The sequence below is a fragment of the Curvibacter sp. T50 genome, assembly GCF_057219955.1.
The window spans coordinates 1-56,835 of sequence record NZ_JBXVVU010000004.1 but is presented as its reverse complement, the minus strand read 5'-3'; the positions used below and the strand labels follow the sequence as shown (position 1 = coordinate 56,835).

The 56,835-nt window shown below is 68.3% G+C and carries 43 protein-coding genes and 2 pseudogenes (1 of these 45 only partly in view); 17 read left to right on the top strand and 28 right to left on the bottom strand.

Features of this window, described 5'->3' with window-relative positions:
- The 3 genes in view from AC2EBU_RS13550 to AC2EBU_RS13540 are tightly spaced (at most 42 nt apart) and all read right to left on the bottom strand, a layout consistent with a single transcriptional unit that may run on beyond the window.
- On the bottom strand, positions 1-1,108 hold the 5' portion of the coding sequence (locus tag AC2EBU_RS13550; protein WP_484610965.1) for an acyl-CoA dehydrogenase family protein. The gene continues 140 nt to the left of window position 1, outside the view; the window shows 1,108 of its 1,248 coding nt (coding positions 1-1,108); the start codon lies at positions 1,106-1,108; its stop codon lies off the left edge, out of view.
- 42 nt (positions 1,109-1,150) lie between these two features.
- Entirely contained in the window at positions 1,151-1,969 is an 819-nt protein-coding gene (locus AC2EBU_RS13545; protein ID WP_484610964.1) for an alpha/beta fold hydrolase, read from the bottom strand.
- Positions 1,970-2,000: 31 nt separating this feature from the next.
- Positions 2,001-3,125, bottom strand: coding sequence for a 2,5-dihydroxypyridine 5,6-dioxygenase NicX family protein (locus AC2EBU_RS13540; protein ID WP_484610963.1), 1,125 nt, complete (start codon positions 3,123-3,125; stop codon positions 2,001-2,003).
- Positions 3,126-3,223: 98 nt separating this feature from the next.
- On the opposite strand from AC2EBU_RS13540, the pseudogene AC2EBU_RS13535 reads away from it, so the two are divergent.
- Together AC2EBU_RS13535 and AC2EBU_RS13530 are read left to right on the top strand one after the other, a co-directional pair.
- A pseudogene (locus AC2EBU_RS13535) lies at positions 3,224-3,730 on the top strand (flavin reductase family protein); the annotation flags it as partial.
- Positions 3,731-4,433: 703 nt separating this feature from the next.
- Positions 4,434-5,327 (top strand): DMT family transporter, encoded by an 894-nt coding sequence (locus AC2EBU_RS13530; protein WP_484610962.1) that lies wholly within the window; start codon positions 4,434-4,436, stop codon positions 5,325-5,327.
- Between the two features lie 86 nt (positions 5,328-5,413).
- Here AC2EBU_RS13530 and AC2EBU_RS13525 read toward each other — a convergent pair whose 3' ends face one another.
- On the bottom strand, positions 5,414-6,244 hold the full coding sequence (locus AC2EBU_RS13525; RefSeq protein ID WP_484610961.1) for an amidohydrolase family protein: 831 nt from the start codon (positions 6,242-6,244) through the stop codon (positions 5,414-5,416).
- A gap of 46 nt (positions 6,245-6,290) precedes the next feature.
- Between AC2EBU_RS13525 and AC2EBU_RS13520 the strand changes: the two genes are divergently transcribed.
- Complete coding sequence (locus AC2EBU_RS13520) at positions 6,291-7,061, top strand: GntR family transcriptional regulator (protein WP_484610960.1); 771 nt, start codon at positions 6,291-6,293, stop codon at positions 7,059-7,061.
- Between the two features lie 19 nt (positions 7,062-7,080).
- Entirely contained in the window at positions 7,081-8,100 is a 1,020-nt protein-coding gene (locus AC2EBU_RS13515; protein ID WP_484610959.1) for a tripartite tricarboxylate transporter substrate binding protein, read from the top strand.
- Between the two features lie 29 nt (positions 8,101-8,129).
- Here AC2EBU_RS13515 and AC2EBU_RS13510 read toward each other — a convergent pair whose 3' ends face one another.
- Complete coding sequence (locus AC2EBU_RS13510; protein ID WP_484610958.1) at positions 8,130-10,337, bottom strand: acetoacetate--CoA ligase; 2,208 nt, start codon at positions 10,335-10,337, stop codon at positions 8,130-8,132.
- 145 nt (positions 10,338-10,482) lie between these two features.
- Between AC2EBU_RS13510 and AC2EBU_RS13505 the strand changes: the two genes are divergently transcribed.
- Positions 10,483-10,908 carry a PaaI family thioesterase gene (locus tag AC2EBU_RS13505; RefSeq protein WP_484610957.1) on the top strand — a complete coding sequence of 142 codons (426 nt, stop codon included), beginning with the start codon at positions 10,483-10,485 and terminating at the stop codon, positions 10,906-10,908.
- A 27-nt stretch (positions 10,909-10,935) separates the two neighbouring features.
- Positions 10,936-11,409 (top strand): DUF3237 domain-containing protein, encoded by a 474-nt coding sequence (locus tag AC2EBU_RS13500; protein WP_484610956.1) that lies wholly within the window; start codon positions 10,936-10,938, stop codon positions 11,407-11,409.
- Positions 11,410-11,428: 19 nt separating this feature from the next.
- Here AC2EBU_RS13500 and AC2EBU_RS13495 read toward each other — a convergent pair whose 3' ends face one another.
- From AC2EBU_RS13495 to AC2EBU_RS13485, 3 genes are all read right to left on the bottom strand, one after another.
- On the bottom strand, positions 11,429-12,157 hold the full coding sequence (locus tag AC2EBU_RS13495) for a TFIIB-type zinc ribbon-containing protein (protein ID WP_484610955.1): 729 nt from the start codon (positions 12,155-12,157) through the stop codon (positions 11,429-11,431).
- 93 nt (positions 12,158-12,250) lie between these two features.
- Positions 12,251-13,504, bottom strand: a complete 1,254-nt coding sequence (chrA, locus tag AC2EBU_RS13490; protein WP_484610954.1) for a chromate efflux transporter — start codon at positions 13,502-13,504, stop codon at positions 12,251-12,253.
- The gene (locus tag AC2EBU_RS13485; RefSeq protein WP_484610953.1) at positions 13,501-14,223 is read right to left on the bottom strand and encodes an ABC transporter ATP-binding protein; all 723 of its coding nucleotides are present in this window, start codon (positions 14,221-14,223) and stop codon (positions 13,501-13,503) included. Before AC2EBU_RS13485 ends, chrA begins: the two co-directional genes overlap by 4 nt.
- Before the next feature lie 226 nt (positions 14,224-14,449).
- Here AC2EBU_RS13485 and AC2EBU_RS13480 point away from each other — a divergent pair, with 226 nt between their 5' ends.
- Positions 14,450-15,088 (top strand): hypothetical protein, encoded by a 639-nt coding sequence (locus AC2EBU_RS13480; RefSeq protein WP_484610952.1) that lies wholly within the window; start codon positions 14,450-14,452, stop codon positions 15,086-15,088.
- 25 nt (positions 15,089-15,113) lie between these two features.
- On the opposite strand, the gene AC2EBU_RS13475 is transcribed toward AC2EBU_RS13480, so the two are convergent.
- Both AC2EBU_RS13475 and AC2EBU_RS13470 read right to left on the bottom strand, forming a co-directional pair.
- Positions 15,114-16,385: an ABC transporter permease gene (locus AC2EBU_RS13475; RefSeq protein ID WP_484610951.1), complete on the bottom strand. Its 1,272-nt coding sequence runs from the start codon at positions 16,383-16,385 to the stop codon at positions 15,114-15,116.
- A gap of 19 nt (positions 16,386-16,404) precedes the next feature.
- Positions 16,405-17,649 carry an efflux RND transporter periplasmic adaptor subunit gene (locus tag AC2EBU_RS13470; protein WP_484610950.1) on the bottom strand — a complete coding sequence of 415 codons (1,245 nt, stop codon included), beginning with the start codon at positions 17,647-17,649 and terminating at the stop codon, positions 16,405-16,407.
- A gap of 226 nt (positions 17,650-17,875) precedes the next feature.
- Between AC2EBU_RS13470 and AC2EBU_RS13465 the strand changes: the two genes are divergently transcribed.
- The 3 genes from AC2EBU_RS13465 to AC2EBU_RS13455 all read left to right on the top strand — a co-directional run bounded on the left by AC2EBU_RS13465 (position 17,876) and on the right by AC2EBU_RS13455 (position 21,256).
- Positions 17,876-20,179 (top strand): NADP-dependent malic enzyme, encoded by a 2,304-nt coding sequence (locus AC2EBU_RS13465; RefSeq protein ID WP_484610949.1) that lies wholly within the window; start codon positions 17,876-17,878, stop codon positions 20,177-20,179.
- Between the two features lie 243 nt (positions 20,180-20,422).
- Complete coding sequence (locus AC2EBU_RS13460; RefSeq protein WP_484611186.1) at positions 20,423-20,743, top strand: guanyl-specific ribonuclease; 321 nt, start codon at positions 20,423-20,425, stop codon at positions 20,741-20,743.
- Between the two features lie 87 nt (positions 20,744-20,830).
- A complete protein-coding gene (locus AC2EBU_RS13455) occupies positions 20,831-21,256 on the top strand; it encodes a barstar family protein (protein ID WP_484610948.1) in 426 nt (141 codons plus the stop codon).
- A 309-nt stretch (positions 21,257-21,565) separates the two neighbouring features.
- On the opposite strand, the gene rsmA is transcribed toward AC2EBU_RS13455, so the two are convergent.
- Genes rsmA through AC2EBU_RS13440 form a run of 3 tightly spaced genes read right to left on the bottom strand, consistent with a single transcriptional unit; the run spans position 21,566 to position 26,115 of the window.
- Positions 21,566-22,336 (bottom strand): 16S rRNA (adenine(1518)-N(6)/adenine(1519)-N(6))-dimethyltransferase RsmA, encoded by a 771-nt coding sequence (gene rsmA / locus AC2EBU_RS13450; protein ID WP_484610947.1) that lies wholly within the window; start codon positions 22,334-22,336, stop codon positions 21,566-21,568.
- A 31-nt stretch (positions 22,337-22,367) separates the two neighbouring features.
- Positions 22,368-23,762: a peptidylprolyl isomerase gene (locus AC2EBU_RS13445; RefSeq protein WP_484610946.1), complete on the bottom strand. Its 1,395-nt coding sequence runs from the start codon at positions 23,760-23,762 to the stop codon at positions 22,368-22,370.
- Entirely contained in the window at positions 23,755-26,115 is a 2,361-nt protein-coding gene (locus AC2EBU_RS13440; protein ID WP_484610945.1) for an LPS-assembly protein LptD, read from the bottom strand. Before AC2EBU_RS13440 ends, AC2EBU_RS13445 begins: the two co-directional genes overlap by 8 nt.
- 92 nt (positions 26,116-26,207) lie before the next feature.
- On the opposite strand from AC2EBU_RS13440, the gene AC2EBU_RS13435 reads away from it, so the two are divergent.
- From AC2EBU_RS13435 to AC2EBU_RS13420, 4 genes are all read left to right on the top strand, one after another.
- A complete protein-coding gene (locus AC2EBU_RS13435) occupies positions 26,208-27,377 on the top strand; it encodes an aminoglycoside phosphotransferase family protein (RefSeq protein ID WP_484610944.1) in 1,170 nt (389 codons plus the stop codon).
- 63 nt (positions 27,378-27,440) lie between these two features.
- Complete coding sequence (locus AC2EBU_RS13430; protein ID WP_484610943.1) at positions 27,441-28,166, top strand: 16S rRNA (uracil(1498)-N(3))-methyltransferase; 726 nt, start codon at positions 27,441-27,443, stop codon at positions 28,164-28,166.
- Positions 28,167-28,253: 87 nt separating this feature from the next.
- A complete protein-coding gene (locus AC2EBU_RS13425) occupies positions 28,254-29,435 on the top strand; it encodes an MFS transporter (RefSeq protein WP_484610942.1) in 1,182 nt (393 codons plus the stop codon).
- A gap of 23 nt (positions 29,436-29,458) precedes the next feature.
- Positions 29,459-29,944, top strand: a complete 486-nt coding sequence (locus AC2EBU_RS13420) for a YidB family protein (RefSeq protein ID WP_484610941.1) — start codon at positions 29,459-29,461, stop codon at positions 29,942-29,944.
- A 54-nt stretch (positions 29,945-29,998) separates the two neighbouring features.
- Here AC2EBU_RS13420 and AC2EBU_RS13415 read toward each other — a convergent pair whose 3' ends face one another.
- From AC2EBU_RS13415 to glgB, 8 genes are all read right to left on the bottom strand, one after another.
- Complete coding sequence (locus tag AC2EBU_RS13415) at positions 29,999-30,781, bottom strand: lysophospholipase (RefSeq protein WP_484611185.1); 783 nt, start codon at positions 30,779-30,781, stop codon at positions 29,999-30,001.
- A 67-nt stretch (positions 30,782-30,848) separates the two neighbouring features.
- A complete protein-coding gene (locus AC2EBU_RS13410) occupies positions 30,849-32,339 on the bottom strand; it encodes a M20/M25/M40 family metallo-hydrolase (protein ID WP_484610940.1) in 1,491 nt (496 codons plus the stop codon).
- The gene (locus tag AC2EBU_RS13405; RefSeq protein ID WP_484610939.1) at positions 32,336-34,849 is read right to left on the bottom strand and encodes a glycogen/starch/alpha-glucan phosphorylase; all 2,514 of its coding nucleotides are present in this window, start codon (positions 34,847-34,849) and stop codon (positions 32,336-32,338) included. The genes AC2EBU_RS13410 and AC2EBU_RS13405 overlap by 4 nt, the downstream gene beginning before the upstream one ends.
- Complete coding sequence (glgA, locus tag AC2EBU_RS13400) at positions 34,846-36,357, bottom strand: glycogen synthase GlgA (protein ID WP_484610938.1); 1,512 nt, start codon at positions 36,355-36,357, stop codon at positions 34,846-34,848. Before glgA ends, AC2EBU_RS13405 begins: the two co-directional genes overlap by 4 nt.
- Positions 36,354-37,631, bottom strand: coding sequence for a glucose-1-phosphate adenylyltransferase (glgC, locus tag AC2EBU_RS13395; RefSeq protein ID WP_484610937.1), 1,278 nt, complete (start codon positions 37,629-37,631; stop codon positions 36,354-36,356). The genes glgA and glgC overlap by 4 nt, the downstream gene beginning before the upstream one ends.
- Positions 37,632-37,674: 43 nt before the next feature.
- Positions 37,675-39,180, bottom strand: a complete 1,506-nt coding sequence (gene malQ / locus AC2EBU_RS13390; RefSeq protein ID WP_484610936.1) for a 4-alpha-glucanotransferase — start codon at positions 39,178-39,180, stop codon at positions 37,675-37,677.
- The gene (gene glgX, locus AC2EBU_RS13385) at positions 39,177-41,348 is read right to left on the bottom strand and encodes a glycogen debranching protein GlgX (RefSeq protein WP_484610935.1); all 2,172 of its coding nucleotides are present in this window, start codon (positions 41,346-41,348) and stop codon (positions 39,177-39,179) included. The genes malQ and glgX overlap by 4 nt, the downstream gene beginning before the upstream one ends.
- Entirely contained in the window at positions 41,335-43,272 is a 1,938-nt protein-coding gene (gene glgB / locus AC2EBU_RS13380; RefSeq protein ID WP_484610934.1) for a 1,4-alpha-glucan branching protein GlgB, read from the bottom strand. Before glgB ends, glgX begins: the two co-directional genes overlap by 14 nt.
- A 76-nt stretch (positions 43,273-43,348) precedes the next feature.
- On the opposite strand from glgB, the gene glk reads away from it, so the two are divergent.
- Entirely contained in the window at positions 43,349-44,359 is a 1,011-nt protein-coding gene (glk, locus tag AC2EBU_RS13375) for a glucokinase (protein WP_484610933.1), read from the top strand.
- Positions 44,360-44,420: 61 nt separating this feature from the next.
- Here the strand turns inward: glk and AC2EBU_RS13370 are convergent.
- The 4 genes and pseudogenes from AC2EBU_RS13370 to AC2EBU_RS13355 all read right to left on the bottom strand — a co-directional run.
- Positions 44,421-44,549 (bottom strand): annotated as a pseudogene (locus tag AC2EBU_RS13370) (MBL fold metallo-hydrolase); the annotation flags it as partial.
- Positions 44,543-46,843, bottom strand: a complete 2,301-nt coding sequence (locus AC2EBU_RS13365) for a FecR domain-containing protein (protein WP_484611184.1) — start codon at positions 46,841-46,843, stop codon at positions 44,543-44,545. The gene AC2EBU_RS13365 and the pseudogene AC2EBU_RS13370, both read right to left, overlap by 7 nt.
- A 34-nt stretch (positions 46,844-46,877) precedes the next feature.
- The gene (locus tag AC2EBU_RS13360; protein ID WP_484610932.1) at positions 46,878-51,275 is read right to left on the bottom strand and encodes a two-partner secretion domain-containing protein; all 4,398 of its coding nucleotides are present in this window, start codon (positions 51,273-51,275) and stop codon (positions 46,878-46,880) included.
- A 66-nt stretch (positions 51,276-51,341) separates the two neighbouring features.
- Complete coding sequence (locus AC2EBU_RS13355; protein WP_484610931.1) at positions 51,342-52,910, bottom strand: ShlB/FhaC/HecB family hemolysin secretion/activation protein; 1,569 nt, start codon at positions 52,908-52,910, stop codon at positions 51,342-51,344.
- A gap of 209 nt (positions 52,911-53,119) precedes the next feature.
- On the opposite strand from AC2EBU_RS13355, the gene AC2EBU_RS13350 reads away from it, so the two are divergent.
- Entirely contained in the window at positions 53,120-53,737 is a 618-nt protein-coding gene (locus tag AC2EBU_RS13350) for a response regulator transcription factor (protein WP_484610930.1), read from the top strand.
- Complete coding sequence (locus AC2EBU_RS13345) at positions 53,718-55,535, top strand: ATP-binding response regulator (protein ID WP_484610929.1); 1,818 nt, start codon at positions 53,718-53,720, stop codon at positions 55,533-55,535. The genes AC2EBU_RS13350 and AC2EBU_RS13345 overlap by 20 nt, the downstream gene beginning before the upstream one ends.
- Before the next feature lie 113 nt (positions 55,536-55,648).
- On the opposite strand, the gene AC2EBU_RS13340 is transcribed toward AC2EBU_RS13345, so the two are convergent.
- The 3 genes from AC2EBU_RS13340 to AC2EBU_RS13330 form a co-directional block, all read right to left on the bottom strand.
- The gene (locus AC2EBU_RS13340; protein ID WP_484610928.1) at positions 55,649-56,287 is read right to left on the bottom strand and encodes an MBL fold metallo-hydrolase; all 639 of its coding nucleotides are present in this window, start codon (positions 56,285-56,287) and stop codon (positions 55,649-55,651) included.
- A 152-nt stretch (positions 56,288-56,439) separates the two neighbouring features.
- Positions 56,440-56,685, bottom strand: a complete 246-nt coding sequence (locus AC2EBU_RS13335) for a hypothetical protein (RefSeq protein ID WP_484610927.1) — start codon at positions 56,683-56,685, stop codon at positions 56,440-56,442.
- Between the two features lie 47 nt (positions 56,686-56,732).
- Positions 56,733-56,828: an integrase core domain-containing protein gene (locus tag AC2EBU_RS13330; protein ID WP_484610925.1), complete on the bottom strand. Its 96-nt coding sequence runs from the start codon at positions 56,826-56,828 to the stop codon at positions 56,733-56,735.
- Positions 56,829-56,835 lie beyond the last annotated feature (7 nt).

The window sequence follows — 56,835 nt, the reverse complement described above, 5'->3', positions numbered from 1 at the left end:
TGGTGCCGCCACAGGTGCGGATGGCCAGGCGGGCGATGTCGTTGGCGCCTTCCATCACGCTGTAGTGCGCGGCATACAGGCGCAGCTTTTCGTCCTTGCTGGGGTTGGGTTTGGCCTCCTGCACGGCGCGCAGGAAGAGTGAGCGCATGCTCTCCAGCTGGATGCGCATCTGCGCCACCGCCATCTGCTTGGTGGGGAACTGGCGGCGCTTGACCGGGGGTTCGCCCGGCACCTCGCCGCGCAGGTACTTCACGGTGAAGTCATACGCCCCCGCCGCCAGGCCCATGTAGGTGGCGGCGATGGTGAAGAACATGGCCGGCCAGGTCTGTGCGCCCTTGAAGTACACGCCGCGCGGCATGAGCTGCTCGTCGTCGCTGACGAACACGTCCTGGAAGGTGAGCGTGCGGCTGACGGTGCCGCGCATGCCCAGCACGTCCCAGTCGCCGCTCACGGCCACACCCGGTGCGTCGGCGGGCACCGCCATGTAGAGGGTGTCGCGCGCGTCGGGCTTGTCGTCGCCCTTGTCTTCGGTGCACAGCACGCCGTAGTAGTTGGCCGCGCCCGAGAGCGAGGCAAAAATCTTGCGGCCATTGATCAGCCAGCCGCCGTCGACCTTTTTCGCGGTGGTGCCGAAGGGCGCACGGCCGGCCGCCGCGGCGCTGCCCTCGCTGAAGGGCTGGGCATAGACGGCGCCGTCCTTGACCACGCGGTGGAAGTGGATCTGCCGGCGGCGCAGGTGCTCGCTGCGCTCGCCGTCGCTCATCGGGATGCCGTCGGCCAGCACGCCGGTCCACATGGTGGAGCAGATGTGCATGTTGTAGGTCAGCGCCGTGGTGCCGCAGAAGCGCCCCAGCTCGGCGGCCACGAACATGTAGGTGGCGTAGTCGGCGCCCAGGCCGCCGTCGGCCTCGGGCACACACAGGCGCAGCAGGCCGGCCTCGCGCAGGTCGTCGTAGTTGGCGAACGGGAAGCTCGCCTCCCTGTCCCACTGGTCGGCGCGGGCGGCAAACTTGTCGCGACCCAGTTCATGCGCCAGGCGGACCAGGCGGGCCTGTTTGTCGGTCATCGGCGTGTCGCCGACGGCGGGGGTGAAGTCGAGGGTGCTCATGGGTGTCTCCAGGGGAATGGGATGGCTCGGGCCGACCGGGCGTCAGTGGTCCAGCGGGCGAATGTGGTGGTGGTGGCGGGCCAGGAAGTCGAGCACGGTGGCGTCAAACGCCTCGGGCGCCTCCAGATTCATCAGGTGGCCCAGTCCGGCCAGGCTCACGAACTCGGCACCGGTGATCTTGTCGGCCATCTTGCGCATCACCTCCGGCGGTGCGTTGCGGTCAAACTCGCCGGCCACCAGCAGCGTGGGCACGCGGATCGCGGCCAGGCTGGCGCGGCGGTCAAAGCCCATCAGGCATTGCACGGCACGGCGGTAGGTGGCGGCCGGGACCAGGCCCATGCAGTGCTCCGCCAGCCGCAGTCCCTCGGGCAAGGCACCGGGGCCGGTCATCTGCGGCACCAGGGTGGCGGCCAGCTCGGCCATGCTCTGGCCGGCGTCCAGCGGCGCGGTGCGGCTGGCGACAAACTCGCGCTGCCAGTCGCCGTCCGGCTTGCCGAACGAGGGCGAGGTGCCACACAGCACCAGCCGGCGCACCAGTCCGGGCCGGCGCGCCACCACTTCCTGCGCCACCATGCCGCCCATGCTGTGGCCGATCAGGATGACCGGCGGCGTGCCCTCACGGTCGGGCCCGGCCAGCGCCTCGATCAGCGCAATGGCGCTTTCCGCCAGCCCCTTGAAGGTGTAGGGCTCGATCGGGGCGCTGCTGCCATAACCCGGCATGTCCCAGGACACCGCCCGGTAGCCCGCGGCGGCGAAACTCTCCACCTGCGGCGCGAAGGCCAGATGCCCGCCGCCCACGCCGTGCAGCATGACGACGGTCGGGCCGTCACCCAGCATCATAAAGTGGGGCAGGGCGGTCATGGCGAGACTCTGGTGCGTGGCGCGGCGCTCATCAATCCACCACACGGCCGTTGTCAACCACGGTGGCGCCGTCGAGCATCACGGTGCAGTGGCGCATCGGCAGGTCGAAGTGGCCCAGCGTGTAGCGGCCGGCCACCTCGTTGGCGCCGGTGCTGTAGAGGAAATTGCCGGCAAAGGCGCGCAGCTCGGTGCCGTTGAAGTCGCGCTTGTCGTACAGCGCCATGCTGTCCCAGCGGGCGGCGTCGCACAGGCCGTAGCCGACGTGGCTCACGGCATAGGCTTCCCGACCACGGGCCCCCACGCTCGCCGCTGCGCGTGTGTCGCTGCCCCCCGAGGGGGCTGGCGGCGCTAGGGGCGGCCCGTCGCCGCCGCCGTCGCCCCAGGCCTCGATGTAGCTGCGCATCAGCTGCGCGTCCAGCCCGGCGCCGTCGATCGTGGTGACATAGTCGTTCTCGATCGTCAGCGTGATGGACGATTCGATGTAGCGCTTGAAGGTCAGGTTCACGTCGCCGGGCGCCAGCACCAGGCGGCCGTTCACGCTGCCCGCCGCCGGAAAGGCCAGCGCGATGCCGCCCGGCCAGTGGGTCAGGGTGCCGGGCCGGGTGGTGAAGCCCCAGTTGCCGCCGGCCACGGCGCCTTCGAGCGAGATGCGCAGATCGGTGCCGGACGGCGAGGTCACCGCCATCGCCTTCGCGCCGCGCAGGCGCTTGACGTGCTCCTTCACCCGCGCCTCGGTGGCGTCGTCGGGCATCAGGCGCACCAGCGCCTCGGGGTGTTCGTTGCTGATGTAGATGACGCGCGCGCCGCCTTTCAGGATGGCGGGCAGCTCGGGCGCGTGCATCAGCCCCTCCACCGTGCAGTCCACCACCAGCGTGCTGGCCGCCAGCGCATGCACCACCGGCTTGATCTGCTGGATCGCGTCCGAGGCGCCGGTCGACCGCGCCGGGGGCCCGGCCCGGCCCACCACGCTGGGCAGCGTGAGCATGAACACCTGCGCACCGATGCGCTGCGCCGCCAGGCGGGCCAGCAGCGGCAGCACCGGGCGGCTTTGGGTCTCGGCCAGAATGGCGACCGTGTCGCCTTTTTGCAGCGCGCAGCGGCGCAGCACCTGCTCGAAGGCGTCTATCCAGCCCGGTTCGATGATTTCCTGCAACATGAGGGACCTTTCGAATCGCCGTGGTGCCAGCGCGGGATTTGCGCCAAACACGGTTTACAGCCATTATTCATGAAATTTCATATAAATTTCAAGCCATGATGTCCCCCGCCCGCAAAGCCACGCCGCCCGCGTTCTCGCCGCGCGAGTTCCGCGCGAGCCTGGGCATGTTTGCCACCGGGGTCACCATCGTCACCGCGCGCACCGCCGAGGGCGATCTTGTCGGGCTGACCGCCAATTCCTTCAATTCGGTCTCGCTGGAGCCGCCGCTGGTGCTCTGGAGTCTGGCCCGCGCTGCCGGCTCGCTGCCGGCCTTCAGCGCCGGCTCGCACTACGCCATCAATATCCTGGCGGCCGACCAGAAAACCCTGGCCGAGCGTTTCGCCCGCCGGGGCGGCGATCGCTGGACCAACGTGGCCTGGCGCGAAGGCGCCGGCGGCGCGCCCCTGCTGGACGGAGCGGCCGCGCATTTCGAGTGTTTCAACCGCAGCCGCTACGAAGAAGGCGACCATGTCATCTTCGTCGGCGAGGTGGAGCGCTGCAGCCACCGGGCCAGCGCCTCGCCTTTGCTGTTTCACGGCGGCAAGTTCTACACCGAACACCCCTTGCAGGCTGACGAATCGGCGCCCGCACCGGCCGACCCCCGTTTTGTGCGGGGTTACCTGGGCTACCTGCTGGGTCAGGCCAGCCACGCGGTGTACCGCGATTTCGAATCGGCAGTGGCCGCACAAGGCCTGTCGCATATTGCCTGGCGCGTCCTGGCCCTGCTGCACGATGCGCATTCCGCCGCCGTCCGTGCCCTGGCCGGAAGCACCACGCCACCGGCCGCGGCCGACCTCGCCGATCCGGCCAGGGTCCCCGACGGGGCAGTCCCCGTGGGCCAGCTGGCCCGCGACGTGCTGGCCAAACAGCCCACCGTGACCAAGCTGGTGCAGCGCATGGCCGACGACGGCCTGGTCGCCTTGCGCACCGACCCGGCCGACCAGCGCCGTACCCTGGTGGCGCCCACCGCCGCCGGCCTGGCCACCGCCCGGCTCCTGATTGCCGACGCCCTGGGCCAGGAGCAAACCCAGCTCGCCCACTGGTCCGCCGCCGAGGTCGACACCCTCAAACGCATGCTGCAGCGACTGGCCTCGGGCGGGTGAGCCCTGGCCGGCCCGATTTCAGGCCGTTTTGCCCCATACCCAGCATAAAAATGTCACCTCGCGCTATTGAAAGCGCAGCGTATCGCCGGCCGCCTGCCGTCGCCCGTGGCACGGCTGTCACGGCGCTGACCCGCCACCACGGCGGGGCGCCCGTACCATGCAGCCCATGATTGCCCGCAAAGACCATCTCGATTCCACCGCCGTTTCGCTGCTGCTCGCCTGCTGCCTCTTCTGGGGCATGCAGCAGGTGCTGGTCAAAGCCACCTTGCCGCACCTGCCGCCGGTGTTCCAGGCGGCGGTGCGTTTTGCCGGTGCCACCGTGCTGCTGATGCTGTGGTGCCGTTGGCGCGGGGTGGCGCTGTTCGCGCGGGACGGCTCCCTGCGCGCGGGCCTGCTGGCCGGGGGCCTGTTTGCGGCGGAATTTGCCTGCATCTACATCGGCCTGCAGCACACCACCGCCTCGCGGCTGACGGTGTTTCTGTACACCTCGCCGTTCTGGGTGGCGGCGCTGGTGCCGCTGTTTGTGCCGACCGAGCGCCTGCGCCCCCAGCAATGGGCAGGCCTGGCCTGCGCCTTTGTGGCCGTGGTGTTTGCGCTGCGCGAAGGCTTTTCTGCCGGCGGCCCCGCCACCGGCCTGGGCGACCTGATGGGCCTGGCGGCCGGCGCCTTGTGGGGCCTGACCACGGTCGCCATCCGCGCCACCGGCCTGGCGCGGGTATCGGCCGAAAAGCTGCTGATGTACCAGGTGGCCGTCAGCGCGGTGGCGCTGCCGCCGCTGTCGCTGGCGCTGGGCGAATCCTGGACGACCCCGTGGAGCGCCTTTGCCGCCACCTCCATGGCGGTGCAGACCGTGGTGGGCGCCTTTGCCAGCTACCTGGCCTGGATGTGGATGCTGGGCCGCTACCCGGCCACCAGAATCTCGGTGTTTGTCTTCCTCACCCCCCTGTTTGCCCTGCTGTTCGGCGCGCTGTGGCTGCGCGAACCCGTCACCCCCAGCCTGCTCGCCGCCCTGGCCCTGGTGGCGGTCGGCATCGTCCTGGTGAACCGCAAGCCGGGCTGAGGGGCGCCGGGCGGAGGCCTGGGGGCCTTTTGCGGTCGTTTGACGGCAAAAAGTGCCGATACCCTGCGTAAAAAGGTCGTTTATTACTACAAAAACGAGAGTGCTTCGAACGCCGGGTCACCCCAATACACCCGCCCCGGGTTGTCCACCAGCGCCGCGTGGCGTTCGGCCGGGTCGGGCAGCCAGGTGTCAAGCGCGGCGCGCAGGCGGGGGATGTCGGCTTCAGCTTCATGGTTGGTGCAGGGCCAGTCGCTGCCCCACAGCAGGGCCCGGGGCCCGAGTTCGTCCCGCCACAGGCACGCCAGGGCGCCGGCGTCCAGCCCGCCCAGGCGGTAGGCGCCGCTCAGCGTGACGTGCACCGGGGTGTGCTGCGCCCGCTGGGCCAGCGCGCGCACGGTGGGGTCGTTCGGGTGGGCGGCGTCCGGTTTGCCCATGTGGTCGATCACCAGCGGCAGGTCAGCGGGCAGCTGGGCCAGCGCGGCGGGCAGGGCGCCGCGGTCGGTGTGCAGCTCCACATGCCAGCCCAGCGCGGCCAGGTGCGGCCACGGCGCGTGCGGGCCCTGCCAGGCGGCCAGGTTGTGGTCGGTGCCGACCAGGTTCAGGCGGATGGCGCGCACGCCGGCGGTGTGCAGCGCGGCCAGTTCGGCGGCGCTCACGGTGGGCGCCACCACGGCCACGCCGCGCAGGGTGTCCGGATGGGCGGCCAGCTCGGTCCGCAGGCGGCGGTGGTCGCTGCCCAGAAAACTCGGCTGCACCAGCACCCCGCGGGTGACGCCCAGCGGCGCCGCCGCCGCCTGCCAGGTGGCCAAAGGCGCGTCGTAGCCGGGCACATAGCGGGCGCCGGGCTGGGCGATGTGGGCGTCGAAGACATGAAAGTGCACGTCCACCGCACCGGGTTTTGACAGATCGGAAAGCATGACGTATATTCTAGTCCTCTAGATGACTAGATCAATGCCCGAGGTCATGGAAATTTCCCCGCCGGCGCCGGCACCGGCGCCCCCCGATGCCGCGCCGCAGCCCTTGCCCGGCCAGAGCCGCTACGGCTGGCTGGCGGCCGGGCTGCGCGCGCGCATCACGCAGGGCGAATGGCCGCCGGGCGCGGCGCTGCCGGCCGAGGCGGCACTGGCCAAAGAGCACGGCGTGGCACTGGGCACGCTGCGCCAGGCGTTGGCGCTGCTGGTGGACCAGGGCCTGCTGGAGCGCCGCCATGGCCGTGGCACCTTTGTGCGCGGCGGGCTGGACGGCGCGTCGATGTTGCGATTCTTTCGCTTCCGTCACGCCGGCGATCTGCAGGCGGCGCCACGCTCCGCCATCCGCGCCCGCGCGGTGGTGCCCGCGAGCGCAGCCGCCGCCGAGGCGCTGAGCCTGCCCGCAGGCGCGCCGGTGCTCACGCTGGAGCGGCTGCGCAGCCTGGACGGCCGCCCGGTGCTGCTGGAGCGCATCACGCTGCCGCTGCCGCTGTTTGCGCCGCTCGCCGAGTCCGACCCGGCCGGCTGGGACGATCTGCTCTACCCCATGTTCCAGCGGGTGTGCGGCGTGACCGTGCACCGCGCGGAAGACCAGCTCGGCTTTGCGCTGCTCAGCGCCGCCGACGCCGCCCTGCTGGGCCTGCCGGCCGGCCACCCGGGGGCGCAGGTGCAGCGCCGGGCTTTCGATCTGGCCGGCCGCTGCGTCGAGCTGCGCCACACCCAGGGCGACGCCCTGGCCTTTGCCTACACCGCCCAGGTGCGTTAACCCTTACCAGGAGACCCCCATGAACCACAAATACGAACGAAAACTGCCCATACCCAGCGTGAAAAGGTCACTGTTCGCTATTGCAGCAATAGCGTTTTGGGGCCTGGCCGCCGCCCAGAGCCCGGCCCCCGGCCCTGTGTTCCCCAGCCCCGGCAAGCCGGTGACGCTGGTCGTCACCTACCCGCCCGGTGGCGGCGCCGACGCCATGGCCCGCCTGTTGGCCCCGCGCCTGGGGGAAGCCCTGGGGGCCAACGTGGTGGTGGAAAACAAGCCCGGAGCCGGCGGCCAGATCGGCGCCGCCGCCGTGGCCAAGGCCGCGCCGGACGGCCACACGCTGATGCTGGACGCCTCGTCCTTTGCGGTGAATCCGGCCCTGTACAGCAAGCTGCCCTATGACAGCCAGAAGGCCTTCCGCACCATCGGCGTGGTGGCGCAGTTCCCGAACGTGGTGCTGGTGAACGCGCAGTTCCCCGCCAGGAACGTCGCCGAACTCACCGCCGCCGCTCGGGCGAAGAAAGACGCGGTGTCGTTTGCGTCGTCGGGCAACGGCTCGGCCCAGCACCTGGCCGGGGCGCTGTTCGAATCCGCCGCCAAAGTCGACATGGTGCATGTGCCCTACAAAGGTGGCGGCCCGGCGCTGAACGATGTGATCGGCGGTCAGGTGCCGCTGTTCTTCGGCAACCTGGCCTCCACACTGCAACACATCCAGAGCGGCAAGCTGCGCGCGCTGGCGGTGACGGCAGGCAAACGCTCGCCCATCCTGCCCGACGTGCCCACCCTGGCTGAAGCCGGCGTGCCCGGCGCCGAGGTTTACGAGTGGAACGCCGTGTTCACCCCCAGCGGAACCCCCGAACCGGTGGTGGCCCGACTCGCCGCTGCCTTCCAGAAAGCGCTGGAAGCGCCGGACGTGAAGGCGCGCGTGGCGCAGCTGGGCGGCGAGCTGTTCAAAGGCGACGCCGAAGCCGCGCAGCAGTTCGTGCACGGCCAGATGGCGCTGTGGGCGCGGGTGGTCAAGGCCCGCCAGATCACCGTGGAATAGGCGCAGCGGATACGCGCTGGTGAGTCTCGTCAGACCGGACGCGCCGCATGGGCCGCGGCAAAGGCCACGTACCAGTCCAGGCAGCCGGGGTTGGCCATGGCTTCCTTGTTGAGGACTTTTTCCAGCGGGTGCCCGAGCAGCAGCTTCTTGATCGGCAGCTCCTGCTTTTTGCCCGAGAGCGTGCGCGGGATTTCGGCCACCTGGAAGATGGCGTTGGGCAGGAAACGCGGGCTCAAGGACACCTTGATCGCGTCGTTGATGCGTGCACGCATCGCCTCGTCCAGCACCTGGCCTTCGCGCAGCACCACAAACAGTGGCATGTAGCTTTCGCGGCCCAGGTATTCCAGGTCCACCACCATCGAATCGAGCACCTCGGGCAGGGCCTCGACGGCGCTGTACAGCTCGCTCGTGCCCATGCGCAGGCCGTGTCGGTTGATGGTGGCGTCGCTGCGGCCGAAGATCACGCAGCCGGTGCTGCCGGTGGCCGGGTTGCCGATGCGCAGCCAGTCGCCGTGGCGCCAGACGCCGCCGGCTTCCGGCCCCAGGTCACCGCCGCCCGGCTTGCGGCCGTGGCCGGGGGGGTACATCTCGAAGTAGCTGGCCCGCAGCCGCGCGTTGTGGGTGTCGCCGACAAAGTACAGCGGCATCGACGGAATCGGCTGCGCGCAGACCAGCTCGCCCACCTCGCCCAGCACCGGCTCGCCGGCGTCGTTCCAGGCCTCGACCGCGCAGCCCATCAGGCGGCACTGCATCTCGCCCGGCACCTGCGGCAGCTCCCGGTGGCCGCCGATGAAAGCGCCGGCGAAGTCGGTGCCACCGCTGATGTTGCACCACCAGATGTCGCCCCCACGCTCCCCCACTTCGTGTGGGTCGCTGCCCCCCGAGGGGGCCTTCGCGCCTTGGGGCGGCCCGGCGGCGCTCAAGTCGCTGGAAGCTTGCGCGGTTCGCAGGCGACGGAACTGCGCCGTCCCCCACTGCTGCGCCTCGGGCGACAGCGGCGATCCGGTGGTGCCCAGCGCACGCACGTTCGACAGGTCGCCGCAGGTCGACAGGTCCACGCCGGCTTTCAGGCAGTTGGCGTAGAAGGCCGCACCCGCGCCGAAGAAGGTCACGCCCAGCTCGGCGGCGAAGCGCCACAGCGTGGTCCAGTCGGGCCGCTCCTTGCTCCCGCCGGGGTTGCCGTCGTAGATCACGCAGGTGGTGCCCGACAGCAGGCCGCTCATCTGCGCGTTCCACATCACCCAGCCGGTGGAGCTGTACCAGTGGTAACGCTCGCCCCAGCTGTTCGGGTGGTAGCTGCAGCCCACGTCGTTGTGCAGGCTCTTGAGCGCCAGCGCGACGATGATGGTGCCGCCGTGCCCGTGCACGATCGGTTTCGGCAGTCCGGTGGTGCCGCTGGAATAGACGATCCACAGCGGATGATCGAACGGCAGCCACAGCGGCTCGAAAGCGGCAACTTGGGCGTCATTTCTGGCAATACCCAGCGCAAAAGGGTAATAGTCCGCGATCAGATCCGATGACTTGTCGTCGCCGACGTGGCCCAGGTTGCGGTGCAGGATGACGTGGCGCAGCGTGGGCAGCGCGGCGCGCATCTCGGCCACCACGCCCAGGCGGTCGAAGTCGCGCCCGCCGTAGGTCACGCCGTCGCAGGCAATCAGCACCACCGGGTCGATCTGGCGGAAGCGGTCGAGCACGGCGTTGGTGCCCATGTCGGGTGCGCAGACGCTCCAGACCGCGCCGATGCTCACCGTGGCCAGGAAGGCCACCATGGTCTCGGGAATGTTGGGCAGGTAGGCGGCCACACGGTCGCCGGGCTGGACGCCGACCTCCTGCAGGTGCAGCGCCAGCGAGGCCACCTGGCGGCGCAGCTCGGGCCAGGACAGCTCGTGCTGCTGGCCTTTCTCGTTGCGGCTGATGACGGCGGCAAACCCCGCCGCGTGGGCCGGCCCCACATGCCGGAACACCTGCTGCGCGTAATTGACCTGCGCGCCCGGGAACCAGCGGGCCCCCGGCATCACGTTCTGCTCCAGCACCGCGGTGTGCGGGGTGGGTGATTGGAGGTCAAAGTAGTCCCAGATGCTCTGCCAGAAGGCGTCCAGCTCGGTGACGGACCAGCGCCACAGGTCGTCGTAGTGCGCGAACGACAGCCCGCGCGTGTCGCGCAACCAGTTCTGGTACAGGCGGATCTGGGGGACATAGGCCGGTGCGGGCAGGGTCGGTCGGGTGGCATCGCTCATGCCGGCAAGCGTAGCAGTCCCGGCGATGGTGTGCACGCGGGCTTGGGCCGTGCGGCGAGCGCAGAGACACCGTGGCGACAGGCTGTCACCCCCGCGGCAGAGGCAACTTTTCCCGCTGCCCTACAGTGATGTTAAGGAGTACCCCATGACCCAAGACCTGACTGCACTGGTTCGCCAGATCAATGAGAGCGCCCGGTTCAACCGCTGGTGCGGCTTTGAAGTACTGTCCTGCGCGCCCGGCGCGGTGGAGTTGGCCATGCCTTGGCGCGACGAGGCTGGCCAGTATGCCGGCTTCCTGCACGCCGGTGTCGTCGCCGGCCTGATCGATACGGCCTGCGGTTTTGCGGCCGCCACACTGGCCGGTCCCCGATTGCTCGCCGCGCATTTTTCCGTCAACTGCCTGCGGCCCGCGCTGGGTGAGCGCTTCGTCGCGCGGGCGCGCGTGGTCAAGCCCGGCAAGCAGCAGATGTTCACCGCGTGTGAGCTGTACGCCCTGCATCAAGGCACCGAAAAACTGGTGGCAACCGGTGAGACGCTGCTGACGGTCCTGTCAGGCGGCGACAAGGACTGATCGCATCCGCATCCAAGCTCCTGCGCCATGACCCTGCCCGCCCCCACGCTCGAACCCGCCATCGACCTCACCGTATTTGTGGCCGCTCCTGTCGAGGCGGGCCAGGTGACCGGCCTGAACAGCCGTGGCCGGCGCCGCATCATCCCGATCACCGGTGGAACCGTGACCGGTCAACTCACCGGCACCGTGCTCCCCGGCGGCGCGGACTTCCAGATCGTGGTGTCGGACACCTGCGCCGACCTGGACGCGCGCTACCTGCTGCAACTCGACAACGGCGAACACGTTTTTGTGATGAACCGCGCGCTGCGCCGGGCGTCGGCGGAAGACACCGCGCGGCTGGTGCGCGGCGAGCCGGTGGACCCGGCGGCGATCTATTTCCGCTGCGTGCCCACCTTCGAGGTGTCGCATCCCTCGCTGGCCTGGCTGACGGAAAACGTGTTCGTCGGCACCGGCGCGCGCTTTCCGGACCGGGTGGAGATGCGTTTCTTCCGCGTGGCGTGAACCGGCCGGCCGAAGGGGGCTACCGGATCATCTTCCAGACCATCTCGATCCCGGCCGCCCACAGGTCGCCGTGGGTGAAGGCGGTGTCGTCACGGCCGGTCGTGAACCGCTCGGCCTGGGCCTGGCGCCGGGCGCGTTCGCGGTCGCGCTCGATCATGATCAGCGCATCCGCCACACCCAGCGGCGAGACGGTGCCCGCCTGCTGCGCGGCCCGCCCGTAACCGGCCAACGCTTTCTCTACCGCCTGCGGGTCCAGCAGCGCCAGCGGCGAGCGGCAGTGCGGGCAGGCGTCGTCGCGGCGCACATCCACCGGGGCGCCGCAGCCGGTGCACTGGATGGTGCCCACCCGCGCGGCGATGTCCTCGATCTCGGGCTTGGTCAGGTGGCGCACAAAGCCCTTCTCGACCATGAACGACGAAAACGTCGCCATCCGCCCATGCCGCTGCGGGCAGCGGTGGGTGACGTAACGGCCGCTGCGCACCACGTCGAAGCCTTCCTGCAACGGGGTTCGGCAGCGCGGGCAGGCCAGCCGAGCCGCCAGCGGATTGCGGGCGTCGTCCCGGTGTTGGTGCAGCAGACCGAGCAATTCCACCACGGCGGCCGGCGTCAGTTGCAGGTTCTCCTGCGGGTCGAACCAGATCAGCTGGCAGGCAAAACACAGGTCCAGCAGCACCTCGCCGCGCTGGCCGGGCAGGCGGTGCTTTTCCATCGGGGCGCCACAGGAGGGGCAGGGCAGCGGGTGGGGCATGGGGCGGTGGATGCAGGCGGGAGGGACGAAACCGGGGGTGGAAGGGAGGAATCTCGCGACGATGCTACCCGGCTGCGGCGCCGGTGTCGATGCTCACGCGGCCCACGTCCGCATCCAGGGCCCGGCCAGTGCTCCCACCACCGCGCAGGCCAGCACCACCCGCCAGGCGCTTTGCCGTCCGGCCGTCAAGGCCAGCAGGGCGCCCATGCCCAGTGCCAGGTCCCCCAGGCCCGACAGGGCGCCGCCGTGCAGCATGGCGACCAGGGCGGCCAGCAGCAGCCCCACCACCGCAGCATTCACCCCGGCGAGCGCGGCCTGTGCCCGGGGCCGGGTGCGCAGGCGCCCCCAGAAGGGCAGGGCGCCGACCACCAGCAGGAAGGCCGGGGTGAAAATGGCCACGAGGGCCAGCAGTCCGCCGACCCAGCCGCCCAGCGGCGCCGGCAGCGCCGCGCCGACAAAGGCGGCAAAGGTGAACAGTGGGCCGGGTACGGCCTGCGCCGCGCCATAACCGGCCAGAAAGGTGTCGGCGCTCAGCCAGCCGCGGAGGACCACTTCAGCCTGCAGCAAGGGCAACACCACATGGCCACCGCCGAAGACCAGCGCGCCGGCCCGGTAGAACAGGTCCAGCGTGACCAGGATCGGGTCGCCCGTGACACGCGCCAGCAGCGCCAGTCCGACCAGCAGAGCGGCAAACAGCACCAGTGCGGCGATGCCGCTGCGCCAGCCGGGTGTCCGGCCCGCAGTATCGGCGCCCGGTGTCGCCGTCGCCGCAGGGTGGGCCGGCGGCGAGGGGGTGGCCAGTCCGGCCGGGCCCGCAGCCGCGCCCACCAGCAGCGCCGCCAGTTGCCCGGCCACACCCGACAGCGTCACGGCCAGAGTGGCCGCCACCAGCATCAGCAGGCGCCGTGGCGAATCCGGACACAGGCTGCGCGCCATGGCCCACACCGCCTGCATCACCACCGCCACCGCCGCCACCTTCAGGCCCGCCAGCGCGCCGGCTGCCAGCGCGCCGCCGCTGTGGGCCAGGCCCAGCGCCAGGGCGATCAGCGCCAGGGCCGATGGCAGCGTAAACCCCGCCCACGCGGCGAGCGCCCCGGCGTAGCCTGCGCGGCGCAGCCCCAGTGCCATGCCCACCTGGCTGCTGGCCGGCCCGGGCAGGAACTGGCACAGCGCCACCAGGTCAGCATAGTCCCGCTCGGGCAACCAGCGGCGCCGCACGACCAATTCGTCACGAAAAAAGGCAATGTGCGCTACCGGCCCGCCAAACGAGGTCAGACCCAGCCGCAGGAAGATGCGGAACACCGCGCCCGGGCCGCGGTCGTCGCCCGGCGCCGTCACTGGTGTCATGGCGCAGGCGTCTCCGCCGGCCCGGCGCCCGCCACCACGCGCCCGTCCACCAGCTCGATCTGGCGGTCGCAGCGCGCGGCCAGGCGCGGGTCGTGCGTGACGATCAGGCAGGCGCTGCCGTGGTCCCGGTTGAACTCCCGCAGCAGGCCGAACACCTCGTCGGCCGACACGGTGTCGAGGTTGCCCGTGGGCTCGTCGGCCAGGATCAGCCGGGGCTTGAGCGACAGCGCCCGTGCAATCGCCACGCGCTGCTGCATGCCGCCCGAGAGCTCGCCGGGGCGCTTGGACTCGGCGCCCTTCAGCCCCACCCGCGCCAGCAGCTCGCGCGCCAGGGCCTCGGCCTCGGGCGTGGCCGTGCCGTGGCCGATGATGGACGGCAGCAGCACGTTCTCCAGCGCGGTGAAGGCTGGCAACAGGTGGTGAAACTGGAACACGAAGCCGATGGTGGCGCCGCGCAGCCTTGTCAGGCCCGCATCGTCCAGCGACCGGGTGAGCTGGTCTGCGATCACCAGCGTGCCGTCGGACGGCCGCTCCAGCAGGCCGATGATGTTGAGCAGCGTGCTCTTGCCCGAGCCCGACGGCCCCTTGAGCGCGACGAACTCCGCCTCGCGCAGCGCCAGCGTGATGCCGTGCAGCACCTCGGTCTGCACCGGCGTGCCGACGTTGTAGCTCTTGCGGATGTCGGTGAGCTGGAGGATGGGGGGGGGCGGGGGGGTCATAGGTGGGGGATTGTGGACCGCAGCGGAAATCGTCGGGGGTTTGTGGTTGCCAGTTGACCATGCGCAGAGCAACTCGGCAGGACGACCGGCCTGCCCGACGTTCGGTCGAGAACTCCGGCATCCGGCCCTGCGGACTGTCTGGCCCTCACCATGGCTTCGGGCTTGAGCGCGGCTTTGCTCGGCTAGACTGCGGGTGCCCCCTCCGGCCCTTGCCCACGGTCGCACCATGCATCCAACATCCGCCGACCTGATCCTCTATGGCACCCTGGCAACCCTTCTGGTCGTGGTTGTCCTGATGAGCCTATGGGGCATCCGTTCGCGTGCCGCCCTGGAAGACGAGGGCCTGACGCTGACCGCAGCCGGGGTACACCAGCGCGTTGGCAGCCAGCTTCTGGGCCCGGGTTTTGTCTGGGGGGTGTGGCAGAAGCTGTTGTCTTCGTCCGAGCTTCGTCTGGTCTTGCGCGATGAAACCGATGCCTTGGTCACCGAAGTCGCGTTCTTTCATGTGCCGCTTGATGGCGTGCGGCACCGTTTCACCTTGGATGGCCGCGAGATCCTTGGCATCGGCGCGGGCGTGCGTTCCGGCCGCAGCCTTCTCCTGGACGCTGCTTCCGGCGCTGTCCTGCTGTCGAGCGATAACGGCACGTTTCGTGTGACGGTGTATCGCGGCGACAGCGATGACGCGATGTTCACGATCCGGCGCGGCTTTGTCGGGGGCAAACCCACACGCATCGAGGAAAACGACAAGGAAACGGGTGTGCTGTTGTCACTGGACCCGACGAGCAGCTATCCACCGGTACTCACGATGAGCCACCGGGACTTTCCGGTGCTGGCGCAAGTTTTCGTGTACCTGTGCGTGCATTAGCCGGATCCCCGCGCAGGCCGGTCCGTCACGCCCGGATCGCCTGCACCGGGTCCATGCGCGCGGCGCTGCGCGCCGGAATCGCTGCTGCCGCCAGCCCCACGCCGCAGGCCACCACCGACGCCAGCAACACCAGCATGGGGTCCAGCTGCGCGGCGAACATGGCGCTTCCGTCGGGGCTTTTGAACACGTAGGAGAACACCACCAGCAGGCCGTAAGCCAGCGCCGAGCCCAGCGCCGAGCCCACCAGCCCGACCAGCCCGCCCTGCAGCAGAAAGATGGCCATGATGCGCCGCCGGCCCGCGCCCATGGCACGCAGGATGCCGATCTCGCGCTGTTTCTGCACCACGCTGACCACCAGCACGCTGGAGATGCCCAGGGCCACGATGATGACCACGAAGCTGCGGATCAGGTTGTTGGACACACTCTGGTTGGACAGCGCATTGAGCAGGCCGGAGTTGGTCTGCATCCAGCTGTCCACCGTCAGGCCGGTCTGCGCGCGCAGGGTGTCGGCCACGGCGTCGGCGCCGAACAGGTCGCGCACCGTCAGGTCGATGTTGGAGACGCCGCCCGGCAGGTCCAGCAGCGATTGCGCCAGCTTCAGGGTGACGAAGACCCAGCGGCGGTTCAGGTCGCGGTTGCCCATGTCGAACAGGCCGGTGATGTCCAGCGTTTCGCTGCGGCCGGTGGCGCTGGTCACGCGCAGCTTGTCGCCCACCGTAACGCCCAGGTCGCTGGCCAGGTCGGTCCCGATCAGCGCCCCGGTACCGGCCACGTCAAACCGCCCGCGGGTCATGAAATCGTCCATGCGCACCACCCGGCGGTATTGCTCGGGCACCACACCCAGCAGCGCCACGCTCTTGTTGCTGCCGCCGCGGGCGGCAAAGGCCGGCCCGCTGACCACCGGCGACACGGCCAGCACGCCGGGCGTGCCCGCGGCCAGCGCGGCGATGCGCTCCCACTGGTCCACCGAGCGCAGGCGTTGTGTGCGCGGCTGCACGACCGCCGCGACCGCCTGGTCGGCACGCGGGGTCACGACGCGCTGCGTGGCTTCTTCCAGCGGCCGGATCACCACATGGGCCTGCGAGCCCAGCACGCGATCGATGATGGTGCCCTGCAGCTGGTTGATGAGCTGCGTCAGGAAGATGATCACGGCCACGCCGCCGGTCACGCCGGCGAGGATCAGCGCGCTTTGCATGCGGCCCTCGCGCAGGAAGCGCAGCGCCACCAGCAGCTCGAACGGCATCCAGCGGGCCTGCGGGCTCAGGGCAGGGCGGGTGCGGCGGAAACGGATGGCCATGCGGATGTGCCGGGACGGGTCAGCGTGCAATGAATGAAGGCACTTCCATGCCCTTTTCCGGCGCCAGGGTGGCGCCGCGGCGCACGCGCTCGCCCGGCAGGGCTTTTTCGGTCTGGGGAATGGCCTCGTCGCCTTCTTTCAGGCCGTCCAGGATTTCCACCGAACCGATGCCACGCAGGCCCAGGCGCACCGGCACCCGCACCGCGCGGCCGTCCTGCAGCGCCAGCACCCAGGGTTTCTCGCGGTCGGCGTCGCGCACCGCGCTGGAGGGCAACACCAGCGCGTCTTTCTTCGACCCGGCCAGCAGTTCGACCGACACGGTCATGTCCGGCTTCAGGAAGGCGGGGGGCTGGAGCACCTCCAGGCGCACGTCCACCGTGCCACGTTGCGGGTCCACCGCCGGGGCGACGAAAAAGAGCCTGGCGTCAAAGCGCTGGCCGGGAAAGGCGTCAGCCACCGCCTGCGCCGCCATGCCGGGGGTGAGCAGGCGCAGGTGTTTTTCGTCCACGGCGGCGTCGATGCGGGTGTTGCCCTGCGCGGCCAGTGCGAGCAACGTGCGGCCGGGCTGCGCCATCGTGCCGGGCTCCACATGGCGGGCCAGCACCACCGCATCGACCGGGCTGGTGATCTGCAGTCGCGCCAGCCGGGCGGTGGCCACCTCCACCGCGGCCTCGGCCTGCGCCACGCGCGAGGCGGCCATGGCGGGCTCGATGCCGCGGGCCTGGTTGGCGACCGACTGCACACGGGCGGATTCGCGCGCGCTGCGCGCGGTGTCGAGCAGGCGCTGGGCGTCGTCGAGCTTTTGCTGCGAGAAAAAGCCTTTCGCGACGAGGTCACGGGTGCGCTCGTAGTCGCGTTCGGCGGCCTTGAAGGTGGCTTCGGCCTGCACCACGGCCTGGCTGGCCACCGGCGCCGACACCGTGGCCTGCTGGGTGGCGCGGCCGCGGGCCTCCACCAGCGCGGCGCGGGCCTGCTGCAGGGCGGCGCGCGCTTCGGCGTCGGACAGGCGCAGCAGCAGCTCGCCCGCCTTCACCCGGTCGCCCTCGCGCACTTTCACCTCCAGCACGGTGGCGGTGACTTCGCTGCCAATATCCAGCCGAGCCGGCGCGTTCAGGCGCCCGGTGGCGACCACCGATTGCACGATGCCGGTGCGAACCACCGGGGCCACCTGGACTTTTGTGCCGCGCTGGCTGGTCAGCGCCACGGCAGCGGCGACGGACAGCGCCGCCACCCCGAAGGCGCCCCATAGGACAAGAGGTTTCATGGCGCAAGGGTAGCAGGCGCAGCGGATCGGCACGGTGCACGGGTTATGGGCTCGCGGCGCGGACCTGCCCGGGATTGCAGGGTCTCCGGTCAAAACGGTTGCGACCCTTACGCATAAATGCGTACTAGGGTTAACCCGGCCCGGGGTTTACAATCCGCTCCCCCTTCACAACAACAGGCCGCTGCCGCGGAACACGCGGGGAACGCAGGTGGCCGAGGAGACGACCATGCCCCACAGCACCCAGGCTGAGGAAAAGCGCGCCATGCTTCGCCAGGCGGCGCTCGACTACCACGAGAAACCGACGCCAGGCAAGATCGCCATCGCCGCGACCAAACAGCTGGTCAACCAGCACGATCTGGCCCTGGCCTATTCGCCCGGTGTGGCCGCGCCCTGTGAAGAGATCGTCAAAGACCCCAATGCAGCCTTCCGCTACACCAGCCGGGGCAATCTGGTCGGGGTGGTGACCAATGGCACAGCGGTGCTTGGTCTGGGCGACATCGGTCCGCTCGCCGGCAAGCCGGTCATGGAAGGCAAGGGGGTCCTGTTCAAGAAGTTTGCCGGCATCGACGTGTTCGATATCGAGATCAACGAGAAAGACCCCGACAAGCTGGTCGAAATCATTGCCGCACTCGAACCGACCTTCGGCGGCATCAACCTCGAAGACATCAAGGCTCCGGACTGCTTCTACGTCGAACGCAAGCTCAGCGAGCGCATGAAAATCCCGGTCTTTCACGACGACCAGCACGGCACCGCCATTGTCGTGGGTGCCGCCATCCTCAACGGATTGAAGGTGGTGGGCAAGAACCCGGCCGACGTCAAGCTGGTGACCTCCGGCGCGGGTGCTGCCGCGCTGGCCTGCCTGGGCTTGCTGGTCAAACTGGGCATTCGGCGCGAAAACATCTGGGTGACCGATCTGGCCGGGGTGGTGTATCAGGGTCGCACCGAGCTGATGGATGAGGACAAGGTCCAGTTTGCCCAGCCGACCGATCAGCGCCGCCTGGCCGAAGTCATTGACGGCGCGGATGTTTTCCTGGGCCTGTCGGCCGGGGGCGTGCTCAAGCCCGACATGGTGGCGAAGATGGCGGCGCGTCCGCTGATCTTCGCGCTGGCCAACCCCACCCCCGAGATCCTGCCTGAGGAGGTCAAAGCGGTTCGGGACGACGCCGTCATGGCCACCGGCCGCACCGACTACCCCAACCAGGTCAACAATGTCCTGTGTTTCCCGTACATCTTCCGTGGCGCGCTCGACAGCGGGGCGACCACCATCACCGATGAAATGAAGGTGGCGGCGGTCCATGCGATTGCCGACCTGGCCCACGCCGAACAAAGCGAGGTGGTGGCGGCAGCCTATGTTGGCGAACAGCTGGCGTTTGGTCCGGAGTACCTGATTCCCAAACCCTTCGATCCGCGCCTGATGATGAAGATCGCTCCGGCCGTGGCCGAAGCCGCCATCTCCAGTGGCGTGGCGACCCGCCCCATCGGGGATATCCAGGCCTACCGCGAGAAGCTGCAGACCTTCGTTTATGCCTCCGGCACCACCATGAAGCCGATCTTTGCTGCCGCCAAAAGGGCGCTCAAGCGCCGGGTGGGTTACTCGGAAGGGGAAGAAGAACGGGTGCTGCGGGCGGCGCAGATTGTGGTGGACGAACGCATCGCCCGCCCGACCCTGATTGGCCGGCCCGCGGTGATTGCCAAGCGGATCGAGAAATTCGGCCTGCGGCTCCGCGAGGGCGTGGATTACGACGTGGTCAATGTCGAGAAAGACGACCGTTACCGCGACTTCTGGCAGACCTACCACCGCATGACCGAGCGCAAAGGCGTCACCGAGCAGATGGCCAAGATCGAAATGCGCCGCCGTCTGTCGCTGATCGGCGCGATGCTGTTGCACAAAGGCGATGTGGACGGCCTGATCTGCGGCACCTGGGGCAGCACGACCCACCATCTGCAGTACATGGATCAGGTGCTGGGCAAGCGCGCCGGGGTGAAAACCTATGCCGCGATGAACGGGCTGATGTTGCCGGGTCGCCAGGTGTTCCTGGTCGACACCCACATCAATTACGACCCGACGGCCGAGCAACTGGCCGAGATCACCATGCTCGCGGCCGAGGAAATGATGCGCTTCGGCTTCAAGCCCAAAGCCGCACTGTTGTCGCACTCGAACTTCGGCTCGTCCGACAGCCCGAGCGCCATCAAGATGCGCGAGGTACTGGCCTTGCTGCAGCAGCGTGCGCCCTGGCTGGAAGTCGACGGCGAAATGCACGGCGATGTGGCGCTCGATGGCGCGGCCCGCCATGCGCTCATGCCCAACAGCACCCTGGCTGGCGATGCCAACCTGCTGGTGCTGCCCAATATCGACGCCGCCAATATTTCGTACAACCTGCTCAAGACCGCGGCCGGCGGCAACATTGCCATCGGCCCGGTGCTGCTCGGCGCGGCAAAACCCGTCCATATCCTGACAGCCAGCACCACGGTCCGCCGGATTGTGAACATGACGGCGTTGACCGTCGCCGACGCCAACGCGCATCGGTAAGAATTAGAGAATAAGCAAGCGCTAACTTTTTCCTCGCAAGTACCCGGGCGGCGCGGACCTTTACGCTGGGGGGCGCTTGCGTTTTCGGTCACGTTAGGGCACACTACGGCCCCGCGATTTCCGGGTTAACCCGGAGACGATTTGAGGCGAAATTTCATCATGCGAAGGGTCATCGTGCCATCAAAGCAGGTGTTGTCGGCTTGTCTGGTGGCCTTGGTGGCGTGGGCTGGTGTGTCATCGGTGATGGCGCGCAGCCCCCAGGCAACGGAAATTCAGGCCACGATCCGGCTGGGTGAACTCCCCCGGCAAGGCCAGGAAACCTATCGGCTGATCCATGAGGGGGGTCCGTTCCCCTACGACAAGGACGGCACGGTTTTTGGCAACCGTGAACGGCTTTTGCCGCAGCAGCCACGGGGCTTTTACCGGGAATACACGGTAAAGACGCCGGGCAGCCGCGACCGGGGGGCCCGGCGGATTGTCTGTGGCGGGCGTCAACCGGCGGCGCCGCAGGCCTGTTACTACACCGCTGACCATTACGCGAGTTTTCGTCAGATAGTTCAGTGAGCCGGGATTGCCGGGTTGCCAAGGGGGCAGCGCGGTCAAGCCGGGCCAGGCGATCGATTTTTGGGACTTTAGGAAAGAGCAGTGGAGATGGATACGCCACTTCGTCAGGATCAGGAGGCCCCCCTGAAAGGGGTCAGAAACAACATCGTGCAGTCGATTCGCGCATTCCGCGTCAACGACCTGCAGCAGGCCGCCCAGCGTCTGGGCCATCACTTCCTGTATGCCAACCTGGCCTCGGCTCAGAGCAAACAGGATGTGCTGGACCTGATCGCGCAGCAGTTCACCTTTCCGTCGCATTTCGGCAAGAACTTCGACGCGTTGTACGACTGCATGACCGACCCGCTGCACAAGTCCGGCCCGCAGCCGGGCTTCATTGTCGTGCTGGAGCAGATTCCGGCCAACGCCAAGTTCGACAAGGAAGCACGCGAGCAACTGCTCGACATCTTCCGCGACGCGTCCGACTACTGGGGAGACCGGAAAATTCCGTTCCGGTGTTTCTATTCTTTTCTGTAGCCCGTTCTGCACAAACCAGCCAGGCAGAACGGGCGAACGAGGCTAACAGCACCGGCGCCGTCCCCCCTACCGGGGTGGAGTCGACGGCCGAAAGCGGCGAGAAGATGCCCACCGACAAACTGGTGGATGTGTCGCCACTGGCGCTGCGCATGAGCAGCCCCTTCAATGCGGGGTATTGGCTGGCAGCGGCCTGAAGCGTCCCCCGACAGCTGCTGCCACGGCACAAGGCCCATCGTCCGATGGGCTTTTTTCTTTCACAAACGGCCAGCCGGCGACGGACTGACCCGGCGGAGCCGCGCGGGCTCGATGTCAGGTGGCTGTGGCCTGGGCCAGCGCGAGATATTGGTCCACGGGAACCTCCTCGGCGCGCCGCTGCAGGTCAAAGGTCCCGGCAAAGGCGCGCTCGTCAAGCCAGCGCCCCAGACTGTGGCGCAACAGCTTGCGCCGCTGGCTGAAGGCAACCTGCACCAGCAGCGACAGGTGCGCCGCGTCGACCGACGCCGCATCGCTGCGGGGAATCATCCGGACCACGGCACTGTCCACCCGCGGCGGTGGATCGAAACTCTCGGGTGGCACAAACAGCACGTTCTCCATCGCGTAGCGCCACTGCAGCATCACGGACAGGCGGCCGTAGTCGGCGGTGGCAGGTTCGGCCACCATCCGGTCAATGACTTCTTTTTGCAGCATGAAATGCTGGTCGACTACCCGCTCGACGTACCCGAGCAAATGAAACAGGATGGGTGTCGAGATGTTGTAGGGCAGGTTGCCGACGACACGGATGCCCGCAGGCGCCAGGGTGTCGGCCACCTGCGCGAAGTCCACCGTCAGGACATCGGCTTCAATCACGTCAAGCTGCGGGTGGCTGCGCAGCCGTTTGGCCAGATCCCGGTCCAGCTCGATTACCGACAGCCGCCCCAGGCGCTCGACCAGCGGTTGGGTCAAGGCGGCCAGACCCGGGCCGATCTCCACCATGGCCTGCCCCGGACGGGGGTCGATGGCCCGGACAATGGCGTCAATGACCGCCTGGTCGGCCAGGAAATGCTGGCCGAAGCGCTTGCGGGGGATGTGGGGGTTTATCAATGCATGGCCCTGGCCGGTGATCGAGGCAGGATCACTGGGGCGCTTCGCGCAGCTCGACCCAGGCACGGCCGCGGATGTCGCGCGCCCAATCGGCGTAGGCTTCTTCCAGCTTCTGTTCACGGACGACACCACGGGCCATTTCGCGCTGCTCACGGTCGGTGAGGGTGGCCTGCCGGCGCTCCAGCAATTGAATCAGGTGGACTCCGAAACGCGAAACCACCGGCTCGCTGATCTGGCCGGGCGCAAGCTGGTTGAGCACTTCCTCGAACTCCGGCACGAACTGGCCGGGGCTGGCCCAGCCCAGGTCACCGCCTTCTCGCGCACTGCCGTCCTGTGACTGGGCGCGGGCCAGTGCCGCAAATTCCGCCTGGCCGGACGTGATCTGGCGGCGCAGCGCGGCCAACTGGTCCCGAGCCTGCGACTCGCTGAGCGAGGCGCCGGGGCGCAGCAGGATATGCCGCGCCCGATGCTGGGTGACCTGCATTGCCGGCAGCGCGCCCTGCCGCTTTTCCACGACCTTGAGGATGTGAAAACCCGCCCCCGAACGCACCGGACCGGTCACGGCGCCTGCCGCCAGCCCGTCGATCGCCTGCACAAACAGCTCAGGGTAGCGGTTGAGACTGCGCAGGCCAAACTCCCCGCGGGTCTGCGCGGCGTTGGGCGCGTCGGACGCCTCGGCAGCGAGCTTGGCAAAATCTTCTCCCGCCCGCGCCCGGCCCGCAAGGCGCTCGGCGCGGGCCTGCAGCACACTCACCTGCGCCGCCGCCGCATCTTCAGGCACGGCGACCAGAATCTGGGCGAGGTTGACTTCGACGGCAGCCGGATCGACCTCTTCGAGTTGTTTGCGGATGAACTGGTCAATATCCGCCTCACTCACGCGCACCCGTGGCTCGACGTCGCGTTCACGCAGACGCGTCATGGTCAACTGGGTACGAAGATCCTCACGGAACTGCGCGACCGAAATTTCCTCCTGGATCAGCCGCTGGCGCAACTGGGCGACGTCCAGCTGATTCTGGCGGGCAACATTGATCTCCGCCTGGTCAACCGCCGCGTCGTCCACCTTGATACCGGTCTCGCGGGCGTGCTGGATCTGCGCCCGCTCGTTGATCAGGCGCTCGAGGACCTGCCCGGCCAGCACCTCGCGACTGGGCAAAGCTGCGCCTTCGCGTACCAGCTGTTGCTCCAGCCGCACCAGCCGGGATTTGACCTCGTTGTTGGTGATCGGTTCACTGTTGACCACCGCAACAATGAAATCCGCCGCGCGCTGCGCCGGCACCGCCGTCGCCGGGCGGACCACGCTCTCGCCCAGGCGGATCGACGGGCGAAGGCCCTGGGCCTGCACCAGGGCGGGCAGGCCCATCAGCAGGGCCACAGCCAGGGAAACAGGGCGCAGGCCGCTGTGCAGGGGTGCGAGGTATCTAGTCATAGTTGCTGAACCGGTTGGGCGGACGGGTTTGCTCGCGCAGGTACTGGTATCGGGGGATATTCTCCCGCAGAGTCCTGAGCGGGTTGGAGCCAATGCGAGACAGGCCCACCAGCTCCAGCTGCAGCAGGACCCGCGTGGACGAGGTGGTGACCCCACTTTGCAGGCGCTCGAACACCACGCGGCCCAGCCAGCAGCCGGCGTCGTATTCGAAGCCGAGGATGGCGTCGACCAGTTTGCTGTCGCGCAGACTGTAGTTGAGGCGGCCCACGCTGTACCAGCGACCCGGCCCCTGGCCCTGGCCGGCCCCCAGCGCCAGGCCGCGGTCACCCCACAAGTCGTTCAGTGGCCACTGCCAGCCCAGGTCCAGCTGCTCGCTTTGTCCGCGCTGCAGGCGGTAGGCGGCGCTGACCGTGCGATAGGGACCGGGGTTGAAGCGCCCGCCCAGTGTGGTTCGGATCGATCGTCGGGTCTTGGGGTTGAACTGCACGGTGGCGTCGGCCAGCCACTGCGGGTTCCAGTTCAGGCTGCCGCCCAGCAGCATGTCGCTCAGCCGTTCGCTGACGACTGCTTCGCCGGGCAGAGTCACCCGCTGGTCGCGCAGCCGAATTCGCTGCGCGAGGCCGAAACGGGCCAGCTCGGCACCTGTCGCAGGCTCCAGAAAACGCGAGGTCACCCCCAGGGTCAGCAGATGGTTGTCGGCAATCCGGTCGTTGCCGACGTAGCTGTTGTCCGAATAGATGGTCGCCAGATTGAAGTCCAGCGCGCCGGAGTCGTAGTTGGGCAGAAAGCTCTGGTCGCGGTACGGCGTATGGACGTAGAACGCCCGCGGCTCCAGCGTCTGTGTCAGCTTGCGGCCGCCATATTCCGTGTTTCGCTCGAATACCAGGCCACTGTCGAGGCTGACACTGGGGACGATGCGGCTGGCGTCCCGGTGGCCATTGGTCAAGGCGCGGTCAAAGGCGTAACGGGTCGCATGCAGCTGGATTCGGGGTGTCACGAAGCCCGCCGGCCACACCCAGGGCCGGCTCAGGCGGGCGATCACCAGGCCACGTTGCGCATTCGCCTGCCCGGTGCGGGAAGCGTCTCCGACGAAACGGGTGTAGTCCATTTCGACCGATGCGTCGAACCCGGCCAGATTGGTACGGACATAGCTGGCGTTGAGCTGCGGCGCGCGGTCATACGGCGGCACGATGGGGGCGCTCACATCCTGCAAAGTCTGCCATTGCAGCCAGCGACCCACGGTGCTGAACGGCCCGACGGCGCCGATGAGGGTCAGCTCGGTGGGCAGCAGCCGTTCGGTCAGCGAGGTGCCATTGCGCGTGAAATCGCGCCAGTAGTTGTCGTCGCTGACCCGCGCCGCCCGCAGGTTGAGCCCCACAGACGGTGTCAGCTGGCCGCTGTGCTGCGCCGTGAGGCCCCAGCGGGTGCGATCGCGCAGACGGTCGGAGGGCATGACATTGAGTCGCGCCTCGCCGCGGTACGCCGACTCCAGGTAGCGAAACTCTGCCCCCAGATCGATGCCACGCCGGGCCATCAGGGTGGAGTACAGCGTCGCATCGCGGTTGGGCGCGATATTCCAGTAATACGGCAGCGAAAGCTCCAGGCCGTTGACGCTGTCCAGTCCGAACGAGGGCGACAACCAGCCGGACTTGCGCCGGTCCCCCAACGGAAAACTCAGTGTCGGCACCGGCAGGATCGGCACGTCCTTGAATCGCACCACCACACCCTCGGCCCGACCGGTCTCTTCCTCGTTGTCGAGCGCGATGCGCGACGCGTTGAGCACCCAGTCCGGCATCCAGCCGGGACGGCCATCGCGTCGGCAGGTGCTGTAACTGGCGTTGTGGATCACGGCCCGTTTGTCGTCCAGAAAATCGATGCGATCGGCCTCGCCCTGGCCTCCGGTGCGCAGGAACTCGTAGCGCGGCTGGCGAAAGCTTCCTTCGAATGACTCCACCCGCAGCTCCAGCTCCGGGCCTTCGAACACATCGCCGGCGCGGTTGATGCGGACCTGCCCGCGCGCGCGCAGCCGGTCGTCGGGCGCGTAGTATTCGATCCGCTCGGCCCGCACGGCGGTGTCCCCGCGGCGCAGGCGGGCGTCGCCTTCGATGACCGATTCGAGATCGGTGCGTCCGGACAGGCGATCGCCGAAAAGAAACACCGGCAGGCCCTGGCTGGCGTTGCCGGGTTTTTCGGTGAGCGCGGGGGTACCGGTGAGTCGCAACGGGGCCGCGACGTCTGCCGCCTGCGCCCAGACGAGTCCCTGCAACATGGCCACCATGGCCAGGACCACCGGGCGAACGGCACGCCGGGTGGGCATGGGGCATGGGGCGGGGTCGCGGGCGGGGATCAACATCCGGTCAGGGCAGCGGGGCGCGGAAAACGGCGGGTCGGCGGGCGGGCCGGCCGGCCAGGGACAGCCGGTCGGGTTTGTAGAATCGATTATCCATGGTGCGACAACCCCACTCCGATCCGGCCGACTTGGCCACCCCCCCGATGCAACCCGCAGCGGTCCCCTGGACCGATCCCGCGCGCGCCGCGGCTTTTGACCGGTGGCTGCAGGCGCTGGCACCGCAACACGGCCTGCATCCGGCCAGCGTGCGTCTGGCGTCGGCGGACGCGAGCTTTCGCCGCTACCTGCGGGTGGACTGCGCAGGCGGCGGCAGCCTGATCATCATGGACGCGCCGCCCACCCAGGAAAACTGCGAGCCCTTCGTGCGCATCGCCGCGCTGATGGCCGGCGCCGGGCTTCGGGTGCCCCAGGTGCTGGAGTGGGACGCCGCGGAGGGCTTCCTGCTGCTGACCGATCTCGGCAGCCGCACGATGATGGACGTCATCGACCGCGAACAGCCCGAAGCCAACCGCCCCCTGTATGTTGCGGCGCTGGATGCGCTGCTGGCGTGGCAGCAGGCGTCGGCACCGGCGGTGCTGCCGGCGTATGACGAGGCCTTGCTGCGCCGGGAACTGGCCCTGTTTCCGGACTGGTACCTGGCGCGGCACCGCAACGTTCCGCTGGCCGGCAAGGTGGCCGAGACCCTGGAGCGAACCTTTGCCCTGATCGTGCAGCGCAACCTGGCCGCGCCCCAGGTCTATGTGCACCGGGATTTCATGCCCAGGAACCTGATGGCCCCCACGCTCCCCGCCCAAGGACGGCCCGGCGGCGGCTCGGGGATGGCCTCCCCGGCGGGCGATGCCCGTCTCGGCGTGCTCGATTTCCAGGACGCCGTCTACGGCCCGCTGACTTACGACATTGCCAGCCTGATGCGCGACGCCTTCCTCAGCTGGGAAGAGGATTTCGTGCTCGACATCACCATCCGCTACTGGGAAAAAGCGCGCAAGGCGGGATTGATGGACTTCGAGGACTGGCACAGCGATTTCGGCGCGTTCTGGCGCGCGGTGGAGTGGATGGGGCTGCAGCGGCACCTGAAGGTGGCCGGCATCTTTGCCCGGCTGACGCTGCGCGACGGCAAGCCCAGATACCTGGCCGATGCGCCGCGTTTCATCGGGTACATCCGCGCCACGGCAGCCCGCTACCGCGAGCTCACCCCGCTGCTGCGCCTGGTGGACGAGGTCGAGGGCCTGCAGGGCGCCTCCGGGTGGGCTTTTGGCCGGGTTTGAGGCGAAATTGGCCAATACCCAGCGTAAAAAGGTCTTCTTGTGCTACTGATATGTGAGTAACGGGTGCCCCGCTTTTTTTGCCCTGTCCCGCTGCACACCGGTCTGAACCTGGATCTGCCGGCGGGCGCGGCACGGCATGTGCAGGTGCTGCGGCTGCAGCCGGGCGCCACCCTGACGCTGTTCAATGGCGAAGGCGGAGAGTGGGACGCCAACGTCACCCGCATGGGCCGCGCGGACGTGGCCGTCGCGGTGGAGGGGCACCGCGCGGTGGAGCGCGAGGCCGCACGGGCCGTGCACCTGGTGGCCGGCATCACCGCCAACGAACGCATGGACTGGCTGGTCGAAAAAGCCGTCGAACTGGGCGCCGCCAGCCTCACCCCGCTGGAGGCCGCCCGCAGCGTGCTCAAGCTGCGCGGCGAACGTGCCGACAAGAAGCTGGCCCATTGGCAGGGTGTGGCGGTGGCCGCGTGCGAGCAGTGTGGCCGCAACCGTGTGCCGCCAGTGCATGCGGCGCAGACACTGGCCGCGTGGCTGGCCTCCCCCCAGGCCATGCAGGCGGCAGCCGGCGCGCGCCTGGTGCTGTCCCTGCACCCGCACGCGCGGCCGCTGGCGGACGCGGTGGCCGGCGCGACCACGGTCACGCTGCTGTCCGGCCCCGAAGGTGGCCTCACGCCCGAGGAGGAAGCCGCCGCGCTGGGCGCCGGCTTCGTGCCGGTGACCCTGGGCCCGCGGGTGCTGCGGGCGGAAACCGCGCCGCTGGCGGTGTTGGCGACGCTGACGCTGGGTTGAGCGCGCGCGCGGCGCGCCGGCCAGGCGGGACAGCGCCCATCGCCAACGGGACACGCCGCTCGGGGCGCTCTCTATAAACTGCGGCTGATGAATCGCCATCTGCTGCTGCTCACCCTCTGCCAGGGCCTGTTCCTGACCAACAACGTCACCTTCATCGCCATCAACGGCCTGGTGGGGCTGAGCCTGGCGCCGCTGGGCTGGATGGCCACGCTGCCGGTGATGGGCTATGTGGTGGGGGGCGCGCTGTCCACCGGGCTGGTCGCGAAAACCCAGGCGCTCTACGGCCGGCGCGGCTCGTTCCTGATCGGGCTGGCAGTGGCGGCGCTGTCGGCGCTGCTGGCGGCCTATGCCGTCTGGAGCCACAACTTCGCGCTGCTGGTCGCCGCCACCGTGATCGCCGGCTACTACAGCGCCAACGGCCAGCTGTACCGTTTTGCCGCCGCCGAGCTGTCCGCGCCCGCCTTCCGCGAAAAAGCGGTGTCGCTGGTGCTGGCCGGGGGGCTGCTGGGGGCGGTGGTCGGCCCCAACCTGGCCTCGCGCACCAAGTCGCTGGCCAGCACCCCGTTTGTCGGCGCCTACCTGGCGCTGACCGTGGTGGCCCTGGTGGGCATGGTGGTGATGGCCTTCATCCGGTTCCCGGAGGCTCCGAAAACGTCGGCGCGTGCCGATGTCGGCCGCCCGCTCGGGGAGATCATGCGCCAGCCGGTGTTCATCGTCGCCGCGGCGGCGGCGGCGCTGGGCTACGGCGTGATGAACCTGCTGATGGCCGCCACCCCGCTGGCCATGCAGGTCTGTGGGTTTCCGTTCGACGACGCGGCGCTGGTGCTGGAGTGGCATGTCATCGGCATGTTTGCACCGGGGTTTTTCACCGGCCACCTGATCAAGCGCTTTGGCGTCCTGCCGGTCATGGGGGTGGGGGTGCTGCTCAATCTGGCGTGTATTGCCGTGGCGCTGTCGGGCGTGGACCTGCACCAGTTCCTGATCGCGCTGTTCCTGCTGGGGGTGGGGTGGAACTTCCTGTTTACGGGCAGTACCACGCTGTCGCTGCGCGCCTACAGGCCTGAGGAAAAAGACCGTGCGCAGGCGGCCATCAATTTCTGTGTGTTCGCGACCATGGCGGTGACGTCATTTGCCTCCGGGGCCCTGGTGACCACGCAGGGCTGGGCCTTGCTGAACTGGGGATCGCTGGTGCCCGTTTTGTTGACGGGATTTGCCCTGGCCTGGCTTGCCGCCCGCGAGCGGGGGACCCACAATCGGGCCGGTTCGTAAACTTTCTTCTACAGGAGATCGCAATGGGATTGCTGGATTCACTGGTAGGTGCTGCGGCACAGGCGATGAGCGGGCAACAGGGCAGCCAGGCGGCGGCCGGCGGGCTGGACCCGCAGATGATCGTGGGCGCCCTGGGCGCGCTGATGAACAACGCCGGCGGCCTGTCGGGCATTCTGGACAAGCTGCAGCAAGGGGGCCTGGCCGAAGCGGCGGCGTCGTGGGTCGGCACAGGCGAGAACCAGCCGGTTTCGGCCGATGCGCTGGGCGGCGCGCTGGGCCCGGACCTGATGGGCATGATCGCCAGTCAGCTGGGCGGCAACAGCCAGCAGGCGGCCGGCACCCTGGCCGACGTGTTGCCGGGCCTGATCGACAAACTCACGCCGCAAGGCCAGTTGCCCGCCGACAACGGTCTGGGCGGGCTGGGCGCGTTGCTGGGCGGTGCTCAGGGTGGCCAGGGCCCGGACCTGGGCGCGCTGGCCGGCATGTTGGGCGGATTGCTCCGGAAATAAGAGCTGAAAACGACCTTTTTACGCTGGGTATTGCCAGTTTTCGCGGAAAAGCGGTCAGAACCGGGCGTCCAGCCAGGCTTGGAGTGCGTCCAGCACGGCTTCGCGCCCGGTTTCGTTGAATATCTCGTGGTAGTAGCCCTCGAAGCACTGGCTGCTGACCACCTGCGCCGGGGCGGCCTCGGCAAAGCGGCGGCTGCCTTCGGGGTTGACCAGCCGGTCGTCGCCCGCCCACAGCAACAGCGTCGGTACCGTCCAGTGGCTGGCGTGCGCAACCACCGCCGGGCCTTGCGTCGCAATGAAACGCGCCAGGCGGGCGCTGATGCGGTCATGCACCAGCGGATCGTTGCGGTAGGCCTGCACGACGACCGGATCGTGGGAAAGGTAAGTGGCGTCCAGGCCATTGCCGACGCGCAAGTCCGGTGCAATGCGCGGCAGCACCGCGACCAGCAGCTTCTGCACCGCGCTGAGCCCGGCGTCCAGTGCCGGAGAGGACAACACCAGCGCGTCGACCCGGCGCATCGCCAGCGAAACCAGCCGCGACGCCACCAGTCCGCCCATGCTGTGACCGAGCAGGATCAGCGGCACGCCCGCGGGCAGGTGCACACGGGTGTGGTCGATCAGGTCGGCCAGATCGTCGAGCAGCTGGGTGTCGGTCGGCAGCGAACCCGGCTTGCCGCTGGATTCGCCATGGCCGTGCTGGTCGTAGGAGCGCACGGCAAATCCCCATTGCACCAGACGGGCGGCCAGCGCGTCATAGCGGCCGGCATGCTCTCCCAGGCCGTGCACGATGATCACCAGGCCCCGCAGCGGCTGGTGGTCTTCCAGCGGCCAGTCCATCAGCGCCAGGTTGAAACCCTGGGCGTCGGTATAGGTCACCAGGGTGGAATCGGTCACGCCGGTCTCCTCAGGCGCCGTGGCCGGCCTGGGGCATGCGTGAGATCACTTGCGCCACGGCGGCCGTCAGCCGCCGGGCGTACGGCACATGCAGAAACTCATTGGGGCCGTGGGCGTTGCTGCGGGGCCCCAGGACGCCGCAGACCATCATCTGCGCGTTGGGGAACCCGTGGCTGAGCATGTTCATCAGCGGAATCGTGCCGCCCTGCCCGATGGTGCCGCAGGGCGCGCCGAAGTAGGCCTGGCTCGCCTCGTGCAGCGCCGCTTCGTACCATGGCACGGTGGACGGCGCGTTCCAGCCCGTGGCGGCACTGGCGCCCTCAAAGGTCACCTTGGCCTGGTAGGGGGCGTTGTCTTCCAGCAGCGCCTTGAGCTCCTGCACGGCGGCAGACGCATCCACCAGCGGTGGCAGGCGCAGGCTGAGCTTGAAGGCGGTGTAAGGCCGCAGCACGTTGCCGGCATCGCGAATCGGCGGAAAACCCTCGGCGCCGGTCACCGACAGGGTGGGCGCCCAGGTCCGGTTGAGCAGCGCCTGCACCGGATCGGTGGTGGTGGGCAGCGCAAAGCTCGTCGAGCCGCCGCAGTCGCTGTGCGCCCAGGGGAAGCGCTTGAAAATTTCATCACCCAGAATGGCCGCCGTGGCGCGCGCCTGCGCCAGCCGCTCGGCCGGCACTTCGCAATGGAAGCGGGCCGGCAGCAGGCGGCCGGTGGCGCTGTCTTCGAGCCGGTCGAGCACCATGCGCATGATGCGAAAGCTTGACGGAACCAGACCGGACGCATCACCCGAATGGATGCCTTCGGTGAGGATCTCGACTTTCAGTGTGCCGCTGACCATGCCGCGCAGGCTGGTGGTGAGCCACAACTGGTCGTAGTTGCCCGCACCCGAATCGAGGCAGACCACCAGACCGACCGGGCCCAGCCGGGGCCGCAACGCATCGATGTACGGCAGCAGGTCGGCCGAACCCGATTCTTCGGAAGTTTCGATCAGTCCGACGATGCGGGGATGGGGCGTGTTCTGGCTTTTGAGTGCCTGGACGGCCGCGATGGCGGCGTACACCGCGTAGCCGTCATCGGCACCGCCGCGTCCGTAGAGCTTGCCCTCTTCATAAACCGGTGTCCACGGGCCCAGACCGGCCCGCCAGCCATTGAACTCGGGTTGCTTGTCCAGGTGCCCGTACATCAGCACGGTGTCCCCGCCGGCGGCGGCGGTGCCTGCCACCTCGAAGAACAGTACCGGCGTGCGTCCGGGCAAACGCACGATCTCCAGGCTCAGGCCGTCCACGTTCTGGGCCTTCACCCAGTCGGCCGCCTGACGCACCACCGCATCCAGCAGACCGTGGGTTTCCCAGTCGGTGTCGAACATCGGCGACTTGGCCGGAATGGCGATGTAGTCCGCCAGGCGGCGCACGATGTCGTTGTCCCAGCGGGCGCTGACTTCCTGCAGGGCCTGGGCCGGATCGAACAGCGGCTCGGCGATGCCGCGCGGCAAAGGGGCGTTCATGAGGAACCTCCGTAGGCGGGTGGGGCGATGGTCGTTGACTGTATAGCAGTGGCAGCCGAACTGTCGAACAGCGGCGCTACCCGCCAGATGGTGTCGGCGTACTCGTTGATCGTGCGGTCCGACGAAAAGCTGCCCATGCCGGCGATGTTCAGGATGGCCTGGCGGGTCCATTCCGACGGACGGCGGAACAGCTCGTCCACGCGGCGCTGGGTGGCCACGTAGTCGCCGAAGTCGGCGCACAGCTGGTAATGATCCGACTCCACCAGCGCGCGCACCAGGTCGGCGTAGCGATGCGGCTCCTGCGGGCTGAAGGCCCCGTCGCCGATGCGGTCCACCACGGCCTTGAGGGCGAAGTCCCGGGCCAGGTAGTCCCCCGGGCGGTACCCCTGCGCCCGCCGGGTCGCCACCTCGTCGGCCCGGCTGCCGAAGATGAAGATGTTGTCCAGCCCGACCTGCTGGGCGATTTCGATGTTGGCGCCGTCCCAGGTGCCGATGGTCAAGGCCCCGTTCAGGGCCAGTTTCATGTTGCCGGTGCCCGATGCTTCGGTGCCGGCCGTGGAAATCTGCTCGGACAGATCGGCCGCCGGAATGATGCGCTCGGCCAGGCTGACCCGGTAGTTCGGCAGGAAAACCAGCTTGAGCCGGTCACCGACATGGGGGTCGTGGTTGATGACCCGGGCCACGTCGTTGATGAGGCGGATCACCTGTTTTGCCATGTGGTAGGCCGACGCCGCCTTGCCGGCGAAAATCACGGTCCGTGGCACCCAGTTGGCCTGTGGGCGGGCCAGGATTTCGTGGTAGCGGGCGATCACATGCAGCAGGTTGAGCAACTGCCGTTTGTATTCGTGCACCCGCTTGACCTGCACGTCGAACAGGCTGTCGGGGTCGACGGCGACACCGGTTTCGCGCAGGATCAGGTCTGCCAGACGGCGCTTGTTCTGGTGTTTGGCAAGCCGCACGGCATTGTTGAACGCCGGTTCACTGGCCAGTTCGCGCAGCGCTGCGAGCTCGCCGAGGTTGCGGCGCCATCCCGGCCCGATGCGGTCGTCGATCAGGGCCGCCAGGGGCTGGTTGGCCTGCGCGAGCCAGCGCCGGGGGGTGATGCCGTTGGTTTTGTTGCAAAAGCGCTCGGGGAACAGCCGCGCCAGGTCGGCGAAGATGGTCTGGACCATCAGGTCGCTGTGCAGCGCCGAGACGCCGTTGACCTTGTGGCTGGCCAGCACACACAGATAGGCCATGCGAACCCGCCGGCCGCCGTTTTCTTCGATCAGCGACACGCGGCGCAGCAGATCCTGGTCACCCGGATGCTTTTCGTTCAGCTCGGCCAGAAACCTGGCGTTCAGGTCATAGATGATGCGCAGGTGCCGCGGCAGCAGCCGCCCCAGCAGGTCGACCGACCAGGTCTCCAGGGCCTCCTGCATCAGGGTATGGTTGGTGTAGCTGAAGATGCGGGTGCACAGCGACCAGGCCTGGTCCCAGTCGATGCGGTGCTCGTCCACCAGCAGCCGCATCAGCTCGGGCACTGCCAGCGCGGGATGGGTGTCGTTGAGGTGGATCGCCACCTTGTCGGCCAGCTGGTCGAAGCTGCCGTGGTCCTTGAGGTAGCGGCGGATCAGGTCCTGCAGCGAGGCACTGACGAAGAAGAACTCCTGACGCAGTCGCAGCTCCCTGCCGTGGTCGGTACTGTCGTCCGGGTACAGCACCCGGGAGACGTTCTCCGACTGGTTCTTTTCTTCGACCGCGCGGAAATAGTCGCCCTTGTTGAAGGCGTCGAGGTTGATCGCCGCGCCGTCACGCGCCGACCACAGGCGCAGGGTGGCCACCGAGGTCATGCCATAGCCTGGCACCGCGCTGTCGTAGGCCGTGGCCACCACGTCGTCGGTGTCCACCCAGGCGACGGAAGGCCCGTCGGCGATCAGTCGCCCGCCGAAGCGGACGGTGTAGCCGAATTCCGGACGCATGAACTCCCAGGGGTTGCCGCCGACCAGCCAGCCGTCGGGTTCTTCGACCTGGCGGCCGTCGACGATCCGCTGGGCAAACATGCCGTAGTCGTAACGAATGCCGTAACCCATGGCCGGCAGGCCGACCGTGGCGATCGAGTCCAGGAAACAGGCCGCCAGCCGACCCAGGCCACCATTGCCCAGTCCGGGGTCGGCTTCCAGGTCGAGCAGGGTGTCGAAATCCGCGCCCAGCTGGCTGCAGGCGGTGCGCGTATCGTCGTAGATGCCCAGCGCCATCAGTGCGTTGGTCAGCAGCCGGCCGGGCAGGTATTCCATGGACAGGTAATAGACCCGCTTGACGTCCTGGTCCTGCGCCTCGTTGAGCGAATCGCGCCAGCGGTCCATGACCCGGTCCCTCACCGCGTGAAAGATCGCAAACAGCCAGTCACGCCGGGTGGCCGAACGCACATCCTTGCCGACGGCGTAGACCAGGCGGTTGGCGATGGAACGCCGCAGCGCGTCGACCGAGTTGGTCGGGTGGTCGAAATAGAAAGACTGGACGGAGTTCATGGCGATCGGACGGGTGATGCCCCGGCTCGGGGCGTGGAAGCGGTGTCAGGATGGCGGTTCAGCAGGGTTTCGTAAAGATCCCGGTATGACCGGGCGGCCCGTGACCAGTCGAAACGCGCCGCCATGGCAGTGCGGCGGACCTGAGCCCAGTCGTCCGGGCGTTGCCGCAGCGCGAAGGCCCGGCGTACCGCCGCGGCGAGCGCCTGCGAAGTGAAGTCGCCAAAGCTGAAGCCGGTTGCGCTCGCGTCGGCGAGGTTTTCCAGCGCGCAGTCGGTGACGGTGTCGGCCAGCCCGCCGACGGCGTGGACCAGTGGCAGGGTGCCATAGCGCATCGCATACATCTGCGTCAGTCCGCAGGGCTCGAAGCGGGAGGGCATCAACAGCACATCGCTGGCCGCCATGATCTGGTGGGCGAGCGGTTCGTCGTGCCCGGTGCACAGCACACAGTCGCCAGGGTGCCGGTCCATGGCCGCCCGCAAGGCCGCTTCCTGCGCCGTGTCGCCGCTGCCCAGCACCACCAGTTGCCCCCCCTGGGCGACCAGGGCGTCCAGCACCGGCGGCAGCAGCTGCAAACCCTTCTGTTCGCTCAGGCGGGTGACCGCGCCGAACAGCAGCGCCTGCGGACGCTCGCGCAGGCCCAGGGCCTGACCCAGGCGCTGGCGGATCGCCAGTTTTCCCTGGGGGGAGTCGGCGTCATAGCGCAGCGGCAGCAGGGCGTCGGTAGCCGGATTCCAGATGTCGTAGTCGACACCGTTGAGAATGCCGGTCAGCTGGGCCTGGCGGGCCCGAAGCAGTCCATCCAGGCCACAGCCCTGCTCGGGCGAGGTGATCTCGCGCGCGTACCGGGGGCTGACGGTGGTCAGGGCATCGCTGTAGACCAGCGCGGCCTTCATGAACGACATCTGACCGTGAAACTCCACACCCTCCATATGGAACAGCGAACCGGGCAAGCCCAGCGCCGCCATCGCCGAGGCCGGAAACACGCCCTGAAACGCCAGGTTGTGGATGGTGAAAACCGACGCTGGCGGGCGCCGACCGGCCGCCAGCAAACGCAGGTACAGCGGCGTCAGGCCCGCGTGCCAGTCGTGGGCGTGCAGCAGTTGCGGTCGCCACGACGAATCCAGGCCCAGGCCGAGCAGGGCGGCCACCCGCCCCAACGCGCCGAAACGCAGGGCGTTGTCCGGCCAGGGGGTGCCGTCAGCGGCCAGGTACGGCCCGCCGTCACGGTGAAACCAGGCCGGTGACTCCAGCACATAGACCTTGTGCCCGGTGGCCCGCAGGGTTGCCGGAATCACCCGTACCGCTGGCTGGCGGTCGGGGCCGGCGGGGCAGTCGATGGCGGTGCCGCTGACCTGCACGCCCTCGCGCACCGCGTCATAGCCCGGCAGCAGCGTGCGGACCTCGCAACCCACCGACTGCAATGCCGCCGGCAAGGCGCCACAGACGTCGGCAAGTCCCCCGGTCTTGAGCAGGGGGACCATTTCCGCGCAGACCTGCAGCACTCTCAAGCCGTTTTCTCCTCGCCGAGGCGTTCAAGCATGTCCCGGGTCACCAGCACGACCCCGCCCGGGGTGCGGAAGAAGCGACGGGCATCGGCGTGGGCATCCTCGCCGATCACCGTACCGTCCGGGATGTGGCAGTCGGTGTCAACCACCACCCGTCGCAGCCGGCAGTGGCGTCCGACGTGGACGTCGGGCAGCAGCACACACTCGTCGACCCGGCTGTAGGAATTCAGCCGGACGCGGGAGAACAGCACCGAGCGGCGGGCATGCGAGCCCGAAATGATGCATCCCCCGGAAACCAGCGAATCCACCGCCATGCCGCGGCGCCCGTCGTCGTCGAAGACGAACTTGGCCGGCGCCAGTTGCTCCTGATAGGTCCAGATCGGCCAGCGCCGGTCGTACATGTCCAGCTCGGGGGTGGGGCTGGTCAGATCGATGTTGGCGGCCCAGTAGGCGTCCACCGTGCCCACGTCACGCCAGTAGGCCGGCGCATCGGGGCTGCTGCTGACGCAGGACCGGCTGAACGGGTGGGCTTGCGCCTCGCCGCGCGCCACGGCGGCGGGAATCAGGTCCTTGCCGAAATCCCGGCTGGAGCCGGGCGCGCTGGCGTCGGCATCCAGCATCTGGTGCAGGTACTCGGCGTCAAACACGTACACGCCCATGCTGGCCAGCGCGGTGTCGGGTCGGCCGGGCATCGCGGCGGGCTGGGCCGGCTTTTCGTCGAAACGAACAATCCGCCCCTGCGCGTCCGTGGCCATCACCCCGAACGCACTGGCTTCGGCCAAGGGTACTTCGATGCAGGCGACGGTGCAGCGGGCGCCGCAGGCCACATGGTCGGCAATCAGGTTCGCGTAGTCCATCTTGTAGATGTGGTCGCCGGCCAGGATCAGGTAATACGACGGGCCATGGGCACGCAGGATGTCCAGGTTCTGGTAGACCGCGTCCGCCGTGCCCTGGTACCAGGAGTGTTCGTCGATCCGTTGCTGTGCCGGCAGCAGGTCGATGAATTCGTTGAACTCGTTGCGCAGGAAGGACCAGCCTCGCTGCAGATGGCGCAGCAGGCTGTGGGATTTGTACTGCGTGATCACACCAATGCGCCGCACGCCGGAATTTAGGCAGTTGGACAGCGCGAAATCGACGATGCGGAACTTGCCGCCGAAATACACCGCCGGTTTGGCCCGACGGTTCGTCAGCGCGTGCAGACGGGAGCCGCGGCCGCCGGCCAGCACCAAGGCGATGGTCTGGCGGGCAAGCTGGTGGGGATCGGGCGAAGGCGTCATGGGGTTTCCTTGAGGCGGGGAAAAATCGGGCGAGTGGGGGGTGTCAACCCCGCCCGTGGGCGCGGGTGAGCGCTCCCAGCCGGTTCGCGGGTGTGCCATCGACCTGGGACCAGTCAAAGCGCCAGGCCCAGCAACCCGTCGGCTGGCTGGGGGTGTTCATGCGGTGGCTGCCGTCCAGGCCCAGCACGTCCTGGAAGGGCACGATCAGGGTGTTGGCCACCGACTGCGACAGGGACTGGATCATGGCCCAGTGAATCTCCGCGCCCGCCATCGGGCCCAGATAGTCCAGCGCGGCATGCCGTTCGGTTTCGCCCGCCTGGTCCCACCAGCCGCAACTGGTGTTGTTGTCATGGGTGCCCGTATACGCCACCGTGGCCGGCTCGAAGTTGTGGGGCAGGTAGGGATTGCGGGCATCGTCGCCGAACGCGAACTGCATGATCCGCATGCCCGGAAACCCGCAGCGACGGCGCAAGTCGCGCACCGCATCGGTGATGATGCCCAGGTCTTCGGCAATGATCGGCAGCGAGCCGAAAGTCTGCGCCAGCGACTCGAAAAACGCCATGCCCGGCCCCGGGCGCCATTGGCCGGCGACCGCTGTCGGTTCGCTGGCCGCGATCTCCCAGTACGCCTCGAAACCGCGGAAATGGTCGACCCGCACCAGATCGACCAGTGACAGCAGATGGGCGAGCCGCCGTTTCCACCAGCGGTATCCGTTGCCGGCCATCACATCCCAGCGGTACAGCGGATTGCCCCAGCGCTGGCCGGTTTCGCTGAAATAGTCGGGCGGCACGCCCGCGACGACCAGCGGTTCGCCCGCCGCGTCCAGCTGGAACAGATCGGTATGCGCCCAGACGTCGGCGCTGTGGTGTGCGACAAAAATCGGCAGATCGCCGACCAGACGGATGCCGCGGCCATGCGCCTGCTGCCGCAGCCGCTGCCACTGGGCATGAAAGCGCCATTGAACAAACTGCCAGAAGCCGATTTCCGCGGCGTGGGATTGCCGCAGCCGGGCCAGGGCGAGCGGATCACGGCGGGCATAGGCCGTCGGCCATGCGGTCCAGGGCCCGCCATGCAGGCTTTCCAGCGTCATGAACAGGCAGTAGTCATCCAGCCAGTCGGCATGTTCGCCCGCAAAGGCCGCAAGCGCGCGGCGGTCGGCGTCCGCCCCCCGGACCTGGAAGCCCGACCAGGCCCGACGCAGATTGGCCATCCGCCAGGGCAGCACGCGGGCGAAGTCGGCATGGTCGCGGGGAAACCAGGGCAGATCGTCCCACTCCAGCCAGCCGCAACGCGCCAGATCGTCCAGGTCCACCAGCCAGGGGCTGCCGGCGAACGCCGACACGCTCTGGTAAGGCGAGTCGCCGGCGCCCGGTGGCGTAACCGGCAGGATCTGCCACAGCGACTGCCGGGCGGTCACGAGCCAGTCAAGAAAATGCCGCGCCTCGTCGCCCAGGCTCCCGGACCCGTAGCGGCCGGGCAGGCTGGTCAGGTGCAGCAGCACACCACTGCTGCGCCGCGACAGGATCGGGTGGGGCGCCAGGGAGGTCACAGGGTTTCCCCGCCGGCCAGTTGCCGCACCAGCAATGCGGTGGTGATGGGGCCGACCGTCCAGCGACCGGTGGTCACGGCGACCTCGGGCTCATCGTCGGCGGCGACGAAACCGCTGGCACTGTCCAGCGCCAGACGCCATTGCCCTTCCGGAAGACTGATCTCGGTGTCGTTTTCGCCGGCGTGCAGGACCAACATCAGCCGCTCCCGGGGGGGTTTGTGGCAGTGGCCCACCGTGATGACGCAGACCAGCAGGCGGCCATCGGGTTGTTCCCAGTCGGCGACCACGGGGGCGCCGCCCGAAGCCGTGCGCCATTCGATGTCGGGCCAGCCGCTGCTGCCCGGCGTGCCCCGGAACCATTGCGGGTGCCGCAGGCCCGGATACCTCTGGCGCAGCCGCACCAGGGCGGCGACGAACCCGGTGAGCGCCCGATCCGCGCCCGCCCAGTCCAGCCAGGTGATGGGGTTGTCCTGGCAGTAGGCGTTGTTGTTGCCCTGCTGGCTGTGGCCCAGTTCATCGCCGGCCAGCAACTGCGGGCTTCCCTGGGCGCACAGCAAGGTCGCCAGCAGCGCACGCCGCCACCGGCCCCGGCGCTCCAGGATCGCGGCCTCGGCGGTCGGGCCTTCATGGCCCCCGTTGGCGCTGAGATTGTGGTTGTGGCCGTCGCGGTTGCCCTCGCCGTTGGCCTGGTTGTGTTTGTTGCGGTAGGACGTCAGGTCCGCCAGCGTGAAGCCGTCGTGTGCGGTAATCAGGTTGATACCGGCGGTCGGGCCCCTCCCGCCGGGCTGGAACACATCGCTGGAGCCGGCCAGCCGGCGGGCGATCAGGCCCCGGGTGCAGCCGTGCCCGAGCCACCAGGCGCGCGCCGTGTCGCGGAACTGGTCGTTCCATTCCTGCCAGCGGGGCCCGAAGGCGCCCAGACGGTAGCCGTCGGTGCCCAGATCCCAGGGTTCCGCGATCAGACGCACCCCGGCCAGGACCGGGTCCTGCGCGATCGCGGCGAACAGGGGCGCGCGGCTCTGGAAGCCGCCGCCAGCGGCCGGATCCCGGCCCAGGGCCACGGCCAGGTCGAAGCGGAAGCCATCGACCCCGTAGGCCTGTACCCACCACCGCAGGCTGTCCATGATCAGTTGCACCACGGCCGGATCGCCCATGTTGAAGGTATTGCCACAGCCGCTGGGGTTGAGGTGGCGCCCTTGCGAATCCAGCCTGTACCAGGCGGCATTCGACAGGCCGCGCCAGCACAAGGTCGGCCCCAGCGCATCGCCCTCGGCGGTGTGGTTGAACACCACGTCCAGCACCACTTCGAAGCCCTCGCGATGCAGCCGGTCGACCATCTGCCGGAACTCGGCGCGAACACCGTCATCACCCGGCCCCGCTTCGCGGGCGCTGCGCGTGGCAAAACGTGGCTCGGGGACAAAGTACGACAGCGTGTTGTAGCCCCAATGGTTGTGCAGGCCCTTGTCCAGCAGATGCCGCTCGTCGATGGCCCGGAACACCGGCAGCAGGCACAGCGTGGTGACGCCCAGCCGGCGCAGGTGACCGGTGACCGCCGCACTGGCCAGGCCGGCGTAGGTTCCGCGCAACTCCTCCGGCACGTCCGGGTGCAGCGCGGTCAGCGATTTGACATGCGCTTCGTACAGCACCATGCGGCCGGGGGCGACATGGGGTGCGCGGGCCACTGCCGCGCCAGCGCGGCGTTCGGCATCGCGGTCGATGAGGCGGGATTTCGGCACCCGTGACGCGTTGTCCGTGGTGTCCGCCTGCAGAGGGGAGCCCCAGCGGTAGCCCACTTCCCGGGCCAGGTGGGATACATCGCCCGGCAGGGAGCAGGTCCAGGGGTCGATCAGCAGCCGGGCCGGGTTGAAATGCTGTCCGCTCAAGGGCCGCCAGGGCCCTTCGGCGCGCAATCCGTAGCGTTGCCCCAGCGGCACGCCCGCCACAAAACCATGCCAGACACCATCGGTGTGGCCCGGCAGCCGCAGGCGCGCCGTTTCGGTCAGACCGTCCTCGCTGAACAGGCACAGATCCACCGCGGTGGCATCGCGGGCGTGGACGGCGACATTGACGCCGGCTTCGCCGTCGACAAGCTCGGCGGTCAGCCCCGGCGGCCACGGGCGGCCGGGCCCGCGCAGGCAGACGGGCGGGCCGGGCTCAGTCGCTTCCATGGCCGGCTGCCTCAAGAATCAACACCGCCAGGGGCGGCAACGTCAGCCGCAGCGAGCAGGGCTGCCCCTGCGCGGCCACGGCCTCGGACAGGACACCACCGGCATTGCCGACGTTGCTGCCGCCGTAGTGGGTCGAATCGGTATTGAGCCGCTCGATCCAGCGGCCGGCGGCTGGCACGCCAACGCGCCAGTCGTGTCGCGGTACCGGGGTGAGGTTGGCGACCACCACCACCTGCGCCTGTGCCGCGCGGTCGCGGCGCAGAAAGCTGTAGACCGAGTGCTGCTCATCGTCGGCGTCCAGCCACTGGAAGCCCGACGGTTCATGGTCGGCATCGTGCAGGGCGGGGCGTGAGCGGTACAGGTGGTTGAGGTCGCCCACCAGGCGCTGCATGCCGGCATGCTGACCGTCGCCCAGCAGCCCCCAGTCGAGTTCGCCGTCGTGGTTCCACTCCCAGGGCGTGGCCAGCTCCGCGCCCATGAACAGCAGCTTGCCGCCGGGCAGGGCGTACATCAGGGCCAGCAGGCACCGCAGGTTGGCATGTTGTTGCCAGCGGTCGCCAGGCATCTTGCGCAGCAGCGAGCCTTTGCCGTGAACCACCTCGTCATGCGACAGCGGCAGCAGGAAACGTTCGCTCCAGGCATAGACCAGGCCAAAGGTGATGCGGTGATGGTGCCAGCGGCGATGCACCGGCTCCTGGGCAAAGTAGGCCAGCGTATCGGCCATCCAGCCCATGTTCCATTTGCCGTCGAAACCCAGCCCGCCCACCGCCGTGGGGTACGAAATCCGCGGGAAGGCGGTCGACTCCTCGGCCAGCATCAGCACCCCGGGGGCCTCCTGGTGCACGGTGTCGTTGAGTTCACGCAGGAAGGCAATGGCTTCGTAGTTCTCCCGGCCGCCGTCGCAGTTGGGAACCCATTGCCCCGGCGGGCGACTGTAGTCGCGGTAGAGCATGGAGGCCACCGCATCGACCCGCAGCCCGTCGACGCCGAACTGCTCGATCCAGTACAGCGCGTTGCCGATCAGGAAGTTGCGCACCTCATGGCGACCGAAGTTGTAGATCAGCGTGTTCCAGTCGTGGTGAAAGCCTTCACGCGGGTCCGCGTGCTCATACAGTGCCGTGCCGTCGAAACGGGCCAGGCCGTGCACATCGGCCGGAAAATGGCCGGGCACCCAGTCGAGGATCACCCCCAGACCCGCCGCATGGGCCGCCGTGATGAATGCGCGCAGCGACTCGGGTGAGCCGTAGCGTGCCGCCGGCGCGAACAGGCCGGTGGGCTGGTAGCCCCACGAGCCGTAGAACGGGTGCTCGGCCACCGGCAGCAGTTCCAGATGGGTGAAACCCATGTCCCGCACATACGGCACCAGCTCGCGCGTCAGATAGTCCCAGTCCGGGCAAAACCCACCCGGGCGGCGCCAGGAGCCGGCGTGCACCTCATAGATGCACATGGGGGACTGCGGCGAGTGCGGGGGCAGGCGCGGCTGCACATCCACCTGTGCGCAGACCCGCGAGGCGTTCCCGGGCGGGCCTTCGCTGGCGCGGGCGCAGGGATCGGCCTTCAGAACCCGCTCGCCGTGACCATCGGTGAGGTCGAACTTGTAGAGCGCGCCGGCCGTTGCACCCGGCACAAAGCGCTCCCAGACGCCACATTCGGGGCGCAGCCGCAACGGGTCACGGCGAGCGTCCCAGTCGTTGAAGTCGCCCACCACCGAAACCGCCCGGGCATGGGGCGCCCAGACCGCAAACGCGGTGCCGTCGACCCCGTTCCAGCACACCGGGTGGGCGCCCAGCTTCTGCCAGGGGCGGCGGTGGCGGCCTTCGGCCAGCAACCAGGCGTCCAGCTCGCCGATCCAGTCGGTCCCCGTGGCGGGTCCCGTCGCGGTGGACGGCAAATCGGCAGACGGCGAAGCAGTGGCAAAAGACATGGGGCTCGACAACGGACGGCAAGGCGCGGCAGACCCCATTCTGGCACCGAGTGGTGTCGCTACACTGCGCTGCATCATGTTCGCCGCATCTGCACCGTCCGCCGGGGCCCGCCTGCTGGCCGATATCGGCGGCACCAACGCCCGCTTTGCCCTGTCCGCCGGGCCGGGCCTGCCCCTGCGGGAGCTGGGCCGGGTGCCCACCGGCGCGTTCAGCTCGCCGGAGGCGGCGATCCGCGCCATGCTGGCCGCGCACGCGGCCGAACCGGTCACCGAGGCGGCGCTGGCAGTGGCCGGACCGGTACTGGGAGACACCGTGTCGCTGAGCAACCACCCCTGGTCCTGGTCCGTGGCGCAGCTGCGCCACGCGCTGGGTCTGCGCCGTCTGCGGGTGCTGAACGATTTCACCGCGCTGGCGCTGGCCGTGCCCGACCTGCCGCCCGCGGCCCTGCGCGCGGTCGGCGGCGGCGCGCCCCGGCCCGGCCAGGCCGTGGCCGTGCTCGGGCCTGGTACCGGGCTGGGCGTCTCGGGGCTGGTTCCGTCCGGTACCGGCTGGGTTCCGCTGGAGGGCGAGGGCGGGCATGTCACCCTGCCGGCCACCACCGCCCGCGAGGCCGCGGTGCTGGCCCGGCTGGCGCACCGGTTCGGGCATGTTTCTGCCGAACGGGTGCTGTCCGGGCCCGGTCTCGGGCTGCTGTATGACACGCTGGCCGCGCTCGACGGCGAAGCGCCCGATCCGGCGCTGGCCGGCGACATCGCCGCCTTGTCCGACGCCGGCATCCGCAATCGCAACGCCCACGCCCGCGAGGCGCTGGATCTGTTTTGCGCCTGGCTGGGCACCGTCGCGGGCAACCTGGCGCTGACCCTGGGCGCCCGAGGCGGCGTGTACCTGGGCGGTGGCATCCTGCCCCGCTGGGGCGACTACCTGATGCGATCGCCCTTTCGGGCCCGTTTTGAGGCCCATGGCCGCTTCGCGCCCTATCTGGCGGCGATTCCGGTCTGGCTGATCGAAGCGCCCGGCTCACCCGCGCTGGCGGGCGCCGCGCAGGCGCTGGACTGGGGTGTGGGTGGCATCGAATCCGCTATCTGAAAGATAGCAAAAAAGCACCTTTTTGCGCTTGGTATGGACCGATTTGCCGCAATTTCCGGCGTCACCGGTCGCGCACGAACGGGTTGGTGCGCCGCTCGCGGCCAAAGCTGCTTTCCGGGCCGTGGCCGGGGATGAACACCGTTTCGTCGCCCATGGGCCACAGCCGGGTGCGGATGTCAGAGGTCAATTGCGCGGACCGTCAACGACGGGCTTGAACACCACACTCCAGTTGATGCCGCTGGTGTTCGGGTTGGCGCCCTGGCCGGCGCCGAGTTGCTGCTGGCGCGTCATCGCCATCCCGCCGGTGCCGCCTGTGGTGCCTTGCCGATCGGAGCGGCCGTCGCTGGCGCCACCGGCGGCGTTGATTCTCGCGTTGACGGCACGTTCCACGCCCCTCACTGCGTTGCCGAACTGTCCGGCGCTGATGTAGATGGGTACGCCATTGCCTCCGCCGCTGGGGTTGTCGTCCTCGCGGGGGCGGCCATCGGCGCCGACTCGCTGGGCGTTGGCCTGGCGTGTCCAGTAGTTCTGACGTTCGGCCTGGTTCATGTGTTTGGTTGCGGCATAGCCATCCGTGCCGACCGATTGGGCGTAGTTCAATTCGGCCAGATCCGCGCTGGTGTCGCCTGTCGGCGTCCCTCCCTCAGCGGCCAATCCATCGGCGATGGCATTGGCCACTTCCGCGTCGGAGGTCTGAGCCGCCTTGTCGGCGTCGCTGGTACCGTAACTGGCACTGAGCGAAACAGAGCCGCCGCTGACCCGGCCGCCTTGCGATACACGACCGCCCTGTGGGCCGGAGAAACCGCCCATGAGCTGTGGCGGCCCGGCGTTGGCGTTGTGGCGCTGACCCTGGAAACTTCCGGCAGCCCAGCCCGTGATGCGTCCGCCGCCGGAATCGGTAATCCTGCCTGCCGCGCCGACGCCGGGGCCGCGGGGATTGTCGCCGCCGAGGCTGTTCCCCGGCCCGAAGCCGGGACCGAATGCGGAGTCCTTGCCGCCTGGAGATTCCGCGGGGGCGCCGCGGACATCGCTTTCCGTCAGACGACCCTGGATTCGGTTCTGAAAACCGGCCATATCCATGGCCGCCGGCGGCAAATTCGCCTGGCCCGCCCGCAGCAAACCGCTGCCCGTGCCGCCGCCGCTGGGCGTGCACCGCTGCTCGCCCACGGTGGGCGGGATACCGCTGGCGGAAGCCGCCGCGATCCGAACGCCGTTGCGCACCTTGACCGGGGCAGCACCACCCTGCGGTGCGAGGGCCGTTTCCCCTTGCGCCAGAAGCACGGTGGTGCCGCCTTGTTCCAGCAGGACCTGTCCATCCTGCACATGAACGTATACCCCGTTTTCGGCTTGTCCGCCCGGCGTTGGGGCGCTCGGCCCGAAGAAGCGGGACGGGTCGAGCGCAATTGCAGCCGCGCTCGGCGCCAGAAAGCCGCTGTTGGGTCGCTCCGGAACCAGGCTGCCGTCCGGCCCGGGTCCGCCCGCCTGGCCGGCCAGCAAGGGCAGCATTCGCCCCTGCGCGTCCACCAAGGTCGCGGCGCCCTGCTGCACCCCGACGACATAGTCGCGGGGAGTGTCCACCGTCCGTCCGGTCCCGGGCGTGGCCCCGGAAGGAAGCCCGTCGTTTCGCGCAGGCAAGGGCGGGCGCGGCCGGGCGTCGATGGTGGTGCCATGGACTCGCACGGTCTGGTTTCCCGCTCGGAACTCGAAAGCATGGGGCCGACGTCGGGCCAGTTCGCCGGTGGTTACCTGGGCCGGCCCGTCGAGCAGGTGAAGGCGTATGCGTCCGTCGACCGGGCGGGATTCGTCCCACCGTATCTGGGCGATCCACAGCCGCGCACCGGGGTCGAGCGAAACCCGGCTGCCGTCTCGCAGCACCAGCACGGCCAGTCCGGTCTCGCCCGTGATGACCAGGTCTCCCTCCCGCACGGGCGCGTCTGGCGTCAGCACGCGCCAGCGGCCCTTTGCGTCCAGCGCGCTGACACCGCCGGCCAGTCCACCGACGCGACCGGCCAATTCGCCGTCCAGACTTGCCACCGTGGCGTCGTCGGCCACCCGGCAGTCCCCTTCGCACAAACGCGCGGTGAAGTCCGTGCCACGGATGCCGATGGTCGCAGTGCTGACGATGAACCTGGCTCGCGCGGGCTGGCGTTGGGCGATCGCGCCGGTGATCACCCGCATGGCCCCGCGGACCAGACGCACCACCACGGTATCGTCCTGCGGTGCCTTCGGGTCATACCGGAACTGGGGAACTTCGACACTGCTGCGGGGCCCGAGCATGACCCGGGTGCCGTCGTCATACCGCAGCTCTGCGCTGGAGCCGGCTTCGGTCTGCACCCGGTCACCGGCCAGCAGTTGACTGGCCGCATCGGCGACCCGGGTGCCACCACTTTTTCCGACCAGAAGCACCGTGCCCTGCGCGGCCAGGACCGCGCCAACCGGCTCAGTCTGCGCCAGTGACGGCGCCGCACCCAGCGCAGCGATCATCGCCAGGATCAGCCTGCGTGGAGTATTCCCCGCCTCAGCGGCAGATGAGTACGGCGTCATCGGGATCCTCCTTGTCCTCATCGGGGTTGACCGCAGCCGGAGCCAGCCTCGTTCCGATTGGCAGGCTCAGGCGATCCACGGCCACGAGCAGCGCGCGCACCCCTTCCTGCTCCGAAACCAATGGTGCGGGAGCCGGCTCAGGCACCGGCGCGACCGGAGACGGCGCCGGGCCAGGCGCGGGCTCCGGCGGCGATGGTGGCGATGGTGGCGGTGGTGGCGGTGGTGGCGGTGGTGGTGGTGGTGGTGGTGGTGGTGGTGGTGGTGGTGGTGGCGGTGGCGGTGGCGGTGGCGGTGGCGGTGGTGGTGGTGGCGGTGGCGGTGGCGGTGGCGGTGGCGGTGGCGGCGGTGGTGGTGGTGGTGGTGGTGGTGGTGGTGGTGGTGGTGGTGGTGGTGGTGGTGGTGGTGGTGGTGGTGGCGGTGGTGGTGGCGGTGGTGGTGGCGGTGGCGGTGGTGGCGGTGGTGGCGGTGGTGGTGGTGGTGGTGGTGGTGGTGGTGGCGGCGGCGGGACGGAGGTCAGGCCTAGTTGTGCAATCCCGACCGGATAACTGACGCCGCCGGTGTAACCGGCGGGAAGCTGAGCCGTGGCAAAAGTCCCGCTGCGCGTGCCGGTATGGGTGACGAAATCGAAGGTGTCTGTTACGGCGGGCGAAAAGCTTCCGGGGGTCGTGATGTGAACGGTTCCGTCCAGTGTCACATTGCCGTTGACCGCCAGTCGGTCATGTTGGGTGCCCGGTATGGTGCCATCCAGTTCAATGGCCAGCGTTCCGCCGGGCCCCTGGGTGTAGTTGCCGTTGATCGTGAGTTGCCCCGGAGAACTGCCGGGCGCAACTGTGCCGCCCGTGTTGTTGACGTTGCCATGGACGGTTCCGCTGCCGGTAAGCTGACCGGAGGAAAAGGTGGTGCCCGCGCCGGGGTTCACGTTTACGCTGGCGCCGCTGCCCAGGTGGAGGCGGCCGCCACCGTCGACGTAGCTGCCTCCTCCGCCGTTATGCAGATCCAGCGTGCCGCCGTTGACGTTGAGGCGACCGGCATTGGTCAAGGCACCCGTGAGCGCGCCATTGCCGCCGCCCTGAGTGACGACGGCGCCGGACTGGATGGCGATGGTGGATGCCGACATCGTTACACCTGCCGCTGATACGCTGCTGGCGGGCGCAAAGCTGATGTGGCTGCCGCCGCCATCGGCTCTCAGAGTCAGTCCGTGGTTGAAGGTGTGCGTGCCGGTCAGCGTGATGCTGTTGCCTCCGGCATTGCGCATCAGCACCGGACCGCCGGCGCTGGCGATGTTGTTCAGATGGCCGCTGGTGAGCGCCTGATTGCCGTAGTTGACGAACACACCGCCGTTGGGCGCGTTCATGGTCAGTGATCCGTAATTTCCGGGCAACAGGGCTTGCTGGTCCCCGCTGGCACTGCCGATGCCTCCGCCGGTGGCACTCAACCTGACCGCGCCCGTGGCGGATGCCAGCCAGGGCTCCGTGCCGCTGGTGCCTTGCGAGAACGCATTGGCCGTGGCGTCGAAGCTGCCAAACGAAACGGCGCTGTTGAACTGGTCGAAATGGACATTGCCGGTGACGTTGATCGTCGCGTCATCATTGGCGGTCTGGGTTGATCCACCAAAACCCGGCTGCCCGATGCTGAAAACCACGTTGCTCCCGGTGACTCGGATATTCTGGGCCGTCCCGCTGTGGGTCTGCAGGTCTCCGAACCGGTTACCGCCACAGGTCACGCAGTTCAGCCGGATGTCTCCCGCGCTGCCACTGCCGCCAGTGCGGACGCTACCGACCCAGTTGACCGTGTAGTCAATTGGGTTCGTCCCGCCGATGCCGCCACCTGCGTGCAGTGCCCACTGCGGGGCGGAATGATTGTTCTGCACAAAACCGGGCGTCCCGGGAGCGAGGTTGTCGATGTTGCCGGTGGCAAAAAACTCGGTTCGGTTGCCGGTGATGGTGCCGCCGGCGAAGCGGATGTCGCGCCCGGCAGCCACCGTGCGAACTTCCCAGTTGCGGTTGTTCAGGCTGGCGTCGAATCCGGCCGTGCTGTCCAGAACCACGTGGCCATCGTGGGCCCAGAGGCGCACCTTGTCCCCCCCGGTGCCGCCCGGGGCATTCAGTGCGTAGCGGCTGGCGAGCAGATCGCCACCGAAATGCCTCAGCTGTATCGACCCGGTTCCGCTGCAGTGGGTGCCGCCGACCAGGGTGGCACTCACCGTCCCCGTGCCAGGGCGCACGCCGATGCCACGCTGGTTGCCGCCACATCCGGTGCCATCGAAAATTTGGGCGCGAAGGGTGATGTTGCCGTTGACGGCTGAGGTATCGAACATTACGCGGTCCGCGGAGTTGTCGCTGACGAGTTGTTCGGCGGTGACAGAGACGCTGTTGCCGACCCACTGTGCCCCGGAGCCGTTGATCACCCCGAAATTCTTGGATGTGGTCAGACTCCAATGGTCATTGCCGCTGATGGTTCCGCCGAGCCCCAAGCCGCTGCTGCCGGTATGCTCCAGGCTCACGGTTTGGCTTGAACCGGTGTCAGTCTGAATGGCGTTTGCATACAGGTTGACCTCGTCGCCTGTGTAGCGAAGGTGGATATGCCCTTCGGTATGGGTGGTGATCGCCCGCCCGCTGGTGCCTTCCTGCCAGCCGGACTGTCGATTGTTCTTCAGTCGGATCGCGTTGCCCGCAGCGCCAATGGCTCCACCGTGAGCCGTGAGCACCAATGAGCCGACGCTTGGGTAAGTCTGGCCAAACAGAAAATCATTCGCCTGCGTTCCGCTGCGCTGGATGGATCCGCCCGCCGTCACGGCAATATGGCCTGCCTGCAACGTCGCGTTGTTGACGGCGATGTTGCCCCCGGCCTGGAGGGTGATGCTGGCGTTTTCACCCGGTGCGCTGCTGTTGGGAAGAGTGACGTTGGCGTTGATGTGGATATGGCGGTCTGCCGTCAGCGTCAACGATGCAGCGTTGTTTGTGGTCTTGACAATCGGGCTGCTGACCGTGATGTCGCCGGCATCGCTGCCCGGCTGATTGGTGTTGAGCACCACATTCGTGCCCGCGTTGAGCTGTCCGGTGATCAGATCGGCGCCCACCTGGGACCCGCTGCCGCTGGGCGTGAAGCTGCTGGCACCGCTGTTGTTGAGGGTGCCATTGCCGGCGACAACCTCGATGTTGACCGGATCGAGCAGCCAGGTGCCGCCCGGTGCATGAAGTTCCATCCCCCCCACATTCAGATGTTTGCCCGACGTTTCGACGAAGGCCCCCTGGCCGCCGCCCGCGCCCCGGCCTTCGACGCGGCCGGCGACACGGGTGGTGTCGTCGCTCCAGACAATGACACGGCCTGCGTCCGCGCTGTGATTCCCTTGGGGCAGTGCGTCGACGCGTACCCGACTGCCCGACTCCACGACCGTATGGCGCGCGTTGCGAACGGCTGGGTTGGCGCCTTTCTCATCTCCGCCGATGCGCACTTGCCCGCCGCCTGACAGGCCCGAGGCCTCCACCAACGCCCCCGCCCGCAGGGTGACCCGATCACCCAGAAGGTCGATCGCACCCCCGCGGCCACTGGCACTGGACGCATCGGCCATCCCGCCTGCGTCGGTGTGCCCGGCGGCGTACAACACAATCTTCCCTCCTTCGTGGCGGGCGCCCGCAGCTTCGGCGCCCGTTGGCACCGCGGCACTGAGAACCCCGCGCTGGAGAACCCGGTGCAGATCGGTGTCGCTGGCCCCTTCCACGCGCAAGCGCAGGGCCGGGCTGTGCGCATCCATCAGCTCGACGCTGCTTCCGGCGGCCAAGGTCACTGCGCCGCCGGTGCTGGTCACAGTCCCATGGTTTTCGACCTTGCCGCCCAGCAGGGCCACCAGCCCGCCGCGTCCCTGTATCCAACCCTTGTTCACCACACTGGCGCCGGGGGCCAGGCCACCATCGCCGAATCGCAGCCGCCCGGTGAGGAAATCGCCATCGGACAGCGCCAGGGAGGATGCGACGAACCCGGCCGTGTCCACCCGCCCGCCCGCGCCGACCACCACCCCGTTGGGATTGATCACGAACACCCGGCCGTTCGACCACAGGCTGCCGTCAATCTGGCTGGCGGCTGGCCCGGTGACGCGGTTGAGCACCGCTGACTGCCCGCCGGGCTGCACGAACGACACCCCGTGGCCGGAAGGAATGCCAAAACCCTGCCAATGAATCACGGTGCGGTCGCTGTTGTGGATCGTCGTCTGGGTGCCGCTGGTCTGGAAGCGGGCATGCCCGTGCACCACCGTGGGTTGCACTGGCTGGGTTTGGGCGCCCAGCGACCAACAGGCCGCCAGCGCGAAAACCAGGCTGCGCGGCGGTGACGGTGGCGCGGCGGCGCTGCGCGTGGCGGCAGGGGGGGGTCGCATACCGTTTTCTCCTGAAATATGGCAACTTGCTCTGGATCGAAGGGTTTCTTTGGCGTGTCGGACCGGTCAGAAGCGCCTCGCGATGGACACATGGCCGCCGCCACCGACAGGTGCCTGCCCGGTGTTCTGGTGAATCGCATGGCCCCAGTCAAATCGGGCGTTCCAGTTGCCGAAATGCATGCGCAACCCGACTCCGGCGCTGGCGATATGGGTTCGCGACCGTTCCAGCAAGTCAGCGCCGCGCCGCGCCGCCCAGGCGGCGTCGATGAATCCCGCAACGCGCAACGAGGAACCCCCGGACTTGTCGGTCAGCAGATTCCCGCTGGTCCACTCCAGCTGGCTGCGCACGCCACTGTCACCGCTGATGCCCCGATCCGCGAACCCCCGAACCGAGCTTGCACCTCCGGCCGAGAATTGCTCGCCGGAGGGCAAACGGTGGGGCGAAACCTGTGCGTCCACGGAAAACGCCAGTACCCCTTCGGACCAGGGCGCACTGGTTTGCAGCCCCGCCCGCATCAGGCGGTAGCGCCGCTGTGCACCCGGGCGGTCGGCCTGAAAATTCGCTTCGTCAGCGTGCCGGCCCGCGGGCAGGTTCAGCAGCACCGCCGCATAGGCCGACACTGCTGTCGGGCGCTGGGGTGTCGCGGGCCGGACGGCAGAGAAGCCCAGGCTCAGCGGCGAGAGAACGAGAGGCTGGCCCAGCCGAAACCCGCCGAATTCCGTTTGATTGTCATAGCGGCGCCAGTCGAACGCCACAAATGCCCGGGGCTCCCAGCCGCCCTGGCGATACAGCAGCTGGGTGTAACGAACTTGTGCGGTGCTGCCCCGCCCCGTTACCTTGAACAGATCCTGCAACTGCCCGCTGTCCACGCTGGAATACCCCAGCGTCGCATCCATGGCCGCGGCACGGTCCGGAAAGGGCATTCGCCACCCCAGGCCGACGATTCGGACTTTGCGGCTGGGCAATAGCGACACCCGCGACGGATGGTCGGCGTCGTGGGGGGCCGAAACGACCTGCAGGTTGATCTGCTGGTCCGTGTCGAACAGGCGGGCATGGCGCCAGGCGACGCCATAGCGCAGGCGGCCGGTTGCGTCGTTGCCGCTGTTGTCGGCAAAGGCCACCCAGCCCGATGGCTCGCCCGTGCGTGCCTGGATTTCGGCGTGCAGCGTTTTCCCCCCGCCGGCCGAAGGCAGTGCCATCGCGACCTGCAGTTGCTGCGATCCCTGTTCATTGGCCAGGCTGAGCTGGCGGTCCAGTTCGGCCAGGTTGGGCACTTGCCCCTCGCGCAAGGCCGGCAGGGCGGCACGCCACCGGCCGGTATCGGGCGTATCGGCCGCGACAGACACCGTATCGAGGACGGGCGCGACCACCTCGAAACGCACGTTGGCGCCATCGAGCGTTTGCGCGGGCAGTCGCACACGCACCAGACGCCAGCCCGCCTCATGGTGGATCGCCTCCAGGGTCTGCCGTGCCGCTTCCAGGTCGGCGAAGCGGATCACCCGGCCGAGCAACGGGGCGACGGCCGCCTGCAGACGCCTTGCGTCGACCACCGCGGCGCCGTCAAATTGCACCGATTGCAGAACAAAACCGGGTTCGTCCGGCCCGGCCGCGGCCTGGGCGAAAACCTTCGCCATGGTCAGAAAGGTCGCACAGGCGACCCAGGTGTGCCGACATCGCATCATGGCCCTCCCGCAGCGGAAAGGGCCGCTGCGCATCGGGATTGTTCGACAAAGCGCCCGCGATTTCCATAGTCCTTTCTACCCATGCGCAGGCCGGACGAAATGGCTATGCTCGCCCTTGTTCCCGCCATGGCGGGGTACCTTTTCAGGCAAGCCGGGAACGTATGGAACTGCTCAAAGGGTTTTCCATCCTGGTGGTCGACGACCATCCGTTGTTTCGCGAGGGTCTTGCGCTGGCGCTGCTGCAGCGCCAGCCAGGCCTGCGTTTGTCGACTGCCGCCACCCTGGCCGGCGCGATGGACCTGCTGGTCACGCAGGCCGACGACATCGACCTGGTGTTGCTGGACTACCGGCTGCAGGGAGAAAACGGCCTGGCCGGCGCCACACGGATTCGCTCCCGCTACCCTGCCATCGCCTGTGCCCTGATGTCCGGTCTGGACGAGCTTGGCCTGTCGCAGCGGGCCCGAGCGGCCGGACTGGCGGGTTATTTCTCCAAATCACTGGAGGTGGATCGCCTGTTGCAGGGGCTGGCCCGACTCGCGGGTGGCGAATCCTGGTTCGAGGACCGGGCAACCATCGCGCCCTCAACCGGCGGGCTGACGCCACGTCAGCAGGAGATCGTTCGCTTGGCCGCTGGTGGCGCCAGCAACAAGGTGATCGCGCAAGCCCTGGGTATCGCGCCGCACACTGTCAAGAACCATCTGGCTCAGATCTTCGAACGCCTGGGCGCAAGCAACCGCGCCCAGGCCGTCTTGCTCGCCCATGAACCGAATCGCGACTGAGCGCAGCGAGTCCGGGGGTGCCGACGTGCACGCCCTTGCCGGGGCGCTGGACGCCGATGCGATCGATGACGCCGTGCAGCGCGATGCCACCCGGGCGCTGTTTGCGCAGTCCCCGCAAGGCCTGATCGTTTCCACCGTCATCGGAGCGATGTTCGTCGTCGTTTTCCTGCACCGCGCCGGCGCCTGGCCAACCGGGCTGTGGGCCGCTGCGGTGGTGCTCACCCAGCTGGCCGGCGGCTTTATCTGGGCCCGTTTCCGGCGCATTGAGAACGCCGCAGAGTGGCGGCCGGACCGATGGCGGCTTGCCTTTACCCTTCGCACCACCGCCAGCGGCCTGGTTTTCGGTGCCACCACCTGGCTTTTCTTTGACCCGCAGTTCGGAGACGCGCGGTGGCTGACCATCCTGTCGGTCTGCTCCCTGGCGGCCGGCTCCATTACCGCCTTTGCCTACCATCGACCGGCAATGTGGGGCTTCCTTCTGGGACTGGCCCTGCCCTCGACCGTGGCTTTGCACCAGTTTGGTTCCTGGGTCGTGCCAGCCGTGTTTCTTTTCTACATGGGCATGCTGACCTGGTTCGGCCACAACCAGTCGTCCATCCTCCAGGTGTCGATCCGCCGACGCTACGAAAACGCCGCCCTGGTGGCCAAGCTGCGCTCGCAGGCGCTGGAGCTGGAGCAAGCGGCAGCGGTCAAAGCGCAGTTCTTTGCCGCCGCGAGCCACGATCTGCGCCAGCCCTTGCAGGCGCTCAGCTACTACTGCACGCTGCTGCATCCTGCGGCGCAGGATGTGGCGAATGTGGAGAGGATCCAGCAATGTGTCGGCGCGCTGGACGATCTGCTGGAGGGCGTTCTGGACATCTCCCGGCTCGACGCCGGGCGGGTTCATGCACACCGGGGGCCGGTCAATATCGCCGATCTGGCTCGGCGGGTGAGTGCCCTCCACGAAGGCGTTGCCCGTGCCAAGGGGCTTCGTCTGCGTGTTCGCGCGGCGGCCGCCTGGACAAGTACCGACGCCGTGCTGCTGGAGCGGATACTGGGCAACCTGCTGTCCAACGCGTTGCGCTATACCGAGCGGGGCGGCGCACTGATCGCCGTTCGCAGCCGTGGCGACAATTGGTGGCTGCAGGTAATCGACACCGGCTGCGGCATCCGGCCGCAAGATCAGCAACGCATCTTTGACGAGTTTGTCCAACTGAACAACCCGGAGCGCGATCCGGCGCGCGGGGTGGGCCTGGGGCTGGCCACCGTACGCCGGCTGTGTGCTCTGCTGGGGCACCCGCTGTCATTGCGGTCGCAGCTCGGCCGCGGTTCGTGTTTCGCCTTGGCGCTACCCAAATCGCAGCCCCCGCTCGACTCGGGGGCTTGCATTCAGCCACCTGCGGAAGGGCTTGAGCTGCAAGGCCGGGTGCTGGTGGTGGAAGACAACGAGCCCGTGCGCAATGCCCTGTCCGCAGCCCTGCAAATCTGGGGCTTGACTGTCGAAGCCACCGCCAGCGGAGCGGCAGCGCTGAACCTGGCGCAGCGGCAGCAATTCGATGTCGTGCTGTGCGACTGGCGCCTGCCCGACGACGTATCCGGCGTCGACATCCTTCGGGCACTGCGGCGCTGTCAGCCCGACCTGAAGCTGACCGCTTTGCTGACCGGTGAAACCACCGAGTCGCTGGGCACACTGCCTGCCAACGTCATGCTGTTGCGCAAACCCGTGCGACCGATACGGCTCAGGGCCTTGCTCGGGGCCCATCTGCCCAGCACTGACATCACTCGCGCGCGCAGCACGGTCTCGACGCCCCCGGCTTGATCCGGGTCGACGAACTTCGGGCTGGCTCAGGCGGCTTCCGTTTGATATCAAAAAAAGAGCAAAAAAGCACCTTTTTGCGCTGGGTATGGGCCGATTTGCCGCAATTTCCGGCGTCACCGGTCGCGCACGAACGGGTTGGTGCGCCGCTCGCGGCCAAAGCTGCTTTCCGGGCCGTGGCCGGGGATGAACACCGTCTCGTCGCCCATGGGCCACAGCCGGGTGCGGATGCTGTCGAGCAGCTGCTCATGGTCGCCCTGGGGAAAATCGGTGCGCCCGATGCTGCCGGCAAACAGCACGTCACCGACAAAGGCGCGCTGGATGTCGGGTGAATGAAACACCACATGGCCCGGCGTGTGCCCCGGGCAGTGGCGCACCGCCAGCGTCTGCTGGCCGATCGAAACCGTGTCGCCGTCATGCAGCCAGCGCGTGGGCGTAAACGGCTCGCAGCGCGGAAACCCGAACATCAGCCCTTGCTGTGGCAGCCCGTCGATCCAGAACTGGTCGCCCGGATGCGGCCCCACGATGGGCAGCGACAGCCTTTTGGCCAGCTCAGCCGTACCGCCGGCATGGTCGATGTGGGCGTGGGTCAGCCAGATCTGCGTCAGCGTCACCCCCAGACGCGCCGCCTCGGCGATCAGCAGGTCCAGATCGCCCCCGGGGTCGATCACGGCGGCCTGCTTCGTCTCGTCGCACCAGACGAGGGACGCGTTTTGCTGAAACGGGGTAACGGGGATGGTTTGATATCGCAGCATGCGCCGATGGTAGCGCCAGCGCCCGCCCGCGTGCCGGCGCCGGCACCGCCGTGAGCGCCCGGTCCGTGCCCCCGCTGAATAAATGTCGCGAAAACTGGCGATACCCAGCGCAAAAAGGTCGCTTTCAGCTATGAACAGCAGAGCGATTCGATTTACCGACTCAGCATCCGGGAGCGCAAGCGCAAGAGGCGTGCGCGCATTTCCTGCACCTCTGCTCCGAGCATCTCTTTTCTCAATGCGGGCTCGGCAGCGGCCAAGGCCCGTTCTGCATCGTCACACATTGCGCGCAGGTTCGGGTGGTGCGCCAGTTCGGCGCACAACAGGCGCACCAGCGTCACGTAATCCACGCTCGCATGGGGCCCCTCGGCGTAGGTTCTGACACGCCACAGCTCAGGCACATGGGCTGGGTCAGCGCAATGTATTGACCCAGCAGTTTCTGCACAGGTCAGGCTGCTAAAGCATAAGCCTCAGCGGGGGTCTTCATGTTCAACGCCTGGTGAGGGCGTTGGTGGTTGTACCAACCGATCCAGTCCGCAATCACGCGGCTG

Bases quoted from the DNA above. Each gene is read 5' to 3' on its own strand.
- AC2EBU_RS13530 (WP_484610962.1), top strand. From the start codon at position 4,434: ATGATTGCCCGCAAAGACCATCTCGATTCCACCGCCGTTTCGCTGCTG.
- glgX (WP_484610935.1), bottom strand. From the start codon at position 41,348: ATGGAAGCGACTGAGCCCGGCCCGCCCGTCTGCCTGCGCGGGCCCGGC.
- AC2EBU_RS13485 (WP_484610953.1), bottom strand. From the start codon at position 14,223: ATGACCCCCCCGCCCCCCCCCATCCTCCAGCTCACCGACATCCGCAAG.
- AC2EBU_RS13410 (WP_484610940.1), bottom strand. From the start codon at position 32,339: ATGAACGCCCCTTTGCCGCGCGGCATCGCCGAGCCGCTGTTCGATCCG.
- AC2EBU_RS13500 (WP_484610956.1), top strand. From the start codon at position 10,936: ATGACCCTGCCCGCCCCCACGCTCGAACCCGCCATCGACCTCACCGTA.
- AC2EBU_RS13540 (WP_484610963.1), bottom strand. From the start codon at position 3,125: ATGTTGCAGGAAATCATCGAACCGGGCTGGATAGACGCCTTCGAGCAG.
- AC2EBU_RS13505 (WP_484610957.1), top strand. From the start codon at position 10,483: ATGACCCAAGACCTGACTGCACTGGTTCGCCAGATCAATGAGAGCGCC.
- AC2EBU_RS13455 (WP_484610948.1), top strand. From the start codon at position 20,831: ATGGATACGCCACTTCGTCAGGATCAGGAGGCCCCCCTGAAAGGGGTC.
- AC2EBU_RS13445 (WP_484610946.1), bottom strand. From the start codon at position 23,762: ATGACTAGATACCTCGCACCCCTGCACAGCGGCCTGCGCCCTGTTTCC.
- AC2EBU_RS13510 (WP_484610958.1), bottom strand. From the start codon at position 10,337: ATGAGCGATGCCACCCGACCGACCCTGCCCGCACCGGCCTATGTCCCC.
- AC2EBU_RS13360 (WP_484610932.1), bottom strand. From the start codon at position 51,275: ATGCGACCCCCCCCTGCCGCCACGCGCAGCGCCGCCGCGCCACCGTCA.
- AC2EBU_RS13465 (WP_484610949.1), top strand. From the start codon at position 17,876: ATGCCCCACAGCACCCAGGCTGAGGAAAAGCGCGCCATGCTTCGCCAG.
- AC2EBU_RS13350 (WP_484610930.1), top strand. From the start codon at position 53,120: ATGGAACTGCTCAAAGGGTTTTCCATCCTGGTGGTCGACGACCATCCG.
- AC2EBU_RS13470 (WP_484610950.1), bottom strand. From the start codon at position 17,649: ATGAAACCTCTTGTCCTATGGGGCGCCTTCGGGGTGGCGGCGCTGTCC.
- glgC (WP_484610937.1), bottom strand. From the start codon at position 37,631: ATGACGCCTTCGCCCGATCCCCACCAGCTTGCCCGCCAGACCATCGCC.
- AC2EBU_RS13475 (WP_484610951.1), bottom strand. From the start codon at position 16,385: ATGGCCATCCGTTTCCGCCGCACCCGCCCTGCCCTGAGCCCGCAGGCC.
- chrA (WP_484610954.1), bottom strand. From the start codon at position 13,504: ATGACACCAGTGACGGCGCCGGGCGACGACCGCGGCCCGGGCGCGGTG.
- AC2EBU_RS13460 (WP_484611186.1), top strand. From the start codon at position 20,423: ATGGCGCGCAGCCCCCAGGCAACGGAAATTCAGGCCACGATCCGGCTG.
- AC2EBU_RS13415 (WP_484611185.1), bottom strand. From the start codon at position 30,781: ATGGACTGGCCGCTGGAAGACCACCAGCCGCTGCGGGGCCTGGTGATC.
- AC2EBU_RS13515 (WP_484610959.1), top strand. From the start codon at position 7,081: ATGAACCACAAATACGAACGAAAACTGCCCATACCCAGCGTGAAAAGG.
- AC2EBU_RS13340 (WP_484610928.1), bottom strand. From the start codon at position 56,287: ATGCTGCGATATCAAACCATCCCCGTTACCCCGTTTCAGCAAAACGCG.
- AC2EBU_RS13545 (WP_484610964.1), bottom strand. From the start codon at position 1,969: ATGACCGCCCTGCCCCACTTTATGATGCTGGGTGACGGCCCGACCGTC.
- glk (WP_484610933.1), top strand. From the start codon at position 43,349: ATGTTCGCCGCATCTGCACCGTCCGCCGGGGCCCGCCTGCTGGCCGAT.
- AC2EBU_RS13365 (WP_484611184.1), bottom strand. From the start codon at position 46,843: ATGATCGCTGCGCTGGGTGCGGCGCCGTCACTGGCGCAGACTGAGCCG.
- glgB (WP_484610934.1), bottom strand. From the start codon at position 43,272: ATGTCTTTTGCCACTGCTTCGCCGTCTGCCGATTTGCCGTCCACCGCG.
- AC2EBU_RS13405 (WP_484610939.1), bottom strand. From the start codon at position 34,849: ATGAACTCCGTCCAGTCTTTCTATTTCGACCACCCGACCAACTCGGTC.
- AC2EBU_RS13355 (WP_484610931.1), bottom strand. From the start codon at position 52,910: ATGGCGAAGGTTTTCGCCCAGGCCGCGGCCGGGCCGGACGAACCCGGT.
- AC2EBU_RS13495 (WP_484610955.1), bottom strand. From the start codon at position 12,157: ATGCCCCACCCGCTGCCCTGCCCCTCCTGTGGCGCCCCGATGGAAAAG.
- AC2EBU_RS13480 (WP_484610952.1), top strand. From the start codon at position 14,450: ATGCATCCAACATCCGCCGACCTGATCCTCTATGGCACCCTGGCAACC.
- AC2EBU_RS13520 (WP_484610960.1), top strand. From the start codon at position 6,291: ATGGAAATTTCCCCGCCGGCGCCGGCACCGGCGCCCCCCGATGCCGCG.
- AC2EBU_RS13425 (WP_484610942.1), top strand. From the start codon at position 28,254: ATGAATCGCCATCTGCTGCTGCTCACCCTCTGCCAGGGCCTGTTCCTG.
- AC2EBU_RS13440 (WP_484610945.1), bottom strand. From the start codon at position 26,115: ATGTTGATCCCCGCCCGCGACCCCGCCCCATGCCCCATGCCCACCCGG.
- AC2EBU_RS13435 (WP_484610944.1), top strand. From the start codon at position 26,208: ATGGTGCGACAACCCCACTCCGATCCGGCCGACTTGGCCACCCCCCCG.
- AC2EBU_RS13525 (WP_484610961.1), bottom strand. From the start codon at position 6,244: ATGCTTTCCGATCTGTCAAAACCCGGTGCGGTGGACGTGCACTTTCAT.
- AC2EBU_RS13420 (WP_484610941.1), top strand. From the start codon at position 29,459: ATGGGATTGCTGGATTCACTGGTAGGTGCTGCGGCACAGGCGATGAGC.
- AC2EBU_RS13345 (WP_484610929.1), top strand. From the start codon at position 53,718: ATGAACCGAATCGCGACTGAGCGCAGCGAGTCCGGGGGTGCCGACGTG.